This is a genomic window from Pseudoalteromonas sp. NCCP-2140 (assembly GCF_023708065.1).
In the GTDB taxonomy this organism is placed as follows: Bacteria; Pseudomonadota; Gammaproteobacteria; order Enterobacterales; family Alteromonadaceae; genus Pseudoalteromonas.
Genome location: NZ_BRCZ01000004.1, coordinates 461,374 through 519,044 on the forward strand (window position 1 = coordinate 461,374; position 57,671 = coordinate 519,044).

Sequence of the window (57,671 nt, forward strand, 5' to 3'; positions counted from 1 at the left end):
CAATTAACTGGCCTTGCAAATGTGTTGATAGCTCTGAAATTGTAAGTCCATACTCTGTGGCAATACCAGTGACTTCATCGCAGTAATGCTGGCTTTGAGCTGCTTTTTCTAAATCAAAAATAGTCGGGTTTGAGGTTGGCACTTGAATCGCTTTGTAACCTAAACCACTTGCCCACTCACATAAACCACGAAAGCTATTGAAAGGGGCTTGATCTGAAATAAACTGCGCCAAAAATATTGCTGGCCCTTTGATTTTATTCATTCTTTATTATCCAATCTGTAATTTGTGCCATTTAGTATCTTGCTTCGATGAAGCAACAACATGCTCAATAAACGCCATACCACGCACAGCCTCATTGATGCCAGGCACATCAAATGCTGAATTTGTTGCGTTATCGCCTTGCTTAAATGCGTGGATCTGCGCTGCAAAATTGCGGTAAATATTGGCAAAGGCTTCAAGGTAGCCTTCTGGGTGACCGGCAGGGGCACGCAGGGCATTTTGCGTGTCAGGGTGTAATTCACCCACGCCTGCTCTAAGTAATGTTGCAGCTTGATTGTGACCTCTTAGCCATAAGCTATTAGGCTCAAGTTGCGACCACTCAAGACTGGCTTTATCGCCATAAATACGCAGGCGTAAGTTGTTTTCATCGCCAATAGCAATTTGGCTTGCCAGTAAAACGCCTTTACAACCATTATTGAATCTAAGAAGCACGGTGCCATCATCATCAAGGGCTCGGCCTTTAACCACATGATTTAAATCGGCGCAAAGCTCGGTGATTTCGAGATTAGAAACATACTCGGCTAAGTTAGCTGCATGCACGCCAATGTCGCCCATACAACAACTAATGCCAGACTTACTGGTGTCTAAACGCCAGCTCGCTTGTTTTGAACCTTCGTCTTCGCTGTGCGCTAACCAGCCTTGAGTGTACTCAACAATGACTTTACGTATACTGCCGAGCTCGCCTGCTTTTACGCGATGCTTGGCTTCTTTGACCATAGGGTAACCGGTGTAAGTGTGGGTTAACCCATATAAAACCTGCTGTTTTGCAATAATGCTTTGTAATTGCTCTGCTTCTGCGAGAGTAAGCGTTGCAGGTTTATCTGAGAGCACATGAAAACCATGTTCAAGCGCCATTTTCGCGACCGGAAAATGTAAGTGGTTTGGGGTGACAATAGCCACAAAATCAATACGCTGATCAGCAGGTAATTTTGCTTCTTCGGCAAATAGCGTATGGTAACTGTCGTAGCAGCGGCTGCTATCAAGCCCTAGTAGTTCGCCGGTTGCTTTACATTTGTTTGCGTCTGAACTGAATGCGCCTGCAACAAGCTCTATCATTCCGTCTAATCGCGCTGCAATTCGATGAATAGCGCCAATGAAGGCACCATCGCCACCGCCTACCATTGCCATGCGGATCTTAGCTTTGCTCATCTTAAGCGCTCCTAAATTTAAATAGCGTCTGCTACTGTTAATGTCATGTTATTGATAATAGGAAAGCTTAGCCAATAAGCGCTAATAAAAATTCGGTTGACAATGCAACAAAATCGGCGTTTAAAATATATATGGCTGTTCTTTATTGAGACAAAATTAAGCGATGGATATTCAAGAAATAATAAAAAAAGCTGGGGTAAATCAGCTAATTGCTGCATTTGATTTACTGCCAGATATCCTCTTTTGGGTAAAAGACACAGATAGTAGAATCTTGCATTGTAATCAGCATTTTATTGAGCATCAGGGTTATAAAACACTGGAGCAAATATTGCTAAAAACAGACTTCGATTTTTCACCAAAGCACCTTGCGTTTCAGTACGTCAATGACGATAAACGGGTGATGGAAGGCTACATAGTGACTGACCGTTTAGAGCTTAACCAAACCCAACAAGGTGAGCTTGGTTGGTTTTCTACATCAAAGCATGCTTTAAAAGATCACGATGGCAATGTGATTGGCACTTACGGAGTGACCCGACATTTACAAAAAACATCAAAAGCGCTTTCTCATGTAAGGGCAATTGAAGAGCCGGTAAAATTTATTCGCGAGCATTACCATCGTCAGATCAGCATTGATGAATTAGCAGAGCTTGCGCATTTGTCGGTAAGTGCTTTAGAGCGCCGCTTTAAAAAGCATTTAGCAAAAACACCTAATCAATTTATTAACGAAGTGCGTCTCGAAAATGCCCGCAAGCTACTGATTGAAACGCAACTGCCCATTTCACAAGTGGCCTACCAGTGTGGGTTTTCTGAACCGAGTTACTTCAGTAAACAATTTCGGCGTTTGTTTGGTGAAATTCCCTCACAAATGCGCTCGCAATTAGGTAATTAAATTGCAGCTCTTGCAATTAAAATAGCCCCTTGCTCTGCACTGGCAAGGGCGGGGGTTAAATGCGCTTTACTGGTATCAGATAAGTAAGGGGTAATGGCACTAGAAATACCGCCCATCAAGGTGACGTTTTCAATACCTTGTTTTTCAAAGTAAGTGATATAGCGGCTAATGTATGCGCACGCTTCATTGATTAATTGCTGACAAAAAGCATCGTCAGAATGGCTAAAAACGAGCGGCGCAAATTTGGCAAGCTCTGCAGGGCGCGCTGATATTAAACGCTGACTTAACGCTTGGCTTGAGTCGCAATTAAGCTGGGTGAGTAGGGTATTTATTGCAGCAGAACTTTGCGCAACACCATCAAGTACTGCAAATGCTTTACGGCAAAGTTGTAAACCTAACCAACCACCACTGGCACCATCGCTTAGTAATAATCCGTAGCCACCTAATTCGCTAAATTGGTTTTGCTGTTGGTAACCCGCACAAAAGCCTGTGCCCAGAATAATCACCGCACCATCATGGTGTTGATGCGCGCCTTTACAGGCAATCAGCATATCTGTTGACAGGGTAAATTTGGCAAAAGGGTGCTGCCATTTGGTCATTGCTTGGTAAGCTGAGTCGATATTGGCACCGGCAAGTCCGGCATGCACATAGGTGTTTTTCAGCTCGCTTAAGGCAAGCCCAGCTTCATGAAATGCAAGTTCAGTGGCGTGCAGTATTGACTCTTGGCTTTGTTGGCAGCTGGTGGCCACGTTTGCAGAGCCACTTATGGCTTCGCTAAGCAATGAGCCGTTTTCGTTTTCTAAACGAACTTTACACTTACTGCCACCGCCATCAATACCTAAAAAATACATTGCCATGCTTAATCCTTTGAAAGAAGCTTATTGATAGCCTCAGCATTAATTGCACCATTTTCGTTGTGCACGCATGAGTGTACATGCACAGCTGCATTGGCTGAATGGTTTTTTATTAATTGCCAAAGTGTTGCCGCGTTTTCTAAAGTAACGCCACCACCCATAACAATTTCTATCTGATTAGCGCTGTGCACTAAGTATGTGTTGAGCTGATTTAGACCATCAACAGCACTTTGGCCGCTTTGCCATGGCGTGCCTGCTGTTAAGATTCGGACAACGCCTAAACTAATCAGTTTATCTAGTGCGCATAACGGGTTTGTAAGGGTATCGAATGCACGGTGAAAGGTCACCATCAGGCCATGCTGTTTGGCTGTGGCAACTAAAGAGCGGGTCACCTCAAAATCAAGTTCGCCGTGCTTTACTGCACCAAATACCACGCCATGTGCCCCCGCATTCGCTACCATTGTTATTTGTTTTTGCATAACTTGGTGACACTCACTCCTAACAATAAAGTTGCCTGCTTCGGGACGGATCATCACCACTAACTCTGCGCTATTAGTCAGGCTTTTTACAGCGCAATCAATTGCTTTAACACTTGGTGTTAGGCCACCTAGGTGTAAATTACTGCACAATTCAAAGCGCTTTGCGCCTAAGTTACTAGCCACCGAAATGTTGTTAGCAAGCTGCTTTAAGCACCCTTCGTTTAGGCATACTTCGAGAAATTTACCATTATTCATGGGCGTGTTTTTACCATATCTATTACACCTATTTTTTAGTTACTCAATTTGTGAGTCATCAACAAATACGCAAGATGTTAAATTATTATTTATTATCAATAAATTACATAACATTTTAAGTTTTCTTTGCTAAGCCAGTTAACTTGAATTCGCTGAGCTTAACTATAATTAAGAAAATATAAAAATGAATATAAAATATTCCTAACGCCGATTTTGTCATATCTCTCACCGAATTTTTATTATCACTTTTTGACCGCTCACCCTATTCTGAGTTTGAGTTTAACAAGCTGTTAACTACCAATGATCAGTTTAAAAACCGACAACAATAAATCGTTTTTTGAGAATTAAAGCCTCATAAACAAAAACAGAACACACAATTGGAGATAGGCATGGGCAAGCAAACTGCAATAAAAACAAAAGGGCAAGGAAGGCATTTTAAGCGTAATGCAATTTTAATTTCGCTACTGGCTGCAATTAATACAAGCTATGCAGCAGAGCAAGCAAATGATGATGTAGAAGTGATTGAAGTACGTGGTATTCGTTCTTCAACTGCAGAAAACTTAGCAATAAAACGACTTTCAACGGCTACCGTTGATGCAATCACCGCAGAGGATATTGGTAAGTTTCCTGATAAAAACGTCGCTGACTCATTGCAACGTGTATCGGGCGTTTTGATTGACCGCGACGGTGGCGAAGGTAGCCGTGTTAGTATTCGTGGTACGTCACCGGATTGGACTCTCACCCAATTAAACGGTAACTATATCGCTTCATCAGGTTCAGGTACTCCTACCCGTAGTTTTAATTACACGTTATTGCCTTCAAGCATGATCAAAAGTGTAGAAGTGTACAAAAGTGCAGAAGCACGCATCGATGAAGGCGGTATTGGTGGTACGGTTATTTTACACACCCGTAAACCGCTTGAGATGGAAGCAAATTCAGGGGCGTTAAGTGCCGAGGTGACTTACGATGATGTGTCTGAAGACACTAAGCCGCAAGTCAACGTGCTGTATTCGTGGAAAAATGACGACGAAAACTTTGGTGTATTGGCCGGTTTTACTCGTCAAGATCGCACTGTAACAACCATCACTAACAACGCATCACACTGGCGTTTTCACTCAGATACCGTTGAAGGGGCAGAGCGTCCAGCGCTGGTAGACCAAGCCACTGGCGAAGTGTACAACAATGTGTGGGCACCGCGTGCGATGAGTGTTAATAACTCAAACCAAGACCGTACACGCGATGGTTATCAAGTGGCTGTGCAGTGGGCACCGAGTGACAGACTTGATTTAAACTTTAACTATTTTGGTGCCAAGTTAGGCTACGACCAAACAGGGCAAAGTATTACTTTTGCCGAGTGGAATGATAACCACAACCCGTATTACGGTATTGTACTTGATGGCGATACCGTGGTTGCCTACGGTAATGGCGATAATGGTTTACTTAATGATAATAACTGGGGTGATGCCGATGTAAATGGTGGTGTGGCTGTTCGCCGTGGTTTGTTATCGCCGCAGTTAACAGGGCGTGAGCGTTTTGGCGAGTCAAAATCAAACACCTATGATTTTGAAGGCACTTATTATGGCGATACTTACAGCATTACATTAAAACTAGGTCATACTGAAGCTGAAGGCGGTACTTCAAAAGAAACCTACGCCAATATAGATGCGCGTTTAGGCTCAGTAAACAGCTGGTTATGGTCAATTGAAAACGGTAAACCAAGCTACGAAGTGTCGACTGATTTAGCCACCGATAAAGAGGCATACCAATATTACGATTGGTTTGACTCATACTCATCAGAAAATGAAGACTCAGAAGATTATATTCAAACAGATGTAAAATTTGACCTTGATGGCAGTTTTTTCACCCGTGTCTATGTAGGTGCCAAATACCGCGACCACGAAATTAAAGGCATTCGTAATGACTTTCGTTGGGATGACGGTATCGCTGATAACGGCGGTTATCGCGGTTATTTACCAGGAACTGAGTGGTTCCATAATCCAGATTTTCACCCAGATGCACCAACATTGGTAAGCGACCATGTAGTTGATAACAGTGCAGGTGATACAGGTGCATTTAACTTTTTAGCGTTTGATTTTGGAGCCCTTGATAACTACTTAAAAGAAAACTTTAGTCAAACAGTGGTGCCAACACTTTCGGGCACGTACGCCCTAGAAGAAAAAATTTGGTCTGTTTACACACAAGCTGATTTTGAATGGCAAGATTTCCGCGGTAATGTCGGTGTGCGCTATGTAAATACAGAGCTTAGCACCTTGACCTACGATGATGTCATTGGTCAAGACGATGACGATACCGATCCAAACGAGCGCAGTAGCGATGGCAGTGAAGTACTACCAAGCTTTAACCTTGCATGGGATGCAACCGAAGATCTTGTGGTGCGCTTTGCCGCAGCACGCACCATGGCAAGAGTGAGCTATTCAGACTTAAGCCAAGCAGAGTCTTACGGTCCTCCAGTTAATATTAACTCGCCAGATTCATGGACAGGCCGTGGTAATGGTACCTCGGTAAACACAGGCCTTGAACCTATGTTATCTGACCAATTTGATTTAGGCATTGAATGGTATTATGGCGATGGTTCTGCACTGGGTGCGACATTATTCTCTAAAGATATTTCTAACTTACCAATCTCGACAGTAGAAATTGTAGAGCGAGAACACGATTGTTGTAACGGCCCAATAGAAGTTGAAATGAACACCAAAGTGGGTGGGGGTGATGCAAAATCAGAAGGTTTAGAGCTGTTCTTCCAGCACTCATTTGATAATGGTTTTGGTATTTTAACTAACTATACCTACACAGATACCAGCACTAGCGAAGTCTCGACAGACGGGCAAAAAACAGAGGCCGAAATACCAGGCACCGCTAAGCACCAATATAATGTGTCGGTGTACTTTGAAAATGACGACTTTAGTGTTCGTGCGTCTTACAACTGGAAAGATGACCGTGCCAATGGTATTCACCAAGGCTACAACTTGTATACCAAAGACTATGGTCAGCTAGATGTGAATGCCTCGTATAACTTAACAGAGGATCTTTCGTTTACCGCCTCAGTGGTGAACCTAACGGAAGAAATAGAAGAAGGGTATTGGAAACAAAGTAATCGCTTTACCTATAACCAATACTCGGGCCGCCGTTTTTACTTAGGCGCAAATTATAATTTCTAACCCAAGAGATGTTGTTTGTTGCAACCTAAAAAGGTACTTTTATTAAAGTACCTTTTTCTTTTTTAAGACAATAATGATTGAATTTTTAAAAACAACGGAGCAAGACAAAGCTTATTTGCTCGACTTAAGATTAAATACCATGGTTGAGCACTTAGAAAATCAGGGGTTATTTTTATCACTTGAACAGCATCAAGCAAGAGTGGCTGAGCACTTTGAGCACAGTCATTTAGTATTAAATGACGGGCAATGTGTAGGCGCAGCCAAGTTCATCGTGAGTGACCAAGCTATCAGTTTGTTACAGCTACAAATTGCACCTAAAGAGCAGGGCAAGGGGTTAGGCACTAAGGTGTTAGATGCACTTAAAGCGCAAACAGCAGAGATTAATTTAACGGTGTTAAAAGCGAATCCAGCGTATGGATTATATCAACGGGCAGGGTTTAAAACTCTAGGCGAAGACGACTATGAGTTTCATATGCAGTGGCAGAAATAAAAAAGGGCGCTGTTAAAAAACTAAGCGCCCAATTTTGACTATTTCTTTTCTTCGTCAGGTAAGGTGACGTTTAGCTCAAGTACGGCTAAGTCATCTTCGTTTTGGTCAAACTGCACCTGAACTGCATCAGTGTTTACATTCACATATTTACGAATAACATCAAGGATGTCTTGTTTTAGCTGTGGTAGGTAATCTGGTGTACCACGCTGTGAACGTTCGTGCGCGACAATGATCTGCAATCGCTCTTTTGCTAATGACGCACTGCTTTTCTTTTCTGAGCGGAAGTAGTCAAGTAAAGACACATTAACCTCCAAAAATCCGTTTAAATAAGCCTTTTTTCTCTACGTCTAAGAAACGAAAATCAACAGTTTCGCCTAATAAACGATTGATTGCATCTGTGTATGCTTGGCCTGCATCCGATTCACCATCAAGGATAACCGGTTGACCAGAGTTTGATGCACTCAGTACAGCTTGTGATTCAGGAATAACGCCCAGTAGTTTAATCGCTAAGATTTCTTGTACGTCTTCTACCGAAAGCATTTCGCCTTTTTCAACACGCTCAGGATTATAGCGAGTTAATAGTAGATGTTCTTTTACGCTTTCAAGGCCTTCTTCAGCACGTTTTGATTTGCTGTGTAAAATGCCAAGAATACGGTCAGAGTCACGTACTGATGATACTTCTGGGTTCGTTGTTACAATCGCTTCATCAGCGAAGTACATTGCCATCATTGCACCAGCTTCGATACCCGCTGGAGAATCACACACAATGTAATCAAAATCTTTTTTCAGCTCGTTTAGTACGCGCTCAACACCGTCACGGGTTAGGGCGTCTTTATCACGGGTTTGTGAGGCAGGTAAAATATGTAGCTTATCAACGCGCTTATCTTTAATAAGTGCTTGATTTAAGTTAGCTTCGCCATTGATTACGTTTACGAAATCATAAACAACACGGCGTTCACAACCCATGATAAGGTCAAGATTACGTAGACCAATATCAAAGTCGATAATAACGGTTTTAAAGCCTTTAAGCGCTAAACCTGTGCCAATCGCAGCACTCGATGTGGTTTTACCAACACCACCTTTACCAGAAGTAACGACAATCACTTTTGCCATGAGATTTATCCTTTAACCAAAGCTGAAATTTCTAATGAATCATTTTTTTGTTGGATTTGTACTGCGCTGCCCCAGTGTTCACCCTGTAGAGAGTCGCTGATCCAATAACTACCATTAATCGAAACAAGTTCTGCTTCTAATTTTTGGCAAAATATATTTGCTTCGTTGTAACCTTTAGCCCCTGCAATTGCACGGCCACGAAGAGTGCCATAAATGTGCACGTTGCCATCGCTAATCACTTCGGCGCCATGACTTACAGCACCAATTACGATCAGGTCGCGGTCTTTTGCATACACTTGCTGGCCCGAACGTACAGTGCCATGAATAACTTGCGCAGGCAGGTGAACGGTTTTTTCAACGATAGATGTATTTGTTTGTTGTTTAGCGGTTGCACCCTTAACGTCTTGTGAATAATTTAACACCGACAGGCCCGCAGCTTTTGCGCTTTCGTTTTGCTCTTGAGAGCCATTACAAACCCCAACAGGGTTTAACGAAAGGCCGCTTAACATTGATTTTAAGAAAGAGAAATCAAGCGCTTCATCTTGTACGTCGCTTAAGTTGATTACGATAGGCGCACCGGCAAAAAACTTAGGTGCTTGGGCGATTTTCTCATCTAACTGCTTACTTAAAAGGGCTGTATCTGCTGAAAATAAATGTAAAACAGATAACGTAAAAAGGTTCCCTTTTAATTCAAAAATTTGTTCCGACATACACGCTCAATTGAATTGTCTGGATTAGCATTATTTAAGTATAAACACAGGCTGAACAAGGCATATACAGTAAAAATCTAATCTATTTTTTCTAACTTATTATATCACTCATGTTATAGTGTGCGCCTTCGTTAAGCAAGATATTATAGGGCCATAATGCTAACTGCGGTGTATAAAAGTATTAAAAAAGCGGATACATACCTTTTTGTAGAAAAAAGAGATGATTTCTCACGCGTACCTGAACCTTTACTAGAAACGTTTGGTCAACCTAAGTACGTGATGATGATTAATCTAGCAAGCCGTGAAAAGTTAGGTGTGGCAGACTTAGACGCGGTTAAGCAAGCGTTAATTGACCAAGGGTTCTACTTGCAATTACCTCCGCCGGAAGAAAATCTGTTAACCCAATTTAAAAAAGACAAGGGAGTTGAGAGTGATTAAAAAACTTGCCGTCATTTTACTCAGTGCTTCACTAAGTACTTCAGTATTGGCAGAACAAAAGACACAAGCTGATTTTGACGTTTACGTTGCAGCATTAAAAAAAGAAGCACTTGAAAAAGGCTATGATGAAGCCCTAGTTGATCAAGCACTTGCAACAGCTAAATTCAAAAAGAAAGTTATTTCAGCAGATAAAAATCAGCCAGAAGTAAAAGAAACCCTCGAAACTTATTTACCAAAACGTGTGCCGCAATGGAAAATTGACCGCGCGCGTAAGTTATACAAAGAAAACCAAGACGTTCTTGAAAAAGTAGCCAAAGAATACGGCGTACAAGCGCGTTTTATTGTTGCACTTTGGGGCCTTGAAAGTAACTTTGGTAAAATCCAAGGTGGTCACAGTGTCATTGCATCATTAGTTACGCTTGCTTTTGATGGTCGCCGCGAAACCATGTACAAAAACCAACTTTGGGCAGCACTTGATATCTTAAAAGAGGGTCACATTACCCTTGATAAGTTCAAAGGCTCATGGGCTGGTGCAATGGGGCAAACGCAGTTTATGCCAACCTCATTTAACGCTTACGCTGTAGATTACAACGGTGATGGCCGCAAAGACATTTGGACCACAGAAGAAGATGCCTTTGCGTCAATTGCTAATTACTTAAAGCAAGCAGGTTGGAACGATGATTTAACCTGGGGTCGCCAAGTTAAATTACCTGAAGGCTTTGATAACTCAAATATTCTTAAGCGTGGCACTAGAACACGCAGCCAATGGTTAGAGTATTGGAAAGAGTCAGAGCGCAGCCTTGCTGATTGGCAAGCAATCGGTGTTCGTAAAATGGATGGCAGTGACTTACCTAACGTTGATGTTACAGCCGCAATGGTAATGCCAGATGACGTAAACGGTCGTATGTACCTAGCCTACGATAACTACAAAGCACTTATGCACTGGAATCGCTCGTATTACTTTGCAACCAGTGTTGGTTACTTATCAGATCGCATCGGTTACCCAGCGATTAAGTGATTAGATACTAGAGCCTAGGTAACTAGGTGCTAGGCACTAGGGGATTTGCAGAAAGCGCGAGTTTATCTCGCGCTTTTTTATTACTACTGCAAAAGATCTCTAAGTGAATTACTCACAAAGAGTTCAAGTGGCGCTGCGCTCAAGAGGAAAAATACAAAATTATTAAAATATACTTGCTAACTTTACTCTTGTAACTTTCCTCTCGATACAATTTTTAAACCTTAACTTTGAGTGCTTGTTGCAGTGCATCAACGTCTTTACAGCCAAGGTATATGTTTTTTCCGTCAGTTAAAGTTATTTTAATGGCTTGTCCAACTGATGCATTGTATAACCAGCCATCATTTAGCATACGAATGCCAATTCCTTGATACCACTTTGTTTTGTAAGCTGAGGTCTGTGCAATCTGAAATAATTCAACATCTTTGCTAATAATCCCAAACCCAAAATACCAACGAAGCTTTTGTTCATCGATTACTATTGTTAGTGAAAAGAACAGCAAAGTAACAAGCAGGTTTATCGATAATATAATTATTTTAAGGCCAGCCAGTTCAGGCGAGAAAATTATAAAGGCACTAATTACTAATAAAATAATAATTAACGAGTAATTTATTTCTGTCTGTTTATACATAGCCTAAGATCCATTTAAGTCAGAACGTAAATAAACGTTTAGTCATTAGTATAGCAAAGGCAAGTTTAGTTATGATTACCCGTTCAAAACGCGCTAAAGCACGACCTACAAGAGAGCGCGCGAAACAAGTTTCACGCCTACGATAGAAAACATTAGGCTCTAGGGTTTAGGCTCTGGGACGCGATATAAAATCGCTGCTACATGTTCGGCGTTGAAACGCCTCCTACAAACTTTACTCTTGTAACTTGCTAACTTTCCCCTTGTAACTCGCTAACTTATTCCCCTTTCCCCGGCTTTTTCAAAATCTTATCTTTAAAATCAAGTGCTTTGCCAATGCCAGAACCCAGTTTCATTAGGCTTTGAAGTTGTTCAGGGCTTAAGCGTTGTAGCTCTGCAGACCATTTAGTTACGGTTTCGAGTAGGTCGTGAATTTCTTGCATTTGCTGCTGAGCAAAGCGTTCATCATCATTGTGGGCTTCTTCTAAAATGTTATCGCGAAGCAGGCTAAGGGTTGGGTCTATTTCGCGTTTTTTACGCTCTTCGAATACGCGGTTGGCCATATCCCAAATGCTTCCAGCAGGGCCGTAGTATTCTTTACGATCACCCGGAATATGGTGCACTTTAATTAAGCGCCAAGACTGTAGCTCTTTAATGCCCATACTTACGTTTCCGCGCGAGATACTTAAAGTATCGGCAATTTCATTGGCGGTCATTGGCTCTTTAGTAATGGTTAATAGTCCACACATTTGACCAATGGTGCGGTTAAAGCCCCAACGGCTACCCATTTCACCGCAGTGCATAACAAAAGCTAAGTTTTTTTCAGATAGGCTCATAATTTTTAGTATTCAAAAATTTCAGAAATTAAATGCTAGCACGCTCGGGGTATAACTAAAAGAAATAGCCACTATGCAATCTGCTACTACTAAAGTGTAGATACGCCATATTTTAAATTTAAGTTATTGAATTTAAATAATAGTTTAATTAAATGCCGCAGTGGTTAGCTATTTGATGTGGATCAATAATAGTGACAGTTAATAAGTTTATCGTATAGGCTGAAATCCAATAATACCATGGAGGAAGGTTATGAAAGCTGCAGTAAATAAAGAGTACAAAGGTAAATTAACTATCGAAGATATCCCATGCCCAGAGGTGGGAATTAACGATGTGCTAGTTAAAATTGCCGCATGTGGCGTGTGTCACACAGATTTACATGCTTGTCATGGAGATTGGCCAGTAAAACCTAAAATGCCATTAGTGCCGGGCCATGAAGGGGTAGGTACTATCGAAAAAGTAGGCGCAAACATTAAACACTTATCAGTAGGAGACCGTGTCGGTGTTCCTTGGTTATATAGTGCATGTGGTCATTGCGAGTTTTGTTTAGAAGGCAAAGAAACCTTATGCCTTGAGCAGCACAACACTGGGTATTCAGTTGATGGAGGTTATGCGGAATACTGTGTAGCTCATGGCGATTACGTGGTTAAAATTCCTGAAGGATTAGGTTTTTCTGAAGCCGCACCACTATTCTGTGCGGGGGTTACAACTTATAAAGCGCTTAAAGTCACCGATGCCAAAGCAGGTGATTGGGTGGCAATTGTTGGTGTTGGCGGCCTAGGCCATTTAGCAGTGCAGTACGCAAAAGCAATGGGCTTTAATGTAATTGCCGTTGATACCGGCGAGAGCAAATTGGCACTGGCCAAAGAGCTTGGCGCAGACATCACCATAGACTTTATGAAGCAAGTGCCTTCAGAAACCATTTTTGAACAAGTAGGCGGCGCACATGGTGTTGTGTGTACTGCTGTTTCAAAACCCGGTTTTGAGCAAGCCTATAAAAGCGTGCGCCGTGGCGGTAAATGCGTGCTTGTAGGTTTACCACCCGAAGATATGCCGTTGCCAATTTTCGATACCGTATTAAATGGGCTATCTGTTGTAGGCTCTATCGTTGGTACGCGTAAAGACTTACAAGAATGCCTAGACTTTGCAGCAAAAGGTAAAGTTAAAGCCATTATTGAAGAAAAACGCCTCGAAGATATCAACGATATATTTGACGACATGTTAAAAGGCGATATCACAGGCCGAATTGTGATGACGCTTTAAGCTGAGTCAGTTAACGCTGTCAGGTTTGTTGAGTGATTCAATCGAAGCTGGCAGTTGTTATATTTGTAAAAGTAGGGAAATGTAACTCGTTATTGCCCCAAAACGAGTTAATTTAAATGCTCTTAGGGCGGCTTTGATCGAACAGCGGTCATTCAAATTAGCTTTTCTATTTCGTCAAAGTATATTGCTTGCATAGTCAGGAAAGCGACCCAATCACTCGTTTTTGTCCTGAGACAAAAGCTAGAACTGCTGCATTTTAGTAGTAATGGCAATTAGTTAAGAATTTTGCTACAAATGAATCATTCAGAAAAACGAGCTACGCTGTGGTATAAAAACGCGCGATTAGCTCGCTATAAACATGTTATATTTTCAGAGGTAGTCCGTTGGAAACTGAATTAAGCATTGAGGAAAGTGTTACTGAATCTAAATCAAGAAAAGAGCTCATTCCTCTATGGATTAAAATATTTGGGTGGCTTTTCTTGGTACTTGGCGTTGTTGCTCCAATTTTATATGTGGCTTCTGCTATTTTCGACTTTGAAGCAACATATGAAATGTTTGGGTTAAGTTACACTGGTAGCGCTTATGCAGCTATGCCTATGCTCATATCATTTATAATTTTAGTTAATGGTTTATGCGCGTATGGGCTTTTATTTCAAAAAGATTGGGGGTTAATGTCTTGTTTGGTTATGGGTTACATCGGCTTGCTTATAACTCTAGTAAGTATGTTTATTTACCTGCCAGATTTAACTATCCGTTTAGAACCATTGCTACAAATACCGTATTTAGTAAAGTTGCATAAAATGAAACCTCAGTGGTAATGAAAATATAACAAAGCAATAATGAATGGGACGCAAAAAGCTTGGCTGCGCTCATTCTTCGCTTAGTATAGCCAAGCTTTTGTGCGCCCCATATTGCGGCGTTAGTTTTCTCAGTGTTAATCCATTGATCGGAGTTTGAATTAAGTTATGGAAAATAAAGAACAAAGTCGATTAATCAAATTTTCCCATTGGTTAGCTCAGACTCGATTCGCCCAATTTGCCTTTTCTTCAGAGTTTCGAATTAGAGCATCTGTTTTAATCTTTATTCTTTTTACTCACTTGATTTATTGGGCTACAGCTTGGTACTCACCTTGGCCTTATATAGTATTTATGCTTTTTGGCTTTTGGTTTTCTCAAGGTGTTTATAAGCCTTGGGCTTTGATAATTAAGCAATCTTCTCAGCCTGTTTATGATTCTGCGATACTAAAAATTACTGTTCCTTTTATTATTCTCAACTATATAGCGTTATTTGCCTGTCTTTATATGTTTGGGAGTGTCGTTGACGCGAGTGGAAATGAAATTCAAGGCACTTGGAAACATTTTTACTTTAGTACCGTAACACTCACAACACTAGGTTACGGTAATATAGTTCCTAACGATATTGTTGCAGAGGTTATTGCAACTATTCAATCTATTATAGGTTTTATGGGGTTTGCAGTTTTCGCAGGTATAGTTGCTTCAATCGCTTTAAAAAGAGTAGAGTTGCAAGACAAAAACTAACAAGAACATTAAACGGAAAATTTACAGTTGGCTGTTTTTCGTTCCTCAAACATTAAACAATAAACATTATAGCCAACTATAAATATCTGCTTATGTAAGCGTCATAAACTCGAGTTAACCAAATGAGAATTAATGGATTAAGATTAAAGAATGGTGAACAAGTAAGTATTGGTAAGTTTACTATTCTCATTGGGCCAAATAATGTTGGAAAATCACAAACGCTCAAGGATATTCACAACAAATTTATAAAACAGGATGGTATGGCAACGACTATCCTAGAGTCATTGGAGTTCGATGAGACACCCCGTCTTGATTATTTCTTAACTGGTTTAGATGTGAAGCCCCATCAACATCACGTTGGAATGGAAGAAGCAAGTGGGATTACATCGAAACTCAATCAAAGTGAAAATTTAGCTTTCCAAAGAGATCACCTTGAACATGAGTACACTCATAATGGTGTCAGTGCATTGTTTGGAAACCTTGCTAAATTCAGGGTGTCATATTTAGATGCTGAGTCTAGGCTTAATATTGCAAAAACGTCTCCATCTGCAAACTTACATAAAGTTTCTCCGCAAAACTTGCTTCAAGCACTTTATGGTGCTGGCGGTGATGTAGAAAAACAATTAAGAAAAGCTTTTAATTATGTATTTGGAAAAGATATTAAACTGGATTATAGCGGGCTAACAGAGCTAGTATTTAGAGTATCTGACAAGTTTGAAGGTGTACCAGAAGATCCAAAGGTGGCTGCCAATTATTTTGAGCAGCACGCCATTTTAGACGATCAAGGTGATGGCTTTAGGAGCTTTGTAGGCGTTGTTTTAGGTTTGTTACTTTCCCATGACCGTATAGTGCTACTAGATGAGCCTGAAGCTTTTCTGCATCCGGCACAATCTAGACAGCTTGGATATTGGATGGCTAAGCATATAGGGAGGGTGCCAGGTCAAGTTATAATATCGACACATAATTCAAATTTTATCGCTGGGATACTAGCGGCAAATCACCCCGTAGATATATATAGATTAAATAGGCACGGAAATAATACGACTTTCAATCGGATTCCTCCTGAATCCACGGAGCTATTGGCGAAGTCACCAATACTTTCGAGCCAGCGAGTGTTAGATTCTCTGTTTCATAAAGGAGTTGTAGTTTGTGAGGCAGATTCAGACCGAATTCTTTACAGCACTGTTGCGAATGTCGACTTATCTACTCAAGAAGTGCTTTTTATTCATGCACACAACAAACAGACAGTGCACATAGTTTTGGGGTTGTTGACTAAGGCAAATGTTCCTTGCTGCGGAATTGTTGATATCGATGTGCTGAACGGGAAAGACGATTTAAATAAAATTCTATCGTCGCTAGGACAAGTGCAGGTCAATTCTAATCAACAAAATACCATGAAAGATTTGGTATCTGAGATTGAGTCTGGTAGTGATTTAATTGCATTAAAATCCATTAAACTTTCTATTGAAGAGTTTCTGGGTCAGCTCAATGATAATGAGCATACATTCTCCGGAGCTAGAGGGGCAATAAATAGAATAAGAAAAGATGCCAGTAAATGGTCAACAGTCAAGACGTGTGGGGTCAACGTATTAGATGGCTCTCTCAGAGCTAGGGTTGATAAATTGCTTGTAGAATTATCGAACTGTGGGGTTTTTGTAGTTCCAGTTGGAGAACTGGAAGGTTGGATTGATCTTGGTGATGTTAAGAAGAATAAATGGATAGTGCCAGCGTTAGAATACTTGGCTAAAAATGGTTCACCTGAACCACTAAAAGAATTCATTAAGGACGTCGTTGATTACCTGAATGGTTTATAATAAGGCGTTGCTGACGAACAACTTTTTCGCTGCGCTCCAAATTTGCCGTAGAGCGCGGCGTTACTGATGACAGTAGTTGGCACACAACTGCCCATCGTCTTAACACGTTTATCTCCAAAAACAAGCCATCACTCAAACTAGCTCTCACTAAACAAAAAAGCGCGCCTTAACTTAACTAAGCCGCGCTTTTTGCTCTTTATTCACAATTTAAGTGTTTAGCTAAATGTTAATTTAGCATTACGCTCTTCACCTGACATACCGCCTAAGACCATTACTTAACTAGAAAAAATATTATTAAGATCCTCGTCAATAAAGACACCAGTCAAATTATTAGCTTCTACAGCAGATTTAAACTCATCTGTACAATATAAACGAGAACCACCGGTAAACTTGCTTTTAAAGACAGGCTTATTTTTTACATCGTCATTAATAAAAGCAATTTTAATATAATCTTGCGGGTAACCATCTAAATATTCACGCTCACATTTAGCTTCATCTTCTTGTCCAAATGTACGCAAGTTAAAAATTACAATTGGTTCACCATCAGCCTTTGTTTCAATGAACTCCCCTAAAGGAGTTAACAAGTTTTTTAAAACTGCATAAGCATTCATTCGAAGAGCAATAAATCCATCCATGATGCTGATATCATGGTTATCTTCTAAGTACTCAGGTAAAAAAGATAGCTCATACCCTTCAGGCCAATACTCCAATAAAGAGTCATTATTTACATGTATATCTAGAAGGAACATGCAAGCATCTTGATCGGATGGCAACTTAGGTTGTATTTTATCTGCGAATGAAAGAATATCCCACTCAACCATGTCGTAAGAATTAGTTATAGGCTTTAATGAAAACAGCTTCATGATTTGCTATCCCACTTAATATTTTTGGGTAACATAACGTTGGCTAGCATTATATGATTTTTAATTTTTATTTTCAGTTCGGTAAGACTCTAAACGTTTGCGTTCTTTTTGTAAGTGTTCGTAATCTCTTTGAAGCTTTTCTTTAGACGTAGCAGATTTTCGGCGTTTATCGTCATAGTGTTTTTTGGCTAGTAATTCATAATTATAAATAGCCATTTCTAAAGGGGTTGGGTTACTTGGTCGATCTGGCATAGGGTATTGCTGTAGTGGGTTCATCCTTAAATCCTTAAATTATCCATTTATGAGCGTGTAAAATAGCAAATAGAATTTTGCGGTGCAATTTTAAACGTGGCATATCTAATTCGCGAAACCAGTTAGTAGAAGAAACGCATTCATTTTTAACTGGGGCGTTGTTCTAAAACAAAAAAGCGCGGCTTAACTAAGCCGCGCTTTTTGCTCTTATTTCACAATTAAAGTGTGTAGCTAAAGGTTAATTTAGCATTACGTTCTTCTCCTGGCATACCGCCTAAGAACATTGCTTTTGAGTAATAGGTTTTGTTAAACAAGTTGTTTAAGTTTAACTGTAGTTTCCAATCATCTGTTTGGTATTGAATTGCGGCGTCGTAAACCGTGTAGCTAGGTACGTAGCCATCAGGAATACCAAACGAGGTTGAGTTTGTGCTGCGGTCATCAACATATTGTACGCCTGCGCTAATTGTAAGTGGCTCGGCTAAATCAAACCATTTAGCGTCATAGCTTAACCAGCTGCTTGCTGTTACATAAGGCACACCTTTTTGGCGAGTATCGAAAGATGATGAGTTAGGGTTTTTCTTATCGCGGGCGTCTTGATAAACCGCGTTTACGTTAAGTTTCCACTGCTCGTTTAAATCGGCATTTAAATCAAGTTCAACACCTTTGGTTTGCTCTTCCCCATCGTAAAAGCTTTTTGGTACTGTGGCATCAGATACACCGGCTTCGTAATCTGGGTTGGCATACTCAAGGTTGGTACGAGCACTATCAAATACCACAAGTGAGGCCAGTAGTTGATCGTCAAATGCTTTTACACGCATACCAATGTCGTTACTGACTGACTCGGCGTCATCGCGGTCAGCTTCGTTACCCGATACACTGCCAAGCACACTGTAAGCTGTGCGGCCTTTAGAGTGGTTTACAAAGAAAGAAATATCATCGCTCAGTTTGTAGGTTGCACCTAGGTTGTAGGTCATACCGCTGTCTGATGTATCTGCTTCTGGCGTTGGCTCGGCGGCACTTGCACGGTAGCGTGCATCAACACCAAAGTGTTCGTAGCTTTGTTTGATACGGTTAAAGGCAACGCCTACTCGGGTAGTAAAAGTGTCGTGAATATAGGCAACATGTTGAATACCCACACCCCAAGCTTGAACTTTTTTGTTGTAATCGCTGGTTTTTAGCGGGTCGTAATCAAAAAAGCTGCCTTCGCCCCAGTTCGGGTTACGAATATCAAAAATGTAAGGTAATTGACCTTGGTAAATAACCTCTCCATCTTTGTTTTTAATGACCTTGTCGGCATCGTAAATTGAGTATTGTTTAAAACGAATATCGCGGTCTTCGTAGTTGGCGTTTACCAATAGCTCGTTATCAATTCCGGCAAAGCTAAAGTCATAACGCAAGTCAGCAAAGTATTGCCATGATTTTTCGTCAGCTTCTACTTGGCGGTATTCTTGGCGACGCGCTGCAAATGGGTAAAGTACGTCATCAACCACTAAAGGAGCGCGCGGGTCGGCATTGATCACGCCTCTGCGGTTCCAATAAACATAGTTATAAGCACCCGTTTGGCGGGCAAAGCTCGATTCGTAATTACGGTATTGTAGTTGCTGATTTAAAAATAAATTATCAGTGATGAAGTAGTTATGAGTTAACTTAAAGCGTAGCTCTTCGCCTTCGTTATCATTTGCCATTGGCGAGATAATACCGTTATGGCCAAAGGTGTAAGGTGTTAGGCCATCATTTGCTGCCAGTGAGTCTGCTAATTGTTGGCGTTGCTGTTCGGTTAGTTGCAGGCCTTTTGCCGTTGCATCGTTAATTAAATCGGCAGCGGTTATTTCACCTGCGGTTTTACCATTCACTGAGTCGCTGTTAAAAATACGAATAGGGTGGCCAATTGAATCAACAGCAATGGCATCTTTGATATAAGCGGCAGAAATCATGATGTCTTGTTTGTCACTTAATACGTATTTTAACGCGCCATAAATTTCATCTCGGTCGTCTTTTAAGTCGCGATAGCCATCGCTGCGAGCGGTTTTAGCATTAACGCGATAAGCAAGGTTGTCGGTTAATGCCGCTGTGCTATCAAAGCCTAATGAGTAGCTATCCCATTGACCAAGCTCGGCATTAACGGTGTGTTTTTCAGTGAATTGTGGTTTCTTTTCAATAAGATTGATAACACCGCCTGCGCTACCCATACCATATAAGCCCGTTGCAGGGCCTTTAAGAACTTCTACAGATTCAACGTTGGTCATTGAGCGTGTTGGGTTAAAGGTGTTACCTAGGCCTGCACCGCCGTACATGCCATCGTAAGTATAGTTTGCACCTAAACCGCGGATCACTAAGTTATCGCCAATGCCGTAGTTGTTACCGGCTTGGGTTACACCACTGATGTTACGCACTAAGTCTTGTAAGTTTGTTGCGCCTTGCGAGTTGATAAGCTCTTGATCAACAACGACAACCGGGGCTGGCGTTTCCATTAGGGTCATATTTGATTTAGTGGCAAGGCCAGATTCAAGTACTACACGGTTTTGTTTGTCGTATACGGTAATACGTTCAACTGAGTCTAAATCGTTGGCGGTTGCATTGAATGCGCTTAAGCAGGCTAGGGCTAAAATTGAGTATTTATGTGTCGTCATTATAGGTAAATTGTCGAAGTTTTTCGGCAATGATAATGCGAGCTATTTTCATTTCAAGTTTTATTTATCTATTTTGGGTAATTTCTTTGTTTAGATACAAATTGCTAACAATTGGTTTTATGGTTGGTAATTTTGTTTACGGTATAGATACAAAGGAGGGTTGCTGACTTCACTAATGCAAAGCCAGCATAATAGCTTATTTAAAAACTTTACCGTCTTTCATAACAAATTGTACATCTTCAAGTACTGCAATGTTTTCAAGCGGATTGCCTTTAACGGCAATAATATCGGCTAAGAAACCGCTTTTGATTTGGCCAAGTTGATCATCAGCTTTAAGTAGTTTGGCACTATTGATGGTGGCAGACTGCAATGCTTGCAGCGGTGTCATACCAAACTCAACCATACGTGAAAACTGCTTTGCGTTATCGCCATGAGGGTAAATTGCTGCATCGGTACCAAATACCATGTTTACGCCTGCTTTTACTGCGCGGCTAAAGCTATCGCGTTGCTTTTTAGATACTTGGCGCTCTTTATTAAGGTTTTCTTCTGCAACCCCATTTTGTTCACCAAAGGCAAGGGTGTACTCAGTGTTGTAAATATCCATTGAGAACCAAGTGCCGTGTTTTTTCGCAAGTTTAATGGCTTCGTCATCGACAAAACTAACGTGCTCAACACTGTCTACACCAGCAACAATGGCTGCTTTAATACCACTGGTACCGTGCGCATGGGCTGCAACGGTTAGGCCGCGTAAATGAGCTTCGTCAACAATGGCGTTCATTTCGTCTTGGCTATATTGTTGAATACCGACTTTTGTGCCTTTAGAAAATACGCCGCCTGTAGCGCAAAATTTAATGGCATTGGCACCGTACTTAATGTTTTCACGCACTTTAGCGCGCACAGCCCAAGGGCCATCAGCAACGCCTTCGGCGGTGTATTTCATTTCTGGTGGTAAACGGTTGTTATCGCAGTGACCGCCAGTAACACCTAAAGATGGGCCAGCCGCCCAAATACGTGGGCCAACAATATCGCCTGCGTTAATGCCATCGCGTACTGCAATCACGCTGTAGCCTTCTGCGCCTAAGTTACGCAGCGTTGTAAAACCTGCATACAGTGTTTTTTCGGCAAAGTGTGCCGCTTTAATTGCTTTGCGCGGAATCGATTGACCAATTCGCTCACTGCGCGGCACGGTAGGATCGCTCGTTAAATGCACATGCATATCCATTAAACCTGGCACCAGAGTCAGTTCTAATAATTGAATATGCTTATCGCCGTCTTTTAAGTTTGGCTGTTTATTGCTTTGTACGGCTGTAATTTGACCATTATCTATACTAATAAGTGGTGATTTAATCAGTTTACCTGAATTTACATCTACCATGGCTTTTGCCGATAAGTAGGTTGTTGCGTAGGTATTTAAAGAGGTTAGGCAAGCTAGGCCTAGGCTAATAGCAAGAGCAGTCTTTTTCATTTTTATTCAAAATTGGTAAGTCGAGCCGCCACTCTAGCAATCAGCTTGCAAAGTGTAAATAAACTGCGATAAGTTGCAGCGATACTTGCTAAATAGGGAACTAAACCCTCATAATTTACGCGTACTTAATATAAGGGCAGGGAAAGAATGAAAAACGTAAAACTAGCACTACTTAGTTCGGCGGTGATGTTTGCATTACTTGGTTGTAATGAATCAACGCCAAGCAACGAAAAACCAACTCAAGAAGTAAGCAAACAAGCGCCAAGCGCAACGTCAGCCACAGAGCAACTTGATACATTACTAGCAGACTACTTTGAAGCAGGCTTAAAGTTTAATCCAATTGGTGGTACTTACATTGGCCGTAGCGAATTTAACGACCAATTTATTGCACCTATTAGTAAAGCAAACCGCGACGAGCAGCTTAACTTTGTTAAAGAATATAAAAACAAACTAGCAAATATCGACAAAGCGCAATTAAAGGGTCAGTCATTATTGAGCTACGAAATTCTAGCCCGCGATTTAGACCTTGCGATTGAAGGCGCTCAGTTTCCAAGTTACTTAATGCCAATTAACCAAATGGGCGGGGCGCATAATACCTTTGCTGCGCTAGGCTCTGGGCAAAGTGCACAACCTTTTAACACGGTTGAAGATTATCAAGCATTTGAAAAACGTGCTGATGGTTTCATCGCTTGGTTAGACAGTGTTGAACAATCAATGCGCCAAGGCATGAAAGACAAAGTGGTTCTTCCTAAGCCGCTTGCTGAAAAACTATTACCGCAATTTCTAACTCATATTGTAGAAAAACCAGAAGAGTCATTATTCTGGGGGCCAATTGCTCAGTTACCTGAGTGTTTCAGCGACGAGCAAAAAGCACAGCTAACAAGCGCGTACACGGCGATGATCAGCGAGCGTTTAGTGCCTGCGTATCAAAAAATGGCTGACTTTTTAGCGAATGAATATATTCCAAATGCCCGTGAAAGCATTGGTTACAGTGACCTACCAAATGGTAAAGCATGGTATGAGTACCAAATTAAACAGCATACAACGCTGAGCTTAAACGCCGATGAAATTCATGACATTGGCTTAAGCGAAGTATCGCGTATTTTATCTGAGATGAAAAAAGTCAAAGAGACAGTCGGTTTTGAAGGCGATTTAAAAGCGTTTTTTGAACACCTAAGAACCTCAGATGAGTTTTACTACGATACACCAGAAGAGTTAATTGCTGCGTACGAAGCTGTAAAAGAAAAGATTGATGCTAAGCTGCCGCAAATGTTCGATATTGCGCCAAAAGCGCCATACGTTGTAAAAGCAGTTGAAGATTTTCGCGCTGAATCAGCTGCGGGTGCATCTTACCAGTCGCCAGCGCCAGATGGTTCGCGCCCAGGTATTTTCTATATCAATACCTTTAATCTAAAAGCACAGCCTAAGTTTTTACTTGAAACCTTGTCTATTCATGAAGCCGCGCCGGGTCACCACTTTCAAATTGCCTTGCAACAAGAAATTGAAGGATTACCGCTGTTTCGTAAATTTGGTGGCTACACGGTATTTGCAGAAGGTTGGGCATTGTATGCAGAAAGCTTAGGTAAAGAGCTTGGCTTATTTACCGACCCTTACATGTGGTACGGCCGTTTATCAGATGAGCAATTACGTGCAATGCGCTTAGTGCTTGATACTGGTTTCCACGCAAAAGGTTGGACACGTCAACAAGGTATTGATTACATGTTGGCTAACTCATCAATGGCCGAAAGTGACATTATTGCCGAAGTTGAGCGTTATATCGCATGGCCGGGCCAAGCGCTGTCGTACAAGTTAGGTCAGTTCAAAATTCAAGAACTACGTGACTACGCGAGCAAAGAGCTAGGCGATAAGTTCGACATTAAAGCTTTCCATACGCAAGTTCTGATTGATGGCGCATTACCTATGCCAATTCTTGAAGAGAAAATTAAGCGTTGGGTTAACGAGCAAAAATAACCGCCTTTGCGCGCATGCTGGCTTTACGCTAGAATGCGCGCTGTTTAGGGGCTTTGAGTAATACCATGTTAGAAGATCAATTTTGGCTTAAGCGCTCGCTTGAGCAAATGTCACAACCCGAATGGGAAGCCATTTGTGACGGCTGTGGTAAATGTTGTTTAAACACATTTATCGACAGTGAAGACGAAGATGAATTTACCGCAACGGATCAACTTCGCGAGGGTGAAGAACTGATCTTCACTAATATCGTTTGCCAATACCTAGACAACGACACCTGTGGGTGTAGCGAATATGCGAACCGCCAAACCTTGGTGCCTTCATGTGTAAAGCTCACTAAAGAAAACCTCAAAGATATCTTTTTTATGCCACAAAGCTGTAGCTACCGCCGCCTTTACGAAGGCCGTGGCCTTGCGTCTTGGCACCCGCTACTGAACGGTGGCAGTAAAGATATGATGCATGAGTTAGGTATTTCTGTGCGTGACAAAACAGTGAAAGACTGTGATGTAGACCTAGATGACTTTGACCTTTACGTGGCCGAGTGGCCAACCAGAGACATTGATTAATGAGCGCCCTTAAAGCAAGCATTGGCTTGTTAAACCCCAAAAGCCCAACCAATGTGGGTGGCGTGTTACGTGCCGCGGGTTGTTACAATGCCAAGCAAGTGTTTTTTACTGGTAGCCGCTATTTACGCGCTAATAAGTATCACACCGATACCAAAAATGTGCTTGAGCATATTCCGCTAACGCAGGTTGAAAGGCTAGAGCAAGCAAAGCCTGAAGGTGCCACAACGGTGGTGATTGAGCTTGTTGAAGGTGCAACGCCACTGCCTGAATTTAAGCACCCTGAAAACGCATTTTATGTGTTTGGCCCTGAAGATGGCTCGGTTAGTAAAGACGTGCTGAAATGGTGTGATGAAGTAGTGTATGTGCCAACCATAGGTTGTATGAACCTAGCCGCAACCTGCAATGTTGTGCTGTACGACCGACTAGCCAAACTCGGTGGTATTGAGAGTTCAAACGACACCATTTGCAATAGTCGAGACACCAACAACTCACTTAAATGGCAACAAAAAAAGAGCGCTAAATAGCGCTCTTTTTAGATTCAAATTCAAAACTACTTTTTAGTAATTTGTACGTTACTTTCAAGGCCAATACCGTTGTCGGTAATGTCTGTGGCAAAATAAACACCGACAGGTTGGTCGCGTAGCGAATCAAGCTCAGCCATTTCTTCATTAGTTAATTGCCCCGTTGCAGCAATCGTATCAAGCAAAGGTAATAAGATTTTTTGTACGTCGAATGCCATGTTTACAAAGCCATTTTTAGTGACACTTTGCGACTCTAAGGTTTCGGCGATTTGTGCTGACTTATCACCCGTGAAAATCACAATATGATTGCCTTTAAGGGCCATCTTAATATCAAAGTTAAGTGGCACAGGCGATGGAATGTATTCATTGATCAACACCGCATCACCATTAGCTGGTAGCTTTATATTAGCAAGCGGCGGTACAAAGCCTTGCGCAATTGAATACAAGCCATGGGCATCAGTCGCAGATAGGGTAACGATGGCATCAAGCTTGTCTATTTGTGGGCCATTGTAGTCATCAATGGTCAATGCAGCATCTTGAACGCTGACACTCATGCCTTGTACGCCATTTGCAAAACCCGACATCATTGCAAGGCCAGCTGTGCTTACCTCTTGCATTTCATTTTGTAGTGCGACAATTGGGCCACAGTTAAACTCAGCTGACTTAATTGCACCGGTTAGTGTGTTGGCAAGCGGCAGTACTTTTGCAACATCAATACCATAGGCAACACTCATCATTTGCCCGTCAAGCTCAGTGGTATGTTTTGGTACAAAACCACGCACGGCTTGTAGCGTATTTAGTAAGTCTTGATCTGTGCTTTGCAGTACTGCTTTTACGTCAAAATCAGCGTAGTCGGCGGTGATACGGGTTTTTGTTGTGCCTGATACTGTTGCAGGCCATTTAGCGGCAATGGCTGCAATATCATCTTGACACTCAGGTGTTGAAATCATTGCTAATGCATTTGATTGCTGGGCTTTATCAAGTAGCTCTTTGAGCATTTGGTGTAAGCGAGAGTCTTCTTTGCCTGTTACAGCATTAGCGATACGTTGATGATCAACAAAGCCAACCGAGTTGCCATCAAGCGAAAAAGTTTTAATAAGCTCAGGTAGTTTTTTAGTTTCAGCCAGTGATTGAGCCGGTTTTTCTACGCCAAGGGCAATACGTAAATCTTGATCATTAGAAAGCGCAGTGGTTAGCGTGATGGTAGCCCAATTGTTGTGAGTTGATGCAATTAGGTTGAAGTTATCTAAGCCTTCAAGCTCAATGGCAAAGCGTGTGTAGCTTACGCCTTCAAGGCTTTCGGTTGTATAAGCAATACCTGCTTCATCAGCAGATTGTTTAATGCTATTGATAATGCTGCTTTGATCAGCGACCTGAAAACGCACAATCGGCATTAAACCTTGCGCATACATCATGCCTTTGTAGTCATCACCAAAGCCCCAAATCGATTTGAAGGCATCGTAAGAGCTCAGTGATTGTTGGTATTTTTCCATCAGTGATGCAAGGAATAGGGCATTCTTATCATCAACTGTTTTAAGCTCAGCAATGATGGGTGTTAAATCGCTCGTGCCTTTCATTGCATCTGGCATAAGCGCAAAGTATTTGCTGTACGGAAACGGTTTAAGTTGACCATAAAAAACCGCCGTGTCGGCAGGTACGTATGCAAGCTCAGGTAAATCTACATCAACACTGGCTTTATTTTGTGAGTACAACAACGCACCTGCAACAATAGCAATCGCGCCACCAGCAAGAAGCTTATTATTCATAGGATGAATTCCTTTTTCTTTAATTAGTTAAAAAACATACCATGAAATAGAAACAAATTACTAGCGGGCTAACGACTAAAACTGATAGCTCACGCTTATTTGCGGACCATGGGTAAACGTATCATAACTAAAGAAGTTTTTATTTCCGCGTTGGCCGGTTTGGTAATCTACATACGTGGTTTTATAGCTCATACCCAGATCCCAATGCGGGTTTATTTGATACACCGCACCTAATTTAAAGCTGCCAGTCAATTTAGCATTTAAGTTAAAGCCACCGAGATCTCCAGCAGTTGTTAATTGCCAATGTTCGCTTAATTGTTTGTTAAAGTGAAAGCCAAAAATGAGATCAATCCAATCTTCATCTCTGTCGACCACTGACACTTGTGACATAAAGTTAGGATCAAGATCGAATTCGTAGGTGTTATCCCAGCGACGAATACCCACATAGTTAACCCAATCACCCATCGAAGGACTAGAAAAACGGTACGCAACACTTAATTCGAGCACGGCTTGGCGCACCCGGGCACTGAGCACGCCAAGTTTTGGGGCGTTATGAGATTTACTTAAATCCATATAGCCCCAGTCAGCAATAAAGCCCCAGTTTGATTGATGATACCCCTCAAAATGGAGCATAAATGCGCTGTCGAGGTTGTTTAAAATGGTATCAAATTCGACTTCAAGGGGGGCTTCTATAGTGCCTATTGCCGAACTGCCATCAATCGCAGTGGCCATTAAATAAGGCTCTACAGAAAATTGCCATTGGTCGGCATAAACGGTTGGTGAGGCGAATACTAAACCGAAAGATAAAAGCGTTAACACACGAGGTTGTTTTAAAGTGAGCATAATCAAATCCTTTTAAGTAAATCACAGTATTAATTATAGAAACGCTGGGCTTTTTTGCATTGATTTGATGATGAAATATTTTCGTTTTGTTATTCAACGCAAAGCACAGTTTTAATCTTTCAGCTATGTCATATTTTAATAACAATAATAACGACATGGAGTAGATGTTTTGCAGGTAACTCATTTTTTTAAAAGCGCTACAGCGATTGCTATGACCGCCATTTTAGCTGGCTGTAGTGTTAAACCTTTGCCACTTGATCCAAGCGTTGGTGATACAGGTCAACCATTATCGGCAGTTGCACTAAAAAGCGATGTGCAATTTTACGACTTATCACTAGAAGTGTTTCCTGATGATAAACGCATTAAAGGCGTGTCGAAAACGCAGTTTAAAATGCTATCTGCAAGCCAATTTGTTGAACTAAAACTTGATAGCCGATTTTTGATCAGTGCCATAACCTCAGACGATAAAACACTTAACTATACCCGCAATGCAGGTGTGCTAAACGTTGATTTAGGTAAGCAATACCCTGCGGGCAACACAGTGAGTGTTGCTGTGGCGTATGAGGGCAACCCCCATATTGCTAAAAACGCGCCTTGGGATGGCGGGTTTGTATTTGCTGAAACAGAAAGCGGCGAGCCGTGGATAGCTACCGCAGTGCAGGGCGAAGGCTGTGATTTATTCTGGCCATGTAAAGATCACTTTGCTGACAAAGCCGGTAGCATGCGCATAAGGCTCACAGTACCAAATGGTTTAAGTGCGGTAACCAACGGGGTATTGCAAAGCGTACAACCAGTCGGAGCAAGCAAACAACAATTTGATTGGCTGCTATCTGTGCCTGCAAGCGACTATAACATTGCCCTGAACATAGGCCCGTATCAACGTATTGAGCGCAGTTATACCAGTATTAATGGCACTGAAGTTCCGATTGAATTTTGGGCTCTTGCTAAACACACACAGCAAGCGTCGATGCTAATAGAGCAGGATTTACGTTCTCAAGTCGCGTTTTTTGAGCGCTTTTTAGGGCCTTACCCATGGGGGAATGACAAACTGGGCTTTGTTGAAACACCGCATTTAGGTATGGAACATCAAACGATAAATGCCTATGGTAAAAAATATAAGCGTGATGCAGGCGGTTATGATTGGTTATTACAGCATGAGTTAGCTCATGAGTGGTTTGGTAATTTAATGACCCATGAAAAACTCAACGATGCATGGCTACACGAAGGCTTTGGCAGTTACATGCAGCCAAGTTATAGCTTGTATAAATTCGGTGAAGCGGCCTATAACCACAGCATGTATAAGTCGTATTTAGGGCTGAAAAACTGTAAAGCCATTGTTCTTGATGGCGATATAACTTCAGATCAAGCATTCAATCCCGATATTTATGGCAAAGGCAGTTGGACTTTACATACCTTACGCTGGTTAATTGGTGATGAGTTATTTTGGCAAGCCACCCGTGAGCTGCTGTATGGGGTGAACGACACCAAGCAATTGGCTTATCCAATTTCACCGCGATATCGAAATACTGATGAGTTTATTGCTATTGTTAACCGCTTAACGGCGAAAGATTATAGCTGGCTGTTTGATGTGTATTTAAAGCAAGCTCAATTACCTGAACTTGATGTTATTCAATCAGCTAACAGCTTGACGCTGAAATGGAACAAAAACTCTTTGCAAGGTAAGCCATTCCCTATGCCAGTTCCGGTGCAAATAAACGGCTCGTTGCAAACTTATTCTGTTGAAAATGGCGAGATTAGCATTGCTTTAAAAGCGGGGGATCATGTGGTGGTCGATCCAAACATGAAGGTGTTTAGGTATTTACCAATTATCGATAAATGTAAAGCTGAGCAATAGCGAATGAGCCCGGCATTAATTACTAATGCCGGGCTTTTTACTCAACCTAAACTAAGTTCTAGGCTAAATCGGCTGCGCTTGGTAAAGACGCAAATGCACCATAACGGCTTACAGCAAAAGCGCCGGCTTTAGCTGCATAAGCAATAGTTTGTTCGATATTCTCTGGGGTTTGGCAAAACGCTTTAAAGCTTTGTTTGTTTTCACAGTGCTGACCAATCTTTGACAGCATACCGCCAATAAATGCATCGCCTGCGGCTGTGGTATCAACCACTTTTGTAGCTGGTGGGCTAACTTGGCCTTTAAAGTCTGCGTGGTAAAAGCTGATTGCTTCGCCGCCATTAGTAACTAGCAAACAGGTTACACCGGCCTTTAAAATGGCATCAATAGTATGCTCAAGTGGCATTTCTTGATGGCTTTTCTGATTTAAAAACTCAAGCTCTTCAAATGACAGTTTAACGATATCTGCCAGAGAAATAACATGCCACATTCTATCTAGAGTATGGCGCATACTTGGCCATAGGTTTTCGCGTAGATTCATATCAAAGCTACAAATTGCACCGGCTTTCTTCGCCTGAGTTAGACCATAAATAGTGGTTTGATAAATGTTGTGCTCAGTCAGACTGTTGCTGCATACATGCATGATGGAGTGATTTGCAAACATTGCATGGTCAAAATCGTCTACGCGATACAGTAAATCGGCGGCTGGTGGGCGATAAAAGCTAAACGAGCGTTCGCCACTGTCATCAAGTGATACAAACGCCAATGCTGTTTTTGCCGCATCGGTGAATGTACAGTACTGGGTGTTTACCGCATACTGGTCAAGCTCTTGTTTAATATAGTGACCGAACATATCATCGCCTAACATACCGCAAAAGCTGGTGTTTAGGCCTAGTTTTGCTGCTGCAACAGCCACATTAGCTGGTGCGCCACCTGCGTATTTGGTAAATGACTCTGGTTGTTTACCATCTGATAAAAAGTCGATTAATGCTTCGCCAAAACACACTAAACTCATTATGCATTCCTCAAGGTTAAGGTTCTTAATACTTCGTAGCAGGCACCCATAGTATGGTAGTCGGTTTTGCCTGCTGGCGATTTTTCGTCACTGTATGGTTGGTTTTGTGCTGATAAAATGCGATACCACGCACCATATTGGTGATCTACCATATGTTGCCAACTGTATTGCCATATTTTTTCGTACCATTGCCAATAGCTTTCGTCATGTGTGGCATCAGCGAGTAGGGCTGCTGCGGCTAATGACTCGGCCTGCACCCAAAAGTATTTATCGCTATCACAAATTTGTTTATCTGGTGCAAAGCCATAGAAAATGCCCCCATGTTGTTGATCCCACGCGATGCTCAGAGTTTCATCAAACAGGCTTTTAGCGCGCGTTACCAGCCAAGGTTCATCAATATGGCGGTTTAAAATAAGTAACAGTTTTGCCCACTCAGTTTGATGACCTGGTTGAAATCCCCAAGGTCTAAATAAATGCTGCGGGTCATCTTTGTTGTAATCTAAATCGATTTGCCAATTTTTAGAATAGTGCTCCCACACCAACTGTTGGCTGTGGGCTGCCAGTTTTACGGTAAAAGTTTCGGCAAGCTGTTTAGCGCGTTTTAAATAACGGGTCTCGTTAGTTGCTTCAAAACACATGAGTAAGGCTTCGCATAAATGCATATTGGCATTTTGGCCGCGATAGTCATCTGCACAGCTAAAATCAGCATTTTGCTCATCTAAATAGGCATTATGCTGTGGTTCAAAGTAGTGCTGCTCTAATAAATTCCATACCTGTGAAATAGTTTTTTTGCAGTCGTTCACCCCTGCTTTTAAAGCAACCGCGTTTGCAAGCATTACAAAGGCAAGCCCGTAGCAATGGTTGGTGTCGTCTAACACAGTGACTTTGCCGTTATCATCTTGCTCAATAAGCCAAGCATAACCACCAGATGCTTGTTTATGCGCATGTTCAAGGTGAGCTAAACCATGTTTAGTGAGGCTTAAATATTCTGGGTCTTTAAACTCTATGTACGCCATTGCATAGTTAAAAACAAAGCGGGTGCTCGAGACTAAATGGCGAGTGTGTTTATCGTAAATCGCGCCATTATTTTTAAAGAACTGATAAAAGCCCGCTAAGCCATGGGCTGAATGATCAACACAATGGGGGTGATAAAAAGCAAGGGTATCTTGGATATGCTGCTTAAGAAAATCAGGGCTTTTAAAGTCAACTTTGGCCATGGGTTATTAATAAATCTGTGTACATCTTGCAACTATAGCAGGAAATAAAAATATTGGAACGTTCCTAGTAAATCTTTGTGCTATTTTTACTTCAATGTGTAGAATCAAAGGTAACTTGTTAACGGAGTGAAAACCACGTGAGTGAAATAAATACAAACCAATCGTTTGTCGCCGATGGTTCGCAGCAAAATAAAAACTACCTGCTACCACTGACAGCAATGACAACCCTGTTCTTTTTATGGGGTTTCATTACAGTTTTAAATGACGTGTTGATCCCGCGCTTAAAAGGGGTATTCGATTTAACCTACACAGAGGCAATGCTTGTTCAGTTTTGTTTCTTTGGTGCTTACTTTATTGTTTCGCTACCTGCGGGTATGTTGGTTAAAAAAATGGGCTACAAAAATGGCGTACTAACCGGCTTAGTCGTGGCATCAATTGGCTGTATGTTATTTTACCCAGCGGTTGTAGTACATGAGTACTGGTTATTCTTAGGTGCGTTATTTGTTCTAGCAGCAGGTATTACCGTATTACAGGTATCTGCTAACCCGTATGTTGTGGCGTTAGGTCCTGAAAAAACGGCGTCGTCACGTTTGAATTTAGCACAAGCACTTAACTCACTAGGTACCACAGTTGGTCCATATGTGGGTGGTATTTTATTCTTTGGTACAGCAGGCACATTAGCTGCAAACGCAGCAACTGCAGAATCTGTAAAAGTGCCTTACCTTATGCTTGCAGCAGCACTACTGACCATTGCTGTAGTATTTGCCTTCTTTAAATTACCGGTGATTGCAGAGCATACAGAAGAGCAAGACTGTAAAGCGAAAGGCCACAGCCTTGCCGAAGCACCTCATTTAATGATGGGTGTTATAGGTATCTTCTGTTACGTAGGTGCTGAGGTTTCAATTGGTAGCTTCTTAGTAAACTATTTTGGTGAAGAACACATTGCTGGCCTTGAAGAGCATGCGGCTGCAAGCTTAATTGCTTATTATTGGGGTGGTGCAATGGTGGGTCGTTTCATTGGCTCTGCAGCACTACAAAAAATTGCGCCTTCAAAAGCGTTATTCTTTAATGCCATGATGGTTATTGTATTGCTGTTAGTGACTATATTCACTGAAGGTGATGTGGCGCTTTACTCAGTACTTGCAATTGGTTTATTCAACTCAATTATGTTCCCGACTATTTTCTCTGTTGCTATTGAAGGTTTAGGCTCACTAACCAGTAAAGGTTCGGGTTGGTTATGTTTAGCAATCGTTGGTGGTGCCTTAGTACCATTAGTACAAGGTGTAGTTGCTGATACAGTAAACATCCAACAAAGCTTCTTTGTACCAGTGATTTGTTATGCATTTATCGCTTGGTATGGCTTAAATGTTGTACGTTTAGCTGATAGCTGGAAAAAACGCATCAGCTAAAATTACTATCAATAAAAACCCCGCACTGAGTTGCGGGGTTTTTTTGTGCCATTTTTTTGCTATACCGAAAAAAACTAGATGACAAAATGATTTAATGAATACGTATTCAGGGACGGTTTAAGTAACAATTTGTAGGAACGTTCCAAGGGGTTTTTTGCTGCTTTTTTATTAATACGACTTAAGAAGTGAAATTGGCTGCCGTTAACAAAGTAATTGATTTTCAAAGAAAGCGTACTTTAATAAAAGGAACGTTTTTCTAGTTTTAGCTTAATTTTATAAGACAAAGAGCTTTAAATTTGTTAAATATAAAGAGGCTAACAACGAAAAAAATAACAAACAGGTTTGTCATGCAAAGCACTCTTAAATTTACCACCAAGGTAACTGTGGCTGCATCACTGGTTTTAGTGATAGTGCTCGGTTTATTCACCATTAATAACTTCATCTCAATGCGCAGCCAAACGCAGGAGCAGCTTTCGCTTGTTCTTCAAGAGATTTCTCAGTCAGTGTCGCAAAACATAGCTAACTGGTTAAATGCTAAATTAGCCATTGTTTCGTCAGTTGCTGATACCTATCAACTTGGTGATAGCAAAGAGCTTACGCTTACGCAGCTGAACACAGCCGACAAAGCGGGGAGTTTTAAAAATACCTACATCGGTATCACGGATGGCACCTTTGTATTAAACGACCAATCTGTTGTCTTACCGCCAGACTACGATGCAACAACACGTCCGTGGTACAAGCTTGTTGAAAACAAAACAAACACTGCCTTTACTGCCCCTTATATTGACGTAACCACCAATGAACTGACTATTTCAGCTGTAGCGCCTATGCAAGCTAACGGTGTGTTTAGTGGGGTTGCAGGTGCCGACATCGACATGAAAACCATTACTAAAATCGTCAACGAAATTGACTTTTTAGGGTTCGGTTATGGCTTTTTACTAGATAGTGAAGGCCGCATTTTAAGCCACCCAGAAACTAAATTTAACGACAAAAACATGAGTGACTTATTCGGTAAAAGCTTGTCGTTACAATCTGAGTTTGTTGAAGTACAGGTAGGTGGCTTAGACAAATTAGTATCGTTTACCAAAATCAAAGGAATTCAAAACGTTGATTGGTATTTAGGTGTGGTGATCAACGAAGAAATTGCTTACTCATCAGTTGCCTCATTTAGAAATATGGCGGCTATTTACATGCTATTGGGTATAGTTGCGATTGTATTAATGATGCAGTTTTTACTTCGCTATTTAATGCGCCCAATGCAACGCTTAAACGATGCAATTAAAGATATTGCGCAAGGTGAGGGGGATTTAACCCGCCGTCTTGAGGTTGAAAACAATGACGAGTTTGGCGAGCTAAGCCATTACTTTAATGCGTTCATCGAGAAAATTCATACATCAATCGAGCAAGTTAAAAATACCACCGTTGAGCTTGAGCGCTTAGTTGAGAGTTTAGTTAATCAAACTCAAGGCACGCTCGACATGTATGCTGACCAAACAAAACGTACTGATAACGTGGCAACTGCAATCAATGAGCTGACATCGAGTGCGGTAGAAATCTCAAATAGTGCAAGTAATGCGTCAACATTAGCAACCAGTGCTAACAGCCAATCATTACAAAGCCAATCTGCATTAGCTGACAACTTATCAGCTATTAATGCTTTATCTCGTAATATGGAGCAGGCGCAAAAAACCATAAACAGTTTAGATGCGCACACTGTAAGCATCGGCCAAGTGCTTGAAGTGATCAAAGGTGTGAGTGAGCAAACTAACTTGCTAGCACTTAATGCAGCGATAGAGGCAGCCCGTGCAGGTGAAGCAGGTCGTGGTTTTGCGGTTGTAGCTGACGAAGTACGCCAACTTGCGCACCGTACACAACAATCAACACAAGAAATCGAAGACACTATTTCTCAGTTACAACAAGGTTCTGCGTCTGCCGTTGAAGTTATGACGGCCAGTATTCGCGACAGTGAAAAGAGTGTTGAGCAAGCTCATGTAGCTGGCGATAAAATGGCAGAGGTAACCCGTGCCATTGAGTCAATTGATGAGGTGAACCACAGTGTTGCCAATGCCACGACTGAGCAAAATCAAGTGATTCAAAGTTTAGACAGTGACATACACTCAATTAGTGAGCTTTCAAATCAAGGTCAAAGTAATCTTAATAACACCTTGAATGAGTGCACTAAATTGAAAGCCCAGTTCTATGAGCTAGAACAATTGGTACTTAAATTTAAAGTTTAGTTGTTAAGAGACTACAATTTTGGATCAAAATTGGCTTAATGCCATTACTTTAAACAGTGTCGACACGGCGGATAAACAGCGTCGTGCCTTCACGTTATTTGCCATGGCTTTTTTTGCCATCGTATTAATCACTTCGTTAGTGTTATCTAACTATCAAATTTACGCCTTACCGCTCACTATTATGTTAGTGGTGAGCGATATAACTATTGTGCTGTGCATGGTGTATTACTTTCGCACTGGTGCTTTAGTCTCTGTAAGCTGCATTATTTTATCGATCATCTTGCTGCTCTGTGTAGCCTTGGTATACACCGGCGGCAAAGAAAACACCGCTTTATATTGGCTTATGTTTTACCCTATTGTGGCTTATGTCACCTTAGGGTTAAAAGTGGGCAGTGTGTTGGTTGGGATTATGTATGCTAGTGCAGTTGCACTGCTGTTTAGCCCCAACTTTGGCCAAGCGCATTACGGGCAAGTTGAAACTTCACGCTTTTTAGCCTCTTTCACTATGGTGATTTTGTTTTCTGGGATCAGTGAATACTTTAGGCAAAAAAGCCATCAAAAAATTGCTGATATTACCTTAATAGAAAAACGCGATGCATTAACAGACCCACTAACAGGCCTTGCCAATCGTCGTTACATTTATGAGCATATTCAGCCGCGCCTTGAAGCTGAAGCGGCTAATTATTTACCTATGTCGGTATTATTAATTGATTTAGATAACTTTAAATCACTTAACGATACTTATGGCCATGACTTTGGCGATCAGGCATTAATAGCCTTTACCTCTATGCTGCACGATAAATTACGTGGCACAGATATAAAAGCCCGTTATGGCGGTGAAGAGTTTATTATTTTGCTGCCAAAAGCTGGGCTTAACATTGCCCATGCTGTGGCTGAAAAACTGCGTAGTTATGTCGCCGAAAAACAGATCCCTTATGATGTGGGGCAGTCTGTGACTATTACCTGTAGTATTGGCATTGCTAGCCTTGAACGAGGCAGCCAATTTAGTAAAGCGATTAAACAAGCTGACGACAACCTCTATAAAGCCAAAGCTAAAGGGCGTAATGTAGTGGTCTCTGATTTAACTGAGATAAGCTAAATGGCAAAGCTAATTTATGTATACGACCCAATGTGTAGTTGGTGCTGGGGCTACAGAGAAACCTGGTTAAAACTAAAAACTGCCCTTGGTGATAAACTTGCTATTGAATATAAAGTGGGTGGCCTTGCGCCTGATTCAGATGAGCCAATGCCAAAAGAGATGCAGCAGTTTTTACAGCAAACATGGCAACGTATTGAACAGCAACTTGGCACGCCATTCAATCATGAGTTTTGGCATACCGCGCAACCACGCCGCTCTACTTACCCTGCATGCCGTGCAGTGCTTGTTGCAAGGCAGCGCAATAAAGAGCACGAGATGCTACTCGCCATTCAAAAAGCCTACTACTTAGATGCACAAAATCCATCTGACATCAGCACCCTTGCAAGCCTTGCTGAGCAAATAGGGTTAGAAAAAAATGCATTTATTAACGAAATTGAAAGTGAAAAAGTAAATTCATTACTTTTGGCCGAAATAAACCAGGCGAGAAGCTTACCTATTCAAGGATTTCCATCTTTAGTCCTTGAAAATAAAGGCCTCTACGCTGCTGTCCCTGTTAATTACCTAGACTGGCAAAGCACTTATCAGCAAATCCTATCCCATATTTAGTCCCCGAAAGCCTGCAACTTTTGCCTTATCTTTGCGCAATATAAACTAATTGTTACAGCTGTCATATTTTTGTATTTTTTGCGCAACATGCTTGTCATTTTTCATCGTTATCCTTTCGCACAATAAAACAACCCAACTAGCAAATTAAGCTAACTTAACGAGTAAAGGTGTATGCGATGAAAGGCGTTAAACCACTGATTTTAGCAGGTATTGTAGCGGCATCTGCAGCAGTACATGCAAACGATCTAGATAAAGTAATTGATAAAAGCAGCGAGATAAACAAATCTGCAGCGCAATCACAAACTAAAATCGACAAGATTGCAGATTCAATGCAAGGTCGTTTACAACAATTCAAAGCCCTTAATAAAGAAATTGACGGCTTAACTGTTTATAACGCGCAACTTACTAAGCAATTAAACAACCAAATTGCTGAAATGGACGCGTTAAACGAGTCAATGGATCAGGTATCGGTTATCGAGCGTCAAATTACGCCGTTAATGATGCGTATGATCACAGGTCTTGAGCAATTCGTTGCACTAGACGTGCCTTTCTTAACTGAAGAACGTAGCAAGCGTATTGCATCATTAAAAGAAATGATGGACCGCGCAGACATCACTTCTAGTGAAAAATTCCGCCGCTTACTTGAAGCTTACCAAGTAGAAGTTGATTACGGTCGCACTATCGAAGCGTATACATCATTACTGAATGTAGATGGCCAAGAGCGCGAAGTGGATTTCTTACGCATCGGTCGTTTAGAACTTATTTATTTAACACGCGACGGCAAAAAAGCAGGTAGCTGGGATAAAGAAACAAAATCGTTTGTTGAATTACCAGATTCTGCAATCAGCCAAATCAACAAAGGTTTACGCATTGCACGTAAGCAACTTGCCCCAGATATGTTAACACTGCCAGTCCACGCTGCTGAATAAGAGGTTTGAGATGAAATTATTAACGAAAATGACAAAAATGGCCGTGTTTGCAGCTGGCCTTGGTTTTGCTGGTAGCAGCCTAGCGGCTGAGCCAATGGATTTAGACTCATTACTAAAAACATTAGAGCAAGGTAAAGCACAACAAAGCGCTGAAAATAAACAACGTGAACAAGAGTTCATGGCGCGTCAAAACGAACAAGTACAAATGCTTAAAGATACACAAGCAAAACGTACAGCAATGCTAAACGAATCAGAGCGTTTAGAAACTCAGTTTGAAGAAAATGAAGTAAAGCTTGCTAACTTAACAGACACACTTTCAAACCGCATGGGTTCACTTAAAGAGCTATTCGGTGTGTTACAACAAGTAGCGGGCGATTCAAGCAATAAATTCATGACGTCAGTTGTTTCTGCAGAGCTTCCTGGTCGTAGTAACTTCATGGATGAGCTAGCACAAAAAATGGGTTCAACGTCAAAGCTTGCTTCTATCGATGATATCGAAAAAGTATGGTTTGAATTACAACGCGAAATGACTGAGCAAGGTAAAGTATCTCGCTTTACAACAGATGTAATCGTTGAAGGTGGCAGCAAAGCACAAAAAGAAGTGGTGCGTGTTGGTGCATTTAACTTAATCGCAGATGGTAAATACCTTGAGTACACACCGGCTACAAATACAATCAGCCAGCTTACGCGTCAGCCAAGCAGCCGTTACACAGCAACTGCAGCTGATTTACAGCAAGCAAATTCAGGTGTTGTACCGTTTGCACTTGACCCAACAGGTGGTTCAATCTTAGGTCTTTTAGTACAAGCACCAGACACTGAAGAGCAAGTTCACCAAGGTGGTACGGTTGGTTACATCATCTTAGGTGTTGGCTTAATCGCTTTACTAATCGCACTTGAGCGTTTTGTATCTCTGATGATTATGGGTAGCAAAATCCGTCGTCAGCTTAAAGACACAGTGGCACGTGATGACAACCCACTTGGTCGCGTAATGAAAGTGAAAGACCAGTACCCAGATGTAGCGTACGACACACTTGAGCTTAAATTAAGCGAAGCAATCATTCGTGAAATGCCAAAAATTACTCGTAACCTGACACTAATTAAGATTATCTCTGTGGTAGCACCACTACTTGGTCTACTAGGTACGGTAACCGGTATGATTAACACCTTCCAAGCAATTACCTTGTTCGGTACAGGTGACCCTAAACTAATGGCGGGTGGTATTTCTCAGGCACTTGTAACAACGGTACTTGGTCTGGTTGTGGCTATTCCAACAGTATTCTTATACACACTTCTTAACACGCGTTCTAAAAATATGCTGTTGATTTTACAAGAGCAAAGCGCAGGTATCATCGCAGAGCGAAGCGAGAAAGGAGCATAAATCATGGTGCTATTGATTGATGCAATCAATGCTCTACGTGATTTCCTCGACACAGGTGGCCAAGTTCTCTTGGTCATCGGGGTCCTCATCTTCGCGATGTGGTTATTGATACTTGAGCGTTTTATGTATTTCTTTGGTGGCTTTAAACGCTACAAGAAAGACGTAAAAAGCACTTGGAGCAATAGAGCAGAGCGTAACAGCTGGAACGCAGAGCAAATTCGCCAAGCGATGATTTCACGCGCTGGCATGCAACTAAATAATAACCTTGCGCTAATCAACGTAATGGTTGCGTTATGTCCACTTTTAGGTCTGTTAGGTACCGTAACCGGCATGATCGAAGTATTTGATGTAATGGCAATTACAGGCACAGGCAGTGCACGTTCGATGGCATCAGGGGTGTCTAAAGCCACTATCCCAACAATGGCCGGTATGGTGGGTGCACTTTCAGGGGTTTTCGCATCAACGTTCTTACAACGTCGTGCAAAACGCGAAGTGCAATTACTTGAAGACAACATGGTCTTAGACCACTAAACGAATTTTAGGGTGATGTGAGCATCACCCACTAGGAGACTAACAATGAGAGCGCCACTAGGTAACTTATTTCAAGAAGACGACGCTGAAGAAATCAACATGACGCCAATGCTAGACGTTGTTTTCATCATGCTTATCTTCTTTATCGTAACAGCATCATTCGTAAAAGAAGCCGGTATTGATGTAAACCGCCCAGAAGCAGCAACGGCAGTGAAAAAAGAGCGTGCCAACATCTTAGTTGCTATTTCTGACAAAGGTGAGATTTGGATCAACAAACGCCAAGTAGATGTTCGTGCAGTACAAGCAAATATCGAGCGCTTAAAAGCTGAAAATCCACAAGGTAGCGTGGTTATTCAAGCTGATAAAAAAGCCACAACCGATGTACTTATTAAAGTAATGGATGCATCGCGTGCTGCAGGCGCATTTGATGTGTCGATTGCTGCGCAAGAAGCATCATAAGGAATGTGAGCGATGCGTTATATAGTTGCATTAATCATCGCTGGTATCGTGACTGTTATGCTGTTTTTAGGCATGCAGGCACTGATCACCGGTGGTGAAGGGGCCATGTCTGAGCCCGTAAAAGGAAACGTACTTGATTTTGTTCGTCTGAAAAAAGAAGAGACAGTGCAAAAGAAAGAACGTAAACCGCAAAAGCCACCAACGCCAAAAGAGCCACCTCCGCCAATGGAATCACCGCAAATGCAAAACAGTGATCCTAACGCGAGCAATGCCAATTTTGACTTTGGTGCCAGTGTTGAAGCCGACGTTAACTTAGCTGGCGGCTTAGCCCTTGAATCAAGCGACGGTGAATACTTACCGATTGTAAAAGTAGCGCCTGTTTATCCGCGCCGAGCTTTATCGCGTGGGATCGAAGGCTATGTGATTGTTGAGTTTACAGTAACCAAGCAAGGCACAGTACGTGACCCGAAAGTTATTAAAGCTGAACCAGAGTCATTGTTTGACCGCGCTGCGATGGATGCAGCACTTAAATTTAAATATAAACCGCGCGTTGTTAACGGTGAAGCTGTTGAAGTAGCGGGCGTACAGAACAAAATTTCTTTCCAAATTAACGGTTAGAAAAGAGGAATGCGATTATGAAACCTTTAAAAGTTGCCGTGATTTGCGCGGCTGCTTTCACAAGCAGCCTTGTAGTCCCAAGCGTTGTTAGCATGTTACCAGGTGTCACACTGGCAACGGCTTACGCACAAGAACAAAAAACTAAACGCGTACCTGCACTGCGCGAAAAAGTGTATAGCCAATTAGCACGAGCACAAAAGCTGGCTGATGATGGTGATGCAAAAGCAGGGCTAGAAGCTCTTGATAGTATTCAAGAGCGCTCTTCGAGCATGAACTCGTATGAAATTGCCATGATGCATAATTTCTATGGTTTTATTTACTACAACGAAAACGACCTTGATAAAGCAATTGCGTCGTTTGAAAAAGTAGTAAACGAAGACGCGATTCCAGAAACATTACGTGTAAGCACCACCTTTAGCTTAGCGCAACTTGCCATGGCTAATAGCGATTACGAAAAGGTAATCAAATATTTAGCACAGTGGGATGTGATTAACGACAAGCCTAAAACAGATGCTTATTATGTATTGAAATCTCAAGCGTATTATCAGCTTAAAGATTACCAAAAAGGCATTGAGAACATTAACTTAGCTATCGCACAAGCCGACAGCAAAGGTGAGATGCCGAAAGAAAACTGGTTAATCTTACAACGTGCAATGTACTACTCACTTAATCAGTCTGACAAAGTGGTCGAGGTACTTGAGCGTTTAGTTAAGCTTTACAACAAGCCAGAGTACTGGGTTCAGTTAGGCGGAATGTACGGTGAAACGGGCGCAGAGAAAAAGCAATTAGCGATTTTAGAAGCGGCATACCAACAAGGTTTCATGAAATCTAAATCAGATTTACGTCAATTATCACAAGTGTATTTATACAACGGCCTGGCTTTTAAAGCGGCGAACGTGATGAGTAAAGCTATGCAAGACGGTGTCGCTGAAAAATCAGCGAAAAACTATGCCTTTGTTGCAGAAGCAATGGTACAAGCAAAAGAAGCTGAAAAGTCACTTGCTTACTTTGCAAAAGCCGCTGATTTAGTAACGCATGGTCAGTACGAACAACGTATTGCAGAGGTAAGCATTAACCTTGAAAAATACGAAGAAGCAGCGGATGCAGCACGTAAAGCCCTAGATAAAGGCGGCTTAGAGTTTGAATCAAATGTATATGTTGCCTTAGGTATGGCGCAATACAATTTACAAAACTTTGATGCCTCGATTTTAGCGTTTGAACAAGCGGAAAAACACAAAAAGTCGCAGCGTTTAGCTGAGCAATGGATCAAGTATGTGAAGCGTGAAAAAGTGCACGCCGAAACATTACGTACCGCTTTACTCTAAATCGTATTCAACAGGTAAGCGTACAAAAGAACTAATTTATAATCGCAACACCAAAGCTGCCTTCGGGCGGCTTTTTTCCGTTCCTAAAATTAACTAACTTACTCTTTTTTATATAATTAATATTGTCATTTTATGTTTATTAAAGTGTAACTAGTTTGTCATACAGCTCCCGTAAGGTAGTCGCAGTTTAAAACTCAAGTGACCCAAAAGCATTAAGTGCCAGTGCTTTTTGGTGACTTGAGTTTATGCGCTAACACAATAATTAAATATCTATCTTAACGGAGTGAACAATGAAATTATCTGACTTATTCAAAGTTAGTTTGGTAGCTGCAGCAGTTTCTTTAGCTGGTTGTGGTGGTGATTTAGTCGTTAAAGAAGGCGACACCACTGTCAACGAAGGCGATAACGTCACTAACATCATCGATAATGGTGGTGACAATGGTGATAACGGCGGCGACCAATCAGGTCGTGATGATTCTCAAAACGTAACGACTGGTTTCCCAACTGACATCGAAAATGCTTTAACACAAGGTTTAGCAACAGATGTTTCTTCAGAATTCCCAACGATTACAGATAGACCAGTTTACCGTTTATCAGCAGACACTACATTCACAGCTGATGTAACACTAACAAACGATGCTCACTGGATTTTAAATGGTCGTACAGCTGTAGGTAATGACCGCGCTGATAACGCTGTTTTATATATCCAACAAGGTACTACATTAATCGGTGAATCGGGTGATGACTTCTTGGTTGTTCGTCGTGGTTCACAAATCGAATCAGTAGGTACTGTAAGCCAGCCAATCACAATGACTTCGATTCAAGATGTGACTAATGTTGAGACGTCTATCGGTCAGTGGGGCGGTTTAGTACTTCTTGGTAATGCACCTGCAAACTCATGTGGTGACCAAGAAGGCGAAGCAACTGCAGACGAACTTGCAAACTGTGGTGTTGCTGCAGAAGGTGATGCAGGTCAATTCGGTGGTAACGTTGCAGATGATAACTCTGGTACATTGAAATACTTAGTTGTTAAACATGCAGGTAAAACACTGGGTAATGGTGACGAACTAAACGGTATTTCATTTGCTGGTGTTGGTTCTGCAACGACTGTTGATTACATTCAAGTACACGAAAACTTAGATGATGGTATCGAGTTCTTTGGTGGTACAGTTAATGTAAGTAACGTGGTACTTACAAGCATTGGTGATGACTCACTAGATTGGTCATTTGGTTGGACTGGTACGGCGAAAAACGTATACATTCAACAAGCTGCGAACTTAGGTGACAACGCGATTGAAGCGGATAACTCAGAGTTTGATTCAGACGCTACACCACTGACTAACCCTACCATTGAAAACGTAACAATCGTAGGTGCAGAAGGTAACAATGGTATTCGACTACGTGCAGGTACTGCAGGTATGCTGAAAAACGTTTTCGTTACAGGTCCTGCAACGTATGAAAACTGTTTACGTGTTGGTTCTGATTCAGTGCCTCGTGCAGAAGATGGCTCTCTAACTATCACTAACTCAATTGTTGCTTGTCAAACAGCTGCTAATAACTTCGGTAGCGAAACAATTAATGGTGGTACTGTACAAGCATGGTTTGAAGGCCAAGACGGTAACCAAACTCTTACTCCAGCAGATCTAATGCTAGATGATAATGGTTATATGCCTTTAGCAGGTTCACCATTATTAGCGAATGGTCAAATCGGTGCATTTAGCGCAACAAATAACTGGATGGAAGGTTGGACTGTTGCTATCAATGGCGGTTTCCCAACTGATATCGAAAATGCGATGGCGCAAGGTCTTGCGACAGACGTTTCATCTGAATTCCCACAAATTACTGACAAGCCAGTGTATCGCTTAGCTGAAGATACAACCTTCACTGCAGATGTAACATTAACAAATGACGCTCACTGGATCTTAAATGGTCGTACAGCAGTAGGTGGTGACCGTACTGATAGCGCAACATTATATGTTCAAGCGGGTACTACATTAATTGGTGAAACAGGTGATGACTTCTTAGTTGTTCGTCGTGGCTCACAAATTAACGCAAATGGTAATGCAACAGCACCAATCACTATGACATCTATCCAAGATATGACAGGTGCAGAGACAGGCATCGGTCAATGGGGTGGTTTAGTATTACTTGGTAATGCACCGGCTAACTCATGTGGTGACCAACAAGGTGAAACAACACCTGAAGAGCTAGCAAACTGTGGTGTTGCAGCTGAAGGTGATGCAGGTCAATTCGGTGGTGATGATGCAGAAGACAACTCCGGTGTTGTTCGTTATGTTGTTGTTAAACACGCAGGTAAAACACTGGGTAATGGCGATGAGCTAAATGGTATTTCATTCGCGGGTGTTGGTTCTCAAACAAAAGTGGAATACATCCAGGTTCACCAAAACCTTGACGATGGTATCGAGTTCTTCGGTGGTACTGTCAACGTTCGTAACGTTGTACTAACTGATATTGGTGATGACGCGTTTGACTGGTCATTTGGTTGGACAGGTCGCGCCCAGAACGTTTATATCCAACAATCATCTGTTGAAGGTGACAATGCAATCGAAGCTGATAACTCAGAATTCGATTCAAACGCTACACCATTAACTAAGCCACTACTTTCAAACGTAACGATTGTTGGTGCTGACGGTAAAAACGGTGTTCGTCTTCGTGCAGGTACTGCGGGTGTTATCCGTAACATGGTTGTGACAGGCCCAGAAGGTTACAAAAACTGTTTACGTGTAGGTTCTGACTCTGTAGCAAATGCTGAATCTGGTGAGCTTTCTATCGAGAATTCAGTGGTAGCATGTAGTGCAGACAATAACTTCGGTTCTGAAGCAATCGGTTCTGGTAATGTTCAGTCTTGGTTCGAAGGTCAAACTGGTAACCAAACACTTACTGCAGCGACATTAAACCTTGCTACAGATGGTTTCACGCCTAAATCAAGCTCGCCGCTATTAGGTGCAGGTGTTGATGCGTCAGACCTTGACCCATTCTTCACAAAAACAAGCTACATTGGTGCATTTGACGGTGACAACAACTGGATGGAAGGTTGGACAGTTGCTGTTAACCCTAGCTTCCCTGCTGATATCACAAACGCAATGGAGCAAGGTTTAGCAACTGATGTTTCTGCAAGCTTCCCACAAATTACCGATAAGCCAGTTTATCAGTTAGCACAAGATGTTGTTTTCACATCTGACGTGACATTAACTAACGATGCTCACTGGATCCTTAAAGGCCGCACGGCAGTGGGTGGTGACCGTACTGATAGTGCAACGCTTTATGTTCAATTTGGTACAACGCTAATCGGTGAAAGCGGTGATGACTTCTTAGTTGTTCGTCGTGACTCGAAGATTGAAGCGGTAGGTACTGCAACTCAACCAATCGTTATGACATCTATCCAAGATATGACAGGTGCTGAAACAGGCATTGGTCAATGGGGTGGTGTAGTGCTTCTTGGTAACGCACCAGCTAACTCTTGTGGTGACCAAGTGGGTGAAACAACGGCTGATGAACTAGCAAACTGTGGTGTTGCTGCAGAAGGTGATGCTGGTCAATTCGGTGGTAATCAACCAGAAGATAACTCAGGTACACTTAAGTATGTTGTTGTAAAACAAGCTGGTAAAACACTTGGTAACGGTGATGAGCTTAACGGTATTTCACTTGCAGGTGTTGGTAGCCAAACTGAACTTGATTATATCCACGTTCACGAAAACCTTGATGACGGTGTTGAGTTCTTCGGTGGTACTGCAAGCATCAGCCACTTAGTACTAACAAACATTGGTGATGACTCGCTAGATTGGTCATTCGGTTGGACTGGTAATGCACAATACGTATTAATCAAGCAGTCTTCATCTGAAGGTGACAATGCAATTGAAGCTGATAACTCAGAGTTTGATTCAGATGCATCACCTTTAACAACTCCTACTATCTCTAACGTAACTATCATCGGTGCAGATGGTGTAAACGGTATCCGTTTACGTGCAGGTACTGCAGGTATGCTGAAAAACGTAGTAGTAACAGGTGGCGAAGGTTATAAAAACTGCTTACGAGTTGGCGCAGATTCAGCACCTCGCGCTGAAGATGGTTCACTTACTATCAGCCACTCAGTAGTTGCATGTGCAACAGATAACAACTTCTCAAGCCAAGCAATTGGAACGGGTAATGTTCAATCTTGGTTCGAAGGCCAAGAAGGTAACTCTATCATGGACGCAGCAATGTTAGGTCTAAGCGACAACGGTTATCAACCAAGTGCTGAATCAGCACTACTTGGTAGCGGTTTCGATGCTTCAAGCCTAAATAGCTTCTTCGACCAAGTAGATTACATCGGTGCAATGGATGCGCAAACAGACTGGACAGCAGGTTGGGTAAAAGTAGGTCTTAACTAAGCCCTTCTAATCCATGGTCGGGGGCAACCCCGGCCAGCTTCTAGTTTTGTTTTCGGAGTATAATAATGAAATCTTTTACCCCCTCTAAACTTGTGCGTTCAAAGATAAACCACGCAGTGCTTGCAGCATTAGTTGGCTTATCAGTGAATACTGCCTATGCAGCGGATGAAGCACAAGAAATTGAAGAAGTGGTTGCTGTAGGACAGCGTTTAAAAGGGAGTGCCGGCGCGGTTCTTCAAGAGCGTCAAAATCAAGCTTTCGTTGCCGATATCATGGGTGCAGAGCAAATCTCTCGTACTGGTGATGGCGATGCTGCATCGGCACTTCGTCGTGTAACAGGTTTGACACTTGTTGATGGCAAGTTCATTTATGTTCGTGGTTTAGGTGAGCGATATTCGAGTACTCAGCTTAATAGCATGTATGTACCAAGTCCAGATCCAACTCGCTCAGTTGTACCGCTTGACTTATTTCCATCAGATATTATTGAAAGTTTAAGTGTTCAAAAATCGTTTTCACCCGATATGCCTGCGCATTTTGGTGGTGGTAACGTAAATATTAGAACCAAATCAATTCCGACTGATTTTTTATTTAAAGTCGATATTGGTACTTCTTATAACACCAATAACAGTGATACAGGCTACTTCTATGAAGGTGGTGATGATGACTGGATGGGGCGTGATGATGGTACTCGTGCGTTACCAAGTGAGTTCATCGATGCCTTTTATGGTGCGGGCCTTGAAGGCGATATCAACACAACACTGGCTGAACGCCAAGCATTGATGTCGGCTCTTGATTGGAACATTTCAGCAACTGAAAAAGACGTTGATCCTGAAATGAGCTTTTCAGTTTCATTAGGCGATCGCTTTGAAAGTGAAATGGGCACATTTGGTGTGTTAGCTGCGGTTTCTTACGAAAATGAGTGGGAAGTAGCACAAGAAAAAAGTGGCACAAACCTCGGTAGCTTAGGGTGTGAAGACAAGTGTTTTGCTCAGTATTACGATGGTACATCGACTGAACAAAATGTGCGTTGGAGCGGTACATTTAATATTGGTTATGAGTTTAATTCAAACCATAAAATTGAACTGACTAATATTGCCCTGCATGACATGCGTGACCGTGTTCGTAATCGTAATTTCTATGATGCTAACGAAACGGAAGAAGGTGTACGTGATCTTCGCCGTGTTGATGTTGTGTATGAAGAGCGTGAAATGTTCTCTAGCCAATTAAAAGGCACACACAACTTTATCGACTTTAACAACTTGTTTGTTGATTGGTACGCCGGTACAAGCCGTGCAAACCGTGATGCACCAGGTGGTGTAGACGCTGTTTTCCAACGTAACTACGACGATGGTGTGTTTGTTTCTGAGCAATTACAAGACGTTTCTGCAACTAACGTAACACGTGAATTCCAAGTGCTTCATGACGAAGTTGATACCTGGGGTTGGAACATGGGTATGCCATTTTATGGTGAAGGCTATGAGCTTGAGCTAAAAGTGGGTGGCGACTTCTCAGAGAAAACCCGTACAGCAAACAATACTACATTTGGTATTACACACCGCGGTATCTCAGATGATTATTCATTTGGTTCACGTTTAGATGAGATTTTTGCTTACGATAACATCAATAATGATGCTTTCTATGCAAGCTCAACGGGTTCAGGCATTTTTGATGACAGAACAACAGACGGCGATAAATACAGTGCAGCCCATAAGTTAGATGCATATTACTTTATGGCTGATTATTTCCTAGACAACACTTGGCGTATTACCGGTGGTGTTCGTTGGGAAGATTTTGCCCAAGTATCAGTACCATTTAAGGCGCATAGTAACTTATTTGATGCAACAACGGATGAACTCGCTGAAGTAGCTATTAAAGAAGATGATTTTTATCCTTCTTTAGCTGTGACTTATATCATGGATGAAGAAATGCAATTTCGTTTAAATTTAAGCGAAACAACGATTCGCCCTGATATGCGTGATGTAAGTTCTACGTTCTTCGTTGACCCATTAACAGAGTTCCTAGTTCGTGGTTCACCGACACTACAAAGTTCAAAACTGAAAAATGCTGACTTCCGTTTTGAATGGTATATGGCATCGGGTAATAACCTATCAGTTGCATTGTTCTACAAAGACATTACAAACCCTATTGAAATGGTAGAGCTTGCAGGAGTAGGTGGTGCTGCGCCACAGTTATTAACTGCAAACGCTGAATCTGGTGAGTTAACGGGTATTGAAGTTGATTTCTTGACTGACTTTAGCTTTATCAGTGCTGATTGGTCGAGTGTGTTCTTGTCGGGTAACGTTACGCTATCTGATTCAACTGTGAAACTAGGTATCGATGATTCTGACGGCGTTGATTCGTTGTTTGAGCAGCAATTAAAAGATGCACTTGATGCAGATACAGTGTCTAACATTGTTACTAACGATGAGCGCCGTTTAGTGGGTCACTCTGAGTGGGTAGCAAACTTACAGATGGGTTATGACTCTGCTGATGGTTTCCATTCGACATCACTTGTATATAACGTGTTTGGCCCACGTATTATTGTACCGGGTACTCGCGGTAATGAAGATGCTGAAGAGAAGCCATTCCATTCGCTTGATTTAGTTTATTCTTACTTCCCGAACTTCAACACAAAAGTTAAGTTCAAAATTGAAAACATCCTTGGTCAAGATAAAGAAATTGAACAAGAAGGTTTATCGCTTTGGAAGAAAGAAGAAGGCACTAAGTTTAGCTTAGGCTTTAGCTACGAGTTTTAATTAAACTCCCCAAGGAAGGATACAATAATAAATCCTAACGTTGATTTAGCCCTGCACTAGCAGGGCTTTTTTGTTTCTATACCCAAACCACCTCAAGATGCAGAATTCAGCGTTTCACAGGTGCTTAATATCAAGGCGTTACTTTGCAAGAATGGCATCCCCTTTTAAGAAGTAACAACGATGAGAGTAAGTGCCTGTGAAGCGCCCAAAGGGTTGGTTTAAAAGCGATTTATACTGCGTTATTGATTTTAACAATAGAACCACTATTACTTGCAATCAATGCCTTGCCTAAATCGCTTTTAATTCCAACTGAAACTCGCATCTTGAGGTAGTTTGGGTATATTAAACCATTGCGTGTTATGGTAGTTCTAAGTGTTTAAACAGGGATTAAAAATGGACTTACGGTTAATTATAAATGGTAAAAAAGCGGCTGATGAACAGCTTCGTGATGCCATCGGTCAATTTCGAACTCGTCAGCCACTTGCGGTGCGTGTTACTTATGAAGGCGGTGACATTGAGCGCTTTATTAATGAAGCCGTGGCAGAGGGTGTAAAACGTGTTGTCGTAGCTGGTGGTGATGGCACTGTTAATGAAGCCGTTAATGCATTAATGAAACTGGAAAAGTCACAACGTTTAGAGCTTGCTATTTTACCTATGGGCACAGCGAATGATTTTGCTACAGCCGCTAATATTCCTCATGGGTACTTGCCAGCACTGAAACTTGCCGCAGATGGTCAGCCGCATGCAATTGATACCGTAGAGGTTGATAAGCGCTATTTTGTGAATGTAGCCAGTGCTGGCTTTGGGGCAAAAATTACCGCAACCACACCGCCTGCACTGAAAAACTTACTCGGTGGTGGCGCGTATACCTTGGCTGGGCTTGTACAAGCGCTAAGTTTTGTGCCTTACAGTGGCGAGTTAACGCTGCCTGATGGTGAACGTACTTCGGGCGATATTATTGCCGCTGCCGTATGTAATGGCCGCCAAGCGGGCGGTGGCCAGTCCCTTGCGCCACATGCGTACATAAATGATGGCTTGGTTGATTTAGTGGCGTTTACATCATTTGCAATTTCAGATGTCCCAGCGGTTATCGAAGAGCTAAGTAACTATCCTAATTCATCACAACAGTGGGTAAAACGCTTTCAAGTGCCTTGGCTTGAATGGCAAACACAAACAGAAATGCCAATAAATTTAGATGGCGAGCCAATCACCTCAAAACAACAGCGTTTTGAAGTGCATGCTGGCGCGCTAAACATGGTGCTACCAGACGCTTGTACATTACTTAAATAAACGATGATGAAAAATTTTGATGTTACTCGGTTAGCGCTGGTTTTGCTAAGGCCGCAATGCTAGATTACCTCTGTAAAAATTAAATTCTCACGCAATGGACTTTAATTTTTAACAGTTTAGGTAATTTGAATGAATCAAACAGTGGAACAAACAATGAAAAAAGTAGGATTAGTCGGTTGGCGGGGCATGGTTGGCTCTGTGTTATTAGAACGTATGCAGCAAGAAAATGATTTTTCTAATATCGACACGACTTTTTTCACCACCTCACAAACCGGTCAATTAGGTCCTGATCTTGCGGGTCCTGCTAAACCGCTTTTAGATGCCAATGATATCGCTGAGCTTGCTAAGATGGATATTATTGTTACTTGCCAAGGCGGTGACTACACCAAAGCCGTTTACCCGCAATTACGTGAATCAGGTTGGCAAGGTTACTGGATTGATGCGGCATCGGCACTGCGTATGAGTGACGACAGTATTATTGTGCTAGACCCAGTAAACAAAGACGTTATCAATGCAGGCTTAGAGCAAGGTGTTAAAACCTATGTGGGCGGTAACTGTACCGTATCACTGATGCTATTAGCCCTAGGCGGTTTATTTGAACAAGACTTGATTGAATGGGTAAGCCCTATGACATATCAAGCGGCTTCTGGTGCAGGCGCACGCAACATGAAAGAGTTAATTGCGCAAATGGGTGCAATTCACGAAACAGTGGCAGACAAGCTTGCAGATCCAAATGCTGCGATTCTTGAGATTGATAAGTTAGTCACCGAAAAAATTGCCTCAAGCGATTTACCACAAGACCAGTTTGGTGTGCCTCTAGCTGGTAGCCTTATCCCTTGGATTGATGTACCAATGCCAAGCGGTCAAAGTAAAGAAGAGTGGAAAGCGCAAGTTGAAGCAAACAAAATTTTAGGTAGCAGCGAGCAACCAGTACCCGTTGATGGCTTATGTGTTCGCATTGGCGCAATGCGTTGTCACTCACAAGCGATGACAATTAAGCTGCGCAAAGACATTAGCGTTGAGAAAATTGAAGAAATTCTTGCTTCTCACAATGAGTGGGTAAAAGTGATCCCGAATGATCGCGATATTACCGCTACAGACTTAACACCTGTAAAAGTAACTGGCACGTTGTCTATTCCGGTAGGTCGTATTCGTAAATTAGCGATGGGCCCAGAGTATATCAGTGCGTTTACGGTTGGTGACCAACTGTTATGGGGTGCAGCTGAGCCACTTCGTCGCATGTTACGCATTATTGTTGATGGTCAACATTAATAACACAACTCAATATTAAGGCTAGCAGTATGCTGGCCTTTTTTAGCACTAAAGGAAAGTAATGCACACTCCTAATAAATGGAAAATGACACCAGAGCGAGTGTCGCAGTTCATTAAAACCTACAGCTTTGCACTGATGGTTGATAGTGAGTTTGAGGCAACTCATTTACCTTTAGTTTATAAGCCCGATGAGGGCGAGTTTGGTACCTTATATGGTCATGTGTCACGGGCTAATAGTCACGGCAAAAGCTTGCAAGGTACCCGTGTATTAGTGGTTTTTAACGGCCCTCATAGTTATATTTCACCGACTTGGTATAGCGAGAAGCCAGCTGTATCGACATGGAACTACGCTGCGGTGCATGCCAAGGGCAAAGTAGAATACCTCAATGATGACAACACCTTAGCCTGCCTGGATGAGCTAATTAGCCAATACGAGCCGAGTATTTTAAACGACACCTGTTTGTTGCCAGCTGATTATCAAGCCAAGTTACTTCGTGGCATTGTTGGTATTAAAATCGAACTTGATTCAATTCAAGCAAAAGAGAAGTTAGGCCAGCATAAATCGGCAGCGGATCAACAAGGTGTTGTAACAGGGTTAAAATCAGATAAACACCCGGATGCCCAAGCCTTACTTAGCTATATGCTTAAACATGAAGTAGGAATAGGCAGCTAATTTGCATCCCGCAAATGCTGCCAATTGGTTGGAAAGTATCAAGCACTGCTTTGTTAAAAGCATGTTAACTACTAAAACTAAAGTTAGTACATTCCGTGTATCTGTCAACTAAATGTCATATTTAGAGAAGGTAAGTTTCGAGTTAAAGCAATCTTAGAAGATATTTAAAACTCATTGATTTTATTTACCCTAATCTACTTTGCACCGAAAAAATAAACACTTAATTATTTGCCGAACTTCCAAGCCCTCACTATATTTTCTTAACTGCTTAGTTGGAAGTTGGCTATGAACATTTCAAAAAAATTAAAACTCGCCTTTGCGTCAGCCATTGCGCTGCCGCTCATCATCATTGCTGTGCTTGTAATTACACAAACAAGACAGCAAGCCCTCGATAGTTTTGCCGAACTTAGTGAAAGAGAAGCAAGACAAGTCGATAATGGTATCAGTATGTTTTTTGCCGAAATCGAGAAAAACGTCGATTACCTTGCTTCCCATGCCGCTATCTTAGATGCCAAGCAAGGCGTTAAAGCCCATTTGCAGTCACCTAATGCAGAGATGCTTGATCATTTAAGTGGTAGTAACACCGAACAAAACGCCTTTAGTTTGTTTGATCACTTTGGCGCCACCCACCCGGGACTTGCATATATTTATATGGGTAATGAGCAAGGCGGTTATATTCAATGGCCAGAGGGTGAAGTTACAGCGAATTATGATCCAAGAGTAAGGCCTTGGTACGAAACAGGCAAAGCAGCAGGTGGTAAAACGGTAAGAACCAATGCCTATTATTGGGCAGCCGATGACATGGTCATTGTTTCTACTGTTAAAGCGATTAAACAAGCAGGAGAGTTTATTGGTGTGCAGGGCATGGATGTATCCTTGCAGGGCCTTACCGATATTATTGCGAACATTAAACTTGGTGAAACTGGCTATTTAATGTTGATTGAAGATAGTGGCAACGTACTGGTTGACGTTAAAAATGCTGATTACAGGTTTAAGCAGCTAGCACAAGTCAATAACGGAAAATACAAACAGCTCGCTGATAATAATCAGGGGCAATTTGAAATTGACATTAATGGCAAAGATTACTTAGCGAATATTTACACCTCGCAAAAACTAGGCTGGAAATTTATAGGTTTAGTTGAAAAATCTGAAGTGATGAGTGCTGCAAACGCAATGACGATTACTATTTTAGTTATCAGTGCAATCTTGATTGCTGTGTTCATTTTAGTTGCTAGCTATATTTCTAAATTAATTTCTGCACCTATTGTTGAAGTAAGTGATGGTCTTACCGAGATATCGCAAGGTGGTGGTGATTTAACTAAACGTTTAGTGATTAAAACACGTGATGAAACGGCCAAACTGGCTAACAGCTTTAACTTATTTTTGAACCTAATTTCGGATTTAGTCACGCAAATTAATGATTGTGCGCAAAATGTAAGTGATACCTCAGCGCAAACATCATCACAGGCAGCGCAATTATCTGGCTCAACATCACAGCAACAACAAGCCCTTGAAATGGCGGCCACAGCGATTAATGAAATGGCAGCGACTGCTAATGAAGTATCTGCTAGTTGTGCCAATGCAGCCGAACTTGCATCGCAAACACAGCAGGCCTCTGAGCTTGGGCAAAGTGTTATATCTGAAACGGTTGATAGTGTTGTGTCTTTGTCTGAGGTGATAACTAAAGCAACTCAAGATATAAACCAACTCGACGCTGAAAGCGAAAACATCATGTCGATATTAAGCGTGATAAGAGGCATTGCAGAGCAAACCAATTTGTTAGCCTTAAATGCAGCAATTGAAGCGGCGAGGGCAGGCGACCATGGTCGAGGTTTTGCGGTAGTTGCAGATGAGGTACGTGCGTTATCACAAAGGACCTCAGAATCGACAGAAGAAATAGCAAGTCAGTTAGATACGTTACGTAAGATGTCTGATCAAGTGTCAAAAGAGATGACAACCAGCTTAAACCGTACAAATAAAGCGGTTGATCTAGCTCATTCAGCACAGCAACAATTTAGTGAAATAACCGCGTCTATCGTCAATATTAGCGATTTAAATACACAAATTGCCACTGCAGCCGAAGAGCAACAGCATGTAGCCGAAGACATTAACCGCAATGTTGTTGAAATTAAAAATGCGGCTGATGATGTAAGCGAAATTGCCGATAGTGCAAGAGGTAATGGAGAGAAACTAAACCTGTTATCGAATACCCTGACTGATTTAGTGGGTAAGTTTAAGGTGTAAGTGAGGCGTTATTGAAACTTTGTTGTTATTTTTTTTAAGTAGACTTACGAGCTGGATCAATTTATCAAAAAATAATTACCCATTTTAGGTTCTAGGACTTGATTTGATAATACAATATGATTAAGTTTTAACAGCAACCAACAACACAGTAATGAGCTATGCAGGGAAGAACACCAAACTTTAACAAATTGCCACTTATTGTTTGTTTATTAATGTTCTTTCTAACCTGCGTTTTTCATGTGTCTGTAAGTTATTTTCAGGTAAGACACCAAAAGCAATTTTCGAACGTTTTATTAAATAAGGCTGAGCATATCTCTGCAGATATCTCATCAGCAATAAATGCCGCTTCACAGATCTCATCTCGTCAATGTAACACTCAAACCATTAATAAATTACGGGTGATCTTGGCCAATTATGAATACGTCCATGATCTAGGTTTAATTAGAAAAGGTAAGGTTAAGTGCACTGCAAATTGGGGTAAGTTAGATAATACAACTTTACTTACTCAGCAATTATATAATTCATCTTCAGGGTATGATTTTGCAGCAGAGGTTGCAGGTGTTTTTCCGGTAGAAACAAAGTATGACGTCACTAAACGTGACGATATCATCGCATTCACTGTAAACAAGCCTTTTAAACATATTGATGAATTAAACAAGCACTTTGCATTTAAAATTATTTCTAAAAATAAAGAGTATGTTTTCCATCACTATGAAACCCAATATCAATTTAACAGCAAAACATTTTTGCCAACGCAACAGGTAGAAACGTGTAGTACACAATTTTCTTATTGTGTTGTCACTGAGAATAATCGCCCAGGCATTTTGTATTTCCCTTTGTACATATCTGTATTGACCATATGTATGCTTGGTTTAATTAGCTTTTTAATAGCCTATTCTGTTAGCTCATATTTTGATATGCAAAACTCCATGGAATTCAGACTTCGAAGTGCAATCAAGAGTGCGCAGTTGTATCTTGAGTATCAACCCATCATAGATGTTAAAACTAACAAAATAATTGGTGTTGAGAGTTTAGTCCGCTGGAAAGACGAAATACATGGCCAGGTTTCACCGGAACTATTTTTAGGTGTTGCTGAGCAGTTATCTTTGTATCCTATGTTAGCCTATGAATGCGCGACGAAAGCCCTTCAAGAATTAGCACCAATTATGAAAACCGATCATGGTTTTTCTGTCGCAATTAATGTTAATGCATATGAAATTGAAAACCCCGAGTTTTTAGATTACTTACATCAGCTTTGTAGTAAGTATGAGCTAAGGAATGAGCAAGTAAAGATAGAAATAACAGAGCGCATAGGCCTGCCTTTAACGTTATTAGCTTGCTTCGCTTTAAAGGCTAAAAAATATGGCTTTAAAATAGCGCTCGATGATTTTGGAACCGGGGTATCTAACCTTGTGTGGCTTACAGAAATCAACTTTGATGTAATCAAGATAGATAAGGTATTTACCCAATCAATTACAGATGGTGTTAAGCAAAAAATGATTTTGGCGATAATGTCATTAGTCTCAGAGCTGAACCGAACTGTTATCTTTGAAGGGGTTGAAACTGAGGACGAGTACAATTTTATCGAGAGTCATAACGAGGATTACCAAATACAAGGTTGGTATTTTTATAAATCATTGTCTTTGCAAGAGTTACAAAATGCTTTGGTTGGTAATGACAATGCTCAAACGCTCTAGACTTATTTTGCTGCTACACATTAGTATGTAACCGGCAATCGCTGTAGAACAAAATGGAAAACAATGAAAGTAGACAATGTTAACGCTCAAGATTACCCAGAGCTACTTGCTGTATGGGAAAACTCAGTTAGAGCAACTCATGATTTTATAACAGAAGACGACATCGCTTTTTTTAAGCCAATCATTATTGAGCAGGCGTTTCCTAATGTGACTTTAAAGTGCATTAAGGATGAAAATAAAACAATTTTAGGATTCGTTGGCGTACATGAGTGCAAAATAGAAATGCTGTTCATTTTAGATGCCGCAAGAGGTAAGGGCATAGGTAAAGCCCTACTTAACTTTGCGGTTGAGCAATTAGCTGCCAACACAGTGGATGTTAATGAGCAAAACCCACTTGCAGTGGGGTTTTATCAGCATATGGGCTTTAAAGTTGCCTCACGCTCACCTTTTGATGATATGGGTAAACCATTTCCAGTATTGCACATGGAATTCGCGTAGGAACGGTATAAGCCGTGAATTTAGATGTTCGCCGTTGAAACGACTCCTAGAAACTTTACTCTTGTAACTTGTAACTTTCCCCTCAATCTCGCTAACTTCTCTTTTAACGCGCTAAAGCACGACCTACAAACGCGCGAAACAAGTTTCACGCCTACGATTTAAAACATTAGGCGCTAGGATTCAGGCTCTAGGACGCGATGTAAACTCGCTGCTACTTGTTCGGCGTTGAAACGCCTCCTACAAACTTTAACCTTGTAGCTTTCTACCTTTCCCCTTGAAACTTGTAACTCGCTAACTTTATTTTCGTCACTTATCTTTTGCTTGATTTAATGAACGCGATATGCTGAAGCAACGAATAAAGCATTACATGGGA

General features: G+C 41.6%; 48 protein-coding genes (1 of these 48 running past the window's edge). 31 read left to right on the forward strand and 17 right to left on the reverse strand.

From position 1 onward, the window contains the following. A protein-coding gene (locus tag NFU46_RS11190) for a sugar phosphate isomerase/epimerase (RefSeq protein ID WP_251601859.1) crosses the window boundary here: on the reverse strand, nucleotides 1–262 show its 5' portion. 791 nt of this gene lie to the left of the window's left edge; only the first 262 of its 1,053 coding nucleotides appear in the window; it begins with the start codon at nucleotides 260–262; its stop codon lies beyond the left edge, outside the window. A gap of 6 nt (nucleotides 263–268) precedes the next feature. Further along, complete coding sequence (locus NFU46_RS11195) at nucleotides 269–1,429, reverse strand: Gfo/Idh/MocA family protein (protein WP_251601861.1); 1,161 nt, start codon at nucleotides 1,427–1,429, stop codon at nucleotides 269–271. Between the two features lie 163 nt (nucleotides 1,430–1,592). On the opposite strand from NFU46_RS11195, the gene NFU46_RS11200 reads away from it, so the two are divergent. Next, nucleotides 1,593–2,318, forward strand: coding sequence for an AraC family transcriptional regulator (locus tag NFU46_RS11200; protein ID WP_063707435.1), 726 nt, complete (start codon nucleotides 1,593–1,595; stop codon nucleotides 2,316–2,318). Here NFU46_RS11200 and NFU46_RS11205 read toward each other — a convergent pair. Both NFU46_RS11205 and NFU46_RS11210 read right to left on the reverse strand, forming a co-directional pair. Continuing rightward, entirely contained in the window at nucleotides 2,315–3,175 is an 861-nt protein-coding gene (locus NFU46_RS11205; RefSeq protein ID WP_251601863.1) for a BadF/BadG/BcrA/BcrD ATPase family protein, read from the reverse strand. The genes NFU46_RS11200 and NFU46_RS11205 overlap by 4 nt on opposite strands. 2 nt (nucleotides 3,176–3,177) lie before the next feature. Next, nucleotides 3,178–3,906 carry a copper homeostasis protein CutC gene (locus tag NFU46_RS11210; RefSeq protein WP_251601865.1) on the reverse strand — a complete coding sequence of 243 codons (729 nt, stop codon included), beginning with the start codon at nucleotides 3,904–3,906 and terminating at the stop codon, nucleotides 3,178–3,180. 389 nt (nucleotides 3,907–4,295) lie between these two features. Here NFU46_RS11210 and NFU46_RS11215 point away from each other — a divergent pair, with 389 nt between their 5' ends. Continuing rightward, nucleotides 4,296–7,085 carry a TonB-dependent receptor gene (locus NFU46_RS11215; protein ID WP_251601867.1) on the forward strand — a complete coding sequence of 930 codons (2,790 nt, stop codon included), beginning with the start codon at nucleotides 4,296–4,298 and terminating at the stop codon, nucleotides 7,083–7,085. Between the two features lie 73 nt (nucleotides 7,086–7,158). Then, a complete protein-coding gene (locus NFU46_RS11220; protein ID WP_251601869.1) occupies nucleotides 7,159–7,575 on the forward strand; it encodes a GNAT family N-acetyltransferase in 417 nt (138 codons plus the stop codon). Between the two features lie 38 nt (nucleotides 7,576–7,613). On the opposite strand, the gene minE is transcribed toward NFU46_RS11220, so the two are convergent. From minE to minC, 3 genes are read right to left on the reverse strand one after another with little or no spacing between them, the layout of a single operon-like run. Further along, nucleotides 7,614–7,877 (reverse strand): cell division topological specificity factor MinE, encoded by a 264-nt coding sequence (gene minE, locus NFU46_RS11225; protein WP_054552047.1) that lies wholly within the window; start codon nucleotides 7,875–7,877, stop codon nucleotides 7,614–7,616. Nucleotide 7,878: 1 nt separating this feature from the next. Continuing rightward, entirely contained in the window at nucleotides 7,879–8,688 is an 810-nt protein-coding gene (gene minD, locus NFU46_RS11230; RefSeq protein ID WP_054552048.1) for a septum site-determining protein MinD, read from the reverse strand. A gap of 5 nt (nucleotides 8,689–8,693) precedes the next feature. Continuing rightward, nucleotides 8,694–9,398, reverse strand: coding sequence for a septum site-determining protein MinC (gene minC, locus NFU46_RS11235; protein ID WP_054552049.1), 705 nt, complete (start codon nucleotides 9,396–9,398; stop codon nucleotides 8,694–8,696). A gap of 156 nt (nucleotides 9,399–9,554) precedes the next feature. Between minC and NFU46_RS11240 the strand changes: the two genes are divergently transcribed. Together NFU46_RS11240 and NFU46_RS11245 are read left to right on the forward strand one after the other, a co-directional pair. Further along, nucleotides 9,555–9,836 (forward strand): YcgL domain-containing protein, encoded by a 282-nt coding sequence (locus NFU46_RS11240; protein ID WP_054552050.1) that lies wholly within the window; start codon nucleotides 9,555–9,557, stop codon nucleotides 9,834–9,836. Then, nucleotides 9,829–10,854, forward strand: a complete 1,026-nt coding sequence (locus tag NFU46_RS11245) for a lytic transglycosylase domain-containing protein (protein WP_251601871.1) — start codon at nucleotides 9,829–9,831, stop codon at nucleotides 10,852–10,854. Before NFU46_RS11240 ends, NFU46_RS11245 begins: the two co-directional genes overlap by 8 nt. A 214-nt stretch (nucleotides 10,855–11,068) precedes the next feature. Here the strand turns inward: NFU46_RS11245 and NFU46_RS11250 are convergent, their stop codons facing one another. Both NFU46_RS11250 and NFU46_RS11255 read right to left on the reverse strand, forming a co-directional pair. Further along, a complete protein-coding gene (locus tag NFU46_RS11250) occupies nucleotides 11,069–11,482 on the reverse strand; it encodes a hypothetical protein (RefSeq protein WP_251601873.1) in 414 nt (137 codons plus the stop codon). A gap of 275 nt (nucleotides 11,483–11,757) precedes the next feature. Beyond that, a complete protein-coding gene (locus NFU46_RS11255) occupies nucleotides 11,758–12,315 on the reverse strand; it encodes a GbsR/MarR family transcriptional regulator (RefSeq protein ID WP_251601874.1) in 558 nt (185 codons plus the stop codon). Nucleotides 12,316–12,565: 250 nt separating this feature from the next. Here NFU46_RS11255 and adhP point away from each other — a divergent pair, with 250 nt between their 5' ends. The 4 genes from adhP to NFU46_RS11275 all read left to right on the forward strand — a co-directional run bounded on the left by adhP (nucleotide 12,566) and on the right by NFU46_RS11275 (nucleotide 16,928). Next, the gene (gene adhP / locus NFU46_RS11260; protein ID WP_251601876.1) at nucleotides 12,566–13,576 is read left to right on the forward strand and encodes an alcohol dehydrogenase AdhP; all 1,011 of its coding nucleotides are present in this window, start codon (nucleotides 12,566–12,568) and stop codon (nucleotides 13,574–13,576) included. A 383-nt stretch (nucleotides 13,577–13,959) separates the two neighbouring features. Further along, nucleotides 13,960–14,394 (forward strand): hypothetical protein, encoded by a 435-nt coding sequence (locus tag NFU46_RS11265; RefSeq protein ID WP_251601877.1) that lies wholly within the window; start codon nucleotides 13,960–13,962, stop codon nucleotides 14,392–14,394. A 147-nt stretch (nucleotides 14,395–14,541) separates the two neighbouring features. Beyond that, nucleotides 14,542–15,114 (forward strand): ion channel, encoded by a 573-nt coding sequence (locus NFU46_RS11270; protein ID WP_251601879.1) that lies wholly within the window; start codon nucleotides 14,542–14,544, stop codon nucleotides 15,112–15,114. A gap of 122 nt (nucleotides 15,115–15,236) precedes the next feature. Next, the gene (locus tag NFU46_RS11275) at nucleotides 15,237–16,928 is read left to right on the forward strand and encodes an ATP-dependent endonuclease (protein WP_251601881.1); all 1,692 of its coding nucleotides are present in this window, start codon (nucleotides 15,237–15,239) and stop codon (nucleotides 16,926–16,928) included. A gap of 275 nt (nucleotides 16,929–17,203) precedes the next feature. Here the strand turns inward: NFU46_RS11275 and NFU46_RS11280 are convergent, their stop codons facing one another. From NFU46_RS11280 to NFU46_RS11295, 4 genes are all read right to left on the reverse strand, one after another. After that, the gene (locus NFU46_RS11280) at nucleotides 17,204–17,791 is read right to left on the reverse strand and encodes a hypothetical protein (protein WP_251601883.1); all 588 of its coding nucleotides are present in this window, start codon (nucleotides 17,789–17,791) and stop codon (nucleotides 17,204–17,206) included. 60 nt (nucleotides 17,792–17,851) lie between these two features. Then, the gene (locus NFU46_RS11285) at nucleotides 17,852–18,067 is read right to left on the reverse strand and encodes a hypothetical protein (protein ID WP_251601885.1); all 216 of its coding nucleotides are present in this window, start codon (nucleotides 18,065–18,067) and stop codon (nucleotides 17,852–17,854) included. A 194-nt stretch (nucleotides 18,068–18,261) separates the two neighbouring features. Beyond that, nucleotides 18,262–20,673, reverse strand: coding sequence for a TonB-dependent siderophore receptor (locus NFU46_RS11290; RefSeq protein ID WP_251601887.1), 2,412 nt, complete (start codon nucleotides 20,671–20,673; stop codon nucleotides 18,262–18,264). 196 nt (nucleotides 20,674–20,869) lie between these two features. After that, the gene (locus NFU46_RS11295) at nucleotides 20,870–22,138 is read right to left on the reverse strand and encodes an amidohydrolase family protein (protein WP_251601889.1); all 1,269 of its coding nucleotides are present in this window, start codon (nucleotides 22,136–22,138) and stop codon (nucleotides 20,870–20,872) included. Nucleotides 22,139–22,285: 147 nt separating this feature from the next. Here NFU46_RS11295 and NFU46_RS11300 point away from each other — a divergent pair, with 147 nt between their 5' ends. The 3 genes from NFU46_RS11300 to NFU46_RS11310 all read left to right on the forward strand — a co-directional run bounded on the left by NFU46_RS11300 (nucleotide 22,286) and on the right by NFU46_RS11310 (nucleotide 25,196). After that, nucleotides 22,286–24,109 (forward strand): DUF885 family protein, encoded by a 1,824-nt coding sequence (locus tag NFU46_RS11300; protein ID WP_251601891.1) that lies wholly within the window; start codon nucleotides 22,286–22,288, stop codon nucleotides 24,107–24,109. A 65-nt stretch (nucleotides 24,110–24,174) separates the two neighbouring features. Continuing rightward, a complete protein-coding gene (locus NFU46_RS11305; protein WP_054552059.1) occupies nucleotides 24,175–24,672 on the forward strand; it encodes a YcgN family cysteine cluster protein in 498 nt (165 codons plus the stop codon). Then, a complete protein-coding gene (locus NFU46_RS11310) occupies nucleotides 24,672–25,196 on the forward strand; it encodes an RNA methyltransferase (RefSeq protein ID WP_251601893.1) in 525 nt (174 codons plus the stop codon). Before NFU46_RS11305 ends, NFU46_RS11310 begins: the two co-directional genes overlap by 1 nt. Nucleotides 25,197–25,222: 26 nt before the next feature. On the opposite strand, the gene NFU46_RS11315 is transcribed toward NFU46_RS11310, so the two are convergent. Together NFU46_RS11315 and NFU46_RS11320 are read right to left on the reverse strand one after the other, a co-directional pair. Next, a complete protein-coding gene (locus tag NFU46_RS11315) occupies nucleotides 25,223–26,959 on the reverse strand; it encodes a hypothetical protein (protein WP_251601895.1) in 1,737 nt (578 codons plus the stop codon). A gap of 75 nt (nucleotides 26,960–27,034) precedes the next feature. After that, nucleotides 27,035–27,802 carry a hypothetical protein gene (locus NFU46_RS11320; protein ID WP_251601897.1) on the reverse strand — a complete coding sequence of 256 codons (768 nt, stop codon included), beginning with the start codon at nucleotides 27,800–27,802 and terminating at the stop codon, nucleotides 27,035–27,037. Between the two features lie 211 nt (nucleotides 27,803–28,013). On the opposite strand from NFU46_RS11320, the gene NFU46_RS11325 reads away from it, so the two are divergent. Then, complete coding sequence (locus tag NFU46_RS11325; protein ID WP_251601899.1) at nucleotides 28,014–29,657, forward strand: M1 family metallopeptidase; 1,644 nt, start codon at nucleotides 28,014–28,016, stop codon at nucleotides 29,655–29,657. 58 nt (nucleotides 29,658–29,715) lie between these two features. On the opposite strand, the gene NFU46_RS11330 is transcribed toward NFU46_RS11325, so the two are convergent. After that, nucleotides 29,716–30,669 carry a carbohydrate kinase gene (locus NFU46_RS11330; protein WP_251601901.1) on the reverse strand — a complete coding sequence of 318 codons (954 nt, stop codon included), beginning with the start codon at nucleotides 30,667–30,669 and terminating at the stop codon, nucleotides 29,716–29,718. Continuing rightward, nucleotides 30,669–31,886, reverse strand: coding sequence for an AGE family epimerase/isomerase (locus tag NFU46_RS11335; protein ID WP_175081532.1), 1,218 nt, complete (start codon nucleotides 31,884–31,886; stop codon nucleotides 30,669–30,671). Before NFU46_RS11335 ends, NFU46_RS11330 begins: the two co-directional genes overlap by 1 nt. 137 nt (nucleotides 31,887–32,023) lie before the next feature. Here NFU46_RS11335 and fucP point away from each other — a divergent pair, with 137 nt between their 5' ends. The 18 genes from fucP (at nucleotide 32,024) to NFU46_RS11425 (ending at nucleotide 57,298) form a co-directional block, all read left to right on the forward strand. Beyond that, nucleotides 32,024–33,295: an L-fucose:H+ symporter permease gene (fucP, locus tag NFU46_RS11340; protein WP_175081531.1), complete on the forward strand. Its 1,272-nt coding sequence runs from the start codon at nucleotides 32,024–32,026 to the stop codon at nucleotides 33,293–33,295. 347 nt (nucleotides 33,296–33,642) lie between these two features. Continuing rightward, entirely contained in the window at nucleotides 33,643–35,532 is a 1,890-nt protein-coding gene (locus tag NFU46_RS11345; protein WP_063528100.1) for a methyl-accepting chemotaxis protein, read from the forward strand. Nucleotides 35,533–35,551: 19 nt separating this feature from the next. After that, nucleotides 35,552–36,631 (forward strand): diguanylate cyclase, encoded by a 1,080-nt coding sequence (locus NFU46_RS11350; RefSeq protein WP_251601903.1) that lies wholly within the window; start codon nucleotides 35,552–35,554, stop codon nucleotides 36,629–36,631. Next, nucleotides 36,632–37,237 carry a DsbA family protein gene (locus NFU46_RS11355; RefSeq protein ID WP_251601905.1) on the forward strand — a complete coding sequence of 202 codons (606 nt, stop codon included), beginning with the start codon at nucleotides 36,632–36,634 and terminating at the stop codon, nucleotides 37,235–37,237. Nucleotides 37,238–37,413: 176 nt separating this feature from the next. Next, the gene (locus NFU46_RS11360; RefSeq protein ID WP_054552068.1) at nucleotides 37,414–38,166 is read left to right on the forward strand and encodes a DUF3450 domain-containing protein; all 753 of its coding nucleotides are present in this window, start codon (nucleotides 37,414–37,416) and stop codon (nucleotides 38,164–38,166) included. Between the two features lie 10 nt (nucleotides 38,167–38,176). Next, on the forward strand, nucleotides 38,177–39,544 hold the full coding sequence (locus NFU46_RS11365; RefSeq protein WP_054552069.1) for a MotA/TolQ/ExbB proton channel family protein: 1,368 nt from the start codon (nucleotides 38,177–38,179) through the stop codon (nucleotides 39,542–39,544). A 3-nt stretch (nucleotides 39,545–39,547) separates the two neighbouring features. Further along, on the forward strand, nucleotides 39,548–40,075 hold the full coding sequence (locus NFU46_RS11370) for a MotA/TolQ/ExbB proton channel family protein (RefSeq protein ID WP_054552070.1): 528 nt from the start codon (nucleotides 39,548–39,550) through the stop codon (nucleotides 40,073–40,075). 45 nt (nucleotides 40,076–40,120) lie between these two features. Next, the gene (locus NFU46_RS11375; protein ID WP_036971869.1) at nucleotides 40,121–40,534 is read left to right on the forward strand and encodes a biopolymer transporter ExbD; all 414 of its coding nucleotides are present in this window, start codon (nucleotides 40,121–40,123) and stop codon (nucleotides 40,532–40,534) included. Between the two features lie 12 nt (nucleotides 40,535–40,546). Beyond that, nucleotides 40,547–41,152, forward strand: a complete 606-nt coding sequence (locus NFU46_RS11380) for an energy transducer TonB (RefSeq protein WP_054552071.1) — start codon at nucleotides 40,547–40,549, stop codon at nucleotides 41,150–41,152. Nucleotides 41,153–41,169: 17 nt separating this feature from the next. Then, complete coding sequence (locus NFU46_RS11385; protein ID WP_251601907.1) at nucleotides 41,170–42,477, forward strand: lipopolysaccharide assembly protein LapB; 1,308 nt, start codon at nucleotides 41,170–41,172, stop codon at nucleotides 42,475–42,477. 290 nt (nucleotides 42,478–42,767) lie between these two features. Then, nucleotides 42,768–46,868, forward strand: a complete 4,101-nt coding sequence (locus tag NFU46_RS11390) for a hypothetical protein (protein ID WP_251601909.1) — start codon at nucleotides 42,768–42,770, stop codon at nucleotides 46,866–46,868. A 65-nt stretch (nucleotides 46,869–46,933) separates the two neighbouring features. Next, nucleotides 46,934–49,624 carry a TonB-dependent receptor domain-containing protein gene (locus NFU46_RS11395; RefSeq protein WP_251601911.1) on the forward strand — a complete coding sequence of 897 codons (2,691 nt, stop codon included), beginning with the start codon at nucleotides 46,934–46,936 and terminating at the stop codon, nucleotides 49,622–49,624. A gap of 393 nt (nucleotides 49,625–50,017) precedes the next feature. Further along, the gene (yegS, locus tag NFU46_RS11400) at nucleotides 50,018–50,914 is read left to right on the forward strand and encodes a lipid kinase YegS (RefSeq protein ID WP_251601913.1); all 897 of its coding nucleotides are present in this window, start codon (nucleotides 50,018–50,020) and stop codon (nucleotides 50,912–50,914) included. A 129-nt stretch (nucleotides 50,915–51,043) separates the two neighbouring features. Further along, complete coding sequence (gene asd / locus NFU46_RS11405; protein ID WP_251601915.1) at nucleotides 51,044–52,186, forward strand: aspartate-semialdehyde dehydrogenase; 1,143 nt, start codon at nucleotides 51,044–51,046, stop codon at nucleotides 52,184–52,186. A 61-nt stretch (nucleotides 52,187–52,247) separates the two neighbouring features. After that, nucleotides 52,248–52,859: an FMN-binding negative transcriptional regulator gene (locus NFU46_RS11410; protein WP_251601917.1), complete on the forward strand. Its 612-nt coding sequence runs from the start codon at nucleotides 52,248–52,250 to the stop codon at nucleotides 52,857–52,859. A gap of 285 nt (nucleotides 52,860–53,144) precedes the next feature. After that, on the forward strand, nucleotides 53,145–55,103 hold the full coding sequence (locus NFU46_RS11415) for a methyl-accepting chemotaxis protein (RefSeq protein ID WP_251601919.1): 1,959 nt from the start codon (nucleotides 53,145–53,147) through the stop codon (nucleotides 55,101–55,103). 158 nt (nucleotides 55,104–55,261) lie between these two features. Continuing rightward, the gene (locus NFU46_RS11420; protein ID WP_251601921.1) at nucleotides 55,262–56,800 is read left to right on the forward strand and encodes an EAL domain-containing protein; all 1,539 of its coding nucleotides are present in this window, start codon (nucleotides 55,262–55,264) and stop codon (nucleotides 56,798–56,800) included. 63 nt (nucleotides 56,801–56,863) lie between these two features. Beyond that, the gene (locus tag NFU46_RS11425) at nucleotides 56,864–57,298 is read left to right on the forward strand and encodes a GNAT family N-acetyltransferase (RefSeq protein WP_251601923.1); all 435 of its coding nucleotides are present in this window, start codon (nucleotides 56,864–56,866) and stop codon (nucleotides 57,296–57,298) included. Nucleotides 57,299–57,671: the final 373 nt, after the last annotated feature.

Bases quoted from the DNA above. Each gene is read 5' to 3' on its own strand.
- NFU46_RS11255 (WP_251601874.1), bottom strand. From the start codon at position 12,315: ATGAGCCTATCTGAAAAAAACTTAGCTTTTGTTATGCACTGCGGTGAA.
- NFU46_RS11395 (WP_251601911.1), top strand. From the start codon at position 46,934: ATGAAATCTTTTACCCCCTCTAAACTTGTGCGTTCAAAGATAAACCAC.
- NFU46_RS11275 (WP_251601881.1), top strand. From the start codon at position 15,237: ATGAGAATTAATGGATTAAGATTAAAGAATGGTGAACAAGTAAGTATT.
- NFU46_RS11315 (WP_251601895.1), bottom strand. From the start codon at position 26,959: ATGAATAATAAGCTTCTTGCTGGTGGCGCGATTGCTATTGTTGCAGGT.
- NFU46_RS11345 (WP_063528100.1), top strand. From the start codon at position 33,643: ATGCAAAGCACTCTTAAATTTACCACCAAGGTAACTGTGGCTGCATCA.
- NFU46_RS11195 (WP_251601861.1), bottom strand. From the start codon at position 1,429: ATGAGCAAAGCTAAGATCCGCATGGCAATGGTAGGCGGTGGCGATGGT.
- NFU46_RS11240 (WP_054552050.1), top strand. From the start codon at position 9,555: ATGCTAACTGCGGTGTATAAAAGTATTAAAAAAGCGGATACATACCTT.
- NFU46_RS11380 (WP_054552071.1), top strand. From the start codon at position 40,547: ATGCGTTATATAGTTGCATTAATCATCGCTGGTATCGTGACTGTTATG.
- NFU46_RS11335 (WP_175081532.1), bottom strand. From the start codon at position 31,886: ATGGCCAAAGTTGACTTTAAAAGCCCTGATTTTCTTAAGCAGCATATC.
- NFU46_RS11270 (WP_251601879.1), top strand. From the start codon at position 14,542: ATGGAAAATAAAGAACAAAGTCGATTAATCAAATTTTCCCATTGGTTA.
- NFU46_RS11220 (WP_251601869.1), top strand. From the start codon at position 7,159: ATGATTGAATTTTTAAAAACAACGGAGCAAGACAAAGCTTATTTGCTC.
- NFU46_RS11200 (WP_063707435.1), top strand. From the start codon at position 1,593: ATGGATATTCAAGAAATAATAAAAAAAGCTGGGGTAAATCAGCTAATT.
- NFU46_RS11300 (WP_251601891.1), top strand. From the start codon at position 22,286: ATGAAAAACGTAAAACTAGCACTACTTAGTTCGGCGGTGATGTTTGCA.
- asd (WP_251601915.1), top strand. From the start codon at position 51,044: ATGAATCAAACAGTGGAACAAACAATGAAAAAAGTAGGATTAGTCGGT.
- NFU46_RS11355 (WP_251601905.1), top strand. From the start codon at position 36,632: ATGGCAAAGCTAATTTATGTATACGACCCAATGTGTAGTTGGTGCTGG.
- NFU46_RS11365 (WP_054552069.1), top strand. From the start codon at position 38,177: ATGAAATTATTAACGAAAATGACAAAAATGGCCGTGTTTGCAGCTGGC.
- NFU46_RS11420 (WP_251601921.1), top strand. From the start codon at position 55,262: ATGCAGGGAAGAACACCAAACTTTAACAAATTGCCACTTATTGTTTGT.
- NFU46_RS11290 (WP_251601887.1), bottom strand. From the start codon at position 20,673: ATGACGACACATAAATACTCAATTTTAGCCCTAGCCTGCTTAAGCGCA.
- minD (WP_054552048.1), bottom strand. From the start codon at position 8,688: ATGGCAAAAGTGATTGTCGTTACTTCTGGTAAAGGTGGTGTTGGTAAA.
- NFU46_RS11360 (WP_054552068.1), top strand. From the start codon at position 37,414: ATGAAAGGCGTTAAACCACTGATTTTAGCAGGTATTGTAGCGGCATCT.
- NFU46_RS11205 (WP_251601863.1), bottom strand. From the start codon at position 3,175: ATGGCAATGTATTTTTTAGGTATTGATGGCGGTGGCAGTAAGTGTAAA.
- NFU46_RS11210 (WP_251601865.1), bottom strand. From the start codon at position 3,906: ATGAATAATGGTAAATTTCTCGAAGTATGCCTAAACGAAGGGTGCTTA.
- NFU46_RS11285 (WP_251601885.1), bottom strand. From the start codon at position 18,067: ATGAACCCACTACAGCAATACCCTATGCCAGATCGACCAAGTAACCCA.
- NFU46_RS11330 (WP_251601901.1), bottom strand. From the start codon at position 30,669: ATGAGTTTAGTGTGTTTTGGCGAAGCATTAATCGACTTTTTATCAGAT.
- minC (WP_054552049.1), bottom strand. From the start codon at position 9,398: ATGTCGGAACAAATTTTTGAATTAAAAGGGAACCTTTTTACGTTATCT.
- NFU46_RS11250 (WP_251601873.1), bottom strand. From the start codon at position 11,482: ATGTATAAACAGACAGAAATAAATTACTCGTTAATTATTATTTTATTA.
- NFU46_RS11320 (WP_251601897.1), bottom strand. From the start codon at position 27,802: ATGCTCACTTTAAAACAACCTCGTGTGTTAACGCTTTTATCTTTCGGT.
- NFU46_RS11305 (WP_054552059.1), top strand. From the start codon at position 24,175: ATGTTAGAAGATCAATTTTGGCTTAAGCGCTCGCTTGAGCAAATGTCA.
- NFU46_RS11390 (WP_251601909.1), top strand. From the start codon at position 42,768: ATGAAATTATCTGACTTATTCAAAGTTAGTTTGGTAGCTGCAGCAGTT.
- NFU46_RS11325 (WP_251601899.1), top strand. From the start codon at position 28,014: ATGACCGCCATTTTAGCTGGCTGTAGTGTTAAACCTTTGCCACTTGAT.
- yegS (WP_251601913.1), top strand. From the start codon at position 50,018: ATGGACTTACGGTTAATTATAAATGGTAAAAAAGCGGCTGATGAACAG.
- NFU46_RS11215 (WP_251601867.1), top strand. From the start codon at position 4,296: ATGGGCAAGCAAACTGCAATAAAAACAAAAGGGCAAGGAAGGCATTTT.
- adhP (WP_251601876.1), top strand. From the start codon at position 12,566: ATGAAAGCTGCAGTAAATAAAGAGTACAAAGGTAAATTAACTATCGAA.
- NFU46_RS11375 (WP_036971869.1), top strand. From the start codon at position 40,121: ATGAGAGCGCCACTAGGTAACTTATTTCAAGAAGACGACGCTGAAGAA.
- NFU46_RS11410 (WP_251601917.1), top strand. From the start codon at position 52,248: ATGCACACTCCTAATAAATGGAAAATGACACCAGAGCGAGTGTCGCAG.
- NFU46_RS11385 (WP_251601907.1), top strand. From the start codon at position 41,170: ATGAAACCTTTAAAAGTTGCCGTGATTTGCGCGGCTGCTTTCACAAGC.
- NFU46_RS11310 (WP_251601893.1), top strand. From the start codon at position 24,672: ATGAGCGCCCTTAAAGCAAGCATTGGCTTGTTAAACCCCAAAAGCCCA.
- NFU46_RS11415 (WP_251601919.1), top strand. From the start codon at position 53,145: ATGAACATTTCAAAAAAATTAAAACTCGCCTTTGCGTCAGCCATTGCG.
- NFU46_RS11370 (WP_054552070.1), top strand. From the start codon at position 39,548: ATGGTGCTATTGATTGATGCAATCAATGCTCTACGTGATTTCCTCGAC.
- NFU46_RS11425 (WP_251601923.1), top strand. From the start codon at position 56,864: ATGAAAGTAGACAATGTTAACGCTCAAGATTACCCAGAGCTACTTGCT.
- NFU46_RS11280 (WP_251601883.1), bottom strand. From the start codon at position 17,791: ATGAAGCTGTTTTCATTAAAGCCTATAACTAATTCTTACGACATGGTT.
- NFU46_RS11295 (WP_251601889.1), bottom strand. From the start codon at position 22,138: ATGAAAAAGACTGCTCTTGCTATTAGCCTAGGCCTAGCTTGCCTAACC.